General features: G+C 65.7%; 57 protein-coding genes (2 of these 57 only partly in view). 32 read left to right on the forward strand and 25 right to left on the reverse strand.

Translation table 11 applies throughout. The features are described from left to right. The 3 genes from purM to VZC37_RS03730 form a co-directional block, all read right to left on the reverse strand. Positions 1–890, reverse strand: partial view of a phosphoribosylformylglycinamidine cyclo-ligase gene (gene purM, locus VZC37_RS03720; protein WP_330431055.1) — the 5' portion only. Its footprint begins 232 nt before the window's first position; 890 of the gene's 1,122 nt are visible here — the first part of the coding sequence; the start codon lies at positions 888–890; the stop codon falls past the left edge of the window. 171 nt (positions 891–1,061) lie between these two features. Then, positions 1,062–2,639, reverse strand: a complete 1,578-nt coding sequence (purF, locus tag VZC37_RS03725) for an amidophosphoribosyltransferase (RefSeq protein ID WP_330431056.1) — start codon at positions 2,637–2,639, stop codon at positions 1,062–1,064. 191 nt (positions 2,640–2,830) lie between these two features. After that, positions 2,831–3,244 (reverse strand): sterol carrier family protein, encoded by a 414-nt coding sequence (locus tag VZC37_RS03730; RefSeq protein WP_330431699.1) that lies wholly within the window; start codon positions 3,242–3,244, stop codon positions 2,831–2,833. Between the two features lie 16 nt (positions 3,245–3,260). Between VZC37_RS03730 and VZC37_RS03735 the strand changes: the two genes are divergently transcribed. After that, complete coding sequence (locus VZC37_RS03735) at positions 3,261–4,769, forward strand: glutamate-cysteine ligase family protein (RefSeq protein ID WP_330431057.1); 1,509 nt, start codon at positions 3,261–3,263, stop codon at positions 4,767–4,769. Between the two features lie 86 nt (positions 4,770–4,855). Here the strand turns inward: VZC37_RS03735 and VZC37_RS03740 are convergent, their stop codons facing one another. The 3 genes from VZC37_RS03740 to VZC37_RS03750 all read right to left on the reverse strand — a co-directional run bounded on the left by VZC37_RS03740 (position 4,856) and on the right by VZC37_RS03750 (position 7,202). Beyond that, positions 4,856–6,001: a thiolase family protein gene (locus VZC37_RS03740; RefSeq protein ID WP_330431058.1), complete on the reverse strand. Its 1,146-nt coding sequence runs from the start codon at positions 5,999–6,001 to the stop codon at positions 4,856–4,858. Between the two features lie 27 nt (positions 6,002–6,028). Next, entirely contained in the window at positions 6,029–6,442 is a 414-nt protein-coding gene (locus VZC37_RS03745) for a Zn-ribbon domain-containing OB-fold protein (protein WP_330431059.1), read from the reverse strand. A 139-nt stretch (positions 6,443–6,581) separates the two neighbouring features. Further along, positions 6,582–7,202, reverse strand: a complete 621-nt coding sequence (locus VZC37_RS03750; RefSeq protein WP_330431060.1) for a TetR/AcrR family transcriptional regulator — start codon at positions 7,200–7,202, stop codon at positions 6,582–6,584. Positions 7,203–7,468: 266 nt separating this feature from the next. On the opposite strand from VZC37_RS03750, the gene VZC37_RS03755 reads away from it, so the two are divergent. The 11 genes from VZC37_RS03755 (at position 7,469) to VZC37_RS03805 (ending at position 19,068) form a co-directional block, all read left to right on the forward strand. Beyond that, entirely contained in the window at positions 7,469–8,755 is a 1,287-nt protein-coding gene (locus VZC37_RS03755) for a cytochrome P450 (protein ID WP_431309346.1), read from the forward strand. Continuing rightward, positions 8,752–9,513 (forward strand): SDR family NAD(P)-dependent oxidoreductase, encoded by a 762-nt coding sequence (locus VZC37_RS03760; protein ID WP_330431062.1) that lies wholly within the window; start codon positions 8,752–8,754, stop codon positions 9,511–9,513. Before VZC37_RS03755 ends, VZC37_RS03760 begins: the two co-directional genes overlap by 4 nt. 111 nt (positions 9,514–9,624) lie before the next feature. Next, positions 9,625–10,539, forward strand: a complete 915-nt coding sequence (locus tag VZC37_RS03765) for an MlaE family ABC transporter permease (protein WP_330431063.1) — start codon at positions 9,625–9,627, stop codon at positions 10,537–10,539. After that, complete coding sequence (locus VZC37_RS03770; RefSeq protein WP_330431064.1) at positions 10,539–11,393, forward strand: ABC transporter permease; 855 nt, start codon at positions 10,539–10,541, stop codon at positions 11,391–11,393. The genes VZC37_RS03765 and VZC37_RS03770 overlap by 1 nt, the downstream gene beginning before the upstream one ends. Positions 11,394–11,395: 2 nt before the next feature. Then, positions 11,396–12,718: an MlaD family protein gene (locus VZC37_RS03775; protein ID WP_330431065.1), complete on the forward strand. Its 1,323-nt coding sequence runs from the start codon at positions 11,396–11,398 to the stop codon at positions 12,716–12,718. Further along, on the forward strand, positions 12,715–13,749 hold the full coding sequence (locus VZC37_RS03780) for an MlaD family protein (protein ID WP_330431066.1): 1,035 nt from the start codon (positions 12,715–12,717) through the stop codon (positions 13,747–13,749). Before VZC37_RS03775 ends, VZC37_RS03780 begins: the two co-directional genes overlap by 4 nt. 4 nt (positions 13,750–13,753) lie before the next feature. Beyond that, complete coding sequence (locus tag VZC37_RS03785; protein ID WP_330431067.1) at positions 13,754–14,806, forward strand: MlaD family protein; 1,053 nt, start codon at positions 13,754–13,756, stop codon at positions 14,804–14,806. Next, the gene (locus tag VZC37_RS03790) at positions 14,803–15,906 is read left to right on the forward strand and encodes an MCE family protein (protein ID WP_330431068.1); all 1,104 of its coding nucleotides are present in this window, start codon (positions 14,803–14,805) and stop codon (positions 15,904–15,906) included. The genes VZC37_RS03785 and VZC37_RS03790 overlap by 4 nt, the downstream gene beginning before the upstream one ends. After that, positions 15,903–17,009: an MCE family protein gene (locus tag VZC37_RS03795; protein ID WP_330431069.1), complete on the forward strand. Its 1,107-nt coding sequence runs from the start codon at positions 15,903–15,905 to the stop codon at positions 17,007–17,009. The genes VZC37_RS03790 and VZC37_RS03795 overlap by 4 nt, the downstream gene beginning before the upstream one ends. Beyond that, positions 17,006–18,283: an MlaD family protein gene (locus VZC37_RS03800; RefSeq protein ID WP_330431070.1), complete on the forward strand. Its 1,278-nt coding sequence runs from the start codon at positions 17,006–17,008 to the stop codon at positions 18,281–18,283. The genes VZC37_RS03795 and VZC37_RS03800 overlap by 4 nt, the downstream gene beginning before the upstream one ends. 44 nt (positions 18,284–18,327) lie before the next feature. Beyond that, entirely contained in the window at positions 18,328–19,068 is a 741-nt protein-coding gene (locus VZC37_RS03805; RefSeq protein WP_330431071.1) for a hypothetical protein, read from the forward strand. A gap of 35 nt (positions 19,069–19,103) precedes the next feature. Here the strand turns inward: VZC37_RS03805 and VZC37_RS03810 are convergent, their stop codons facing one another. From VZC37_RS03810 to VZC37_RS03825, 4 genes are read right to left on the reverse strand one after another with little or no spacing between them, the layout of a single operon-like run. Beyond that, positions 19,104–19,622 (reverse strand): DoxX family protein, encoded by a 519-nt coding sequence (locus tag VZC37_RS03810; protein ID WP_330431072.1) that lies wholly within the window; start codon positions 19,620–19,622, stop codon positions 19,104–19,106. A 52-nt stretch (positions 19,623–19,674) separates the two neighbouring features. Then, positions 19,675–20,595: an NAD(P)-dependent oxidoreductase gene (locus VZC37_RS03815; protein WP_330431073.1), complete on the reverse strand. Its 921-nt coding sequence runs from the start codon at positions 20,593–20,595 to the stop codon at positions 19,675–19,677. Further along, positions 20,592–21,038: a carboxymuconolactone decarboxylase family protein gene (locus VZC37_RS03820; protein WP_330431074.1), complete on the reverse strand. Its 447-nt coding sequence runs from the start codon at positions 21,036–21,038 to the stop codon at positions 20,592–20,594. Before VZC37_RS03820 ends, VZC37_RS03815 begins: the two co-directional genes overlap by 4 nt. 55 nt (positions 21,039–21,093) lie before the next feature. Continuing rightward, positions 21,094–21,807 (reverse strand): enoyl-CoA hydratase/isomerase family protein, encoded by a 714-nt coding sequence (locus VZC37_RS03825; protein WP_330431075.1) that lies wholly within the window; start codon positions 21,805–21,807, stop codon positions 21,094–21,096. A 75-nt stretch (positions 21,808–21,882) separates the two neighbouring features. Between VZC37_RS03825 and VZC37_RS03830 the strand changes: the two genes are divergently transcribed. Genes VZC37_RS03830 through VZC37_RS03840 form a run of 3 tightly spaced genes read left to right on the forward strand, consistent with a single transcriptional unit; the run spans position 21,883 to position 26,070 of the window. Further along, positions 21,883–23,430 (forward strand): AMP-binding protein, encoded by a 1,548-nt coding sequence (locus VZC37_RS03830; protein ID WP_330431076.1) that lies wholly within the window; start codon positions 21,883–21,885, stop codon positions 23,428–23,430. A gap of 31 nt (positions 23,431–23,461) precedes the next feature. Next, entirely contained in the window at positions 23,462–24,643 is a 1,182-nt protein-coding gene (locus VZC37_RS03835; RefSeq protein WP_330431077.1) for an amidohydrolase family protein, read from the forward strand. Continuing rightward, positions 24,640–26,070: a FadD3 family acyl-CoA ligase gene (locus VZC37_RS03840; RefSeq protein ID WP_330431078.1), complete on the forward strand. Its 1,431-nt coding sequence runs from the start codon at positions 24,640–24,642 to the stop codon at positions 26,068–26,070. Before VZC37_RS03835 ends, VZC37_RS03840 begins: the two co-directional genes overlap by 4 nt. 84 nt (positions 26,071–26,154) lie before the next feature. Here the strand turns inward: VZC37_RS03840 and VZC37_RS03845 are convergent, their stop codons facing one another. The 6 genes from VZC37_RS03845 to VZC37_RS03870 form a co-directional block, all read right to left on the reverse strand. Next, positions 26,155–26,814, reverse strand: coding sequence for an FMN-binding negative transcriptional regulator (locus tag VZC37_RS03845; protein WP_330431079.1), 660 nt, complete (start codon positions 26,812–26,814; stop codon positions 26,155–26,157). Next, complete coding sequence (locus VZC37_RS03850; protein WP_330431080.1) at positions 26,814–27,545, reverse strand: B3/B4 domain-containing protein; 732 nt, start codon at positions 27,543–27,545, stop codon at positions 26,814–26,816. The genes VZC37_RS03845 and VZC37_RS03850 overlap by 1 nt, the downstream gene beginning before the upstream one ends. Next, on the reverse strand, positions 27,538–28,143 hold the full coding sequence (locus tag VZC37_RS03855; RefSeq protein ID WP_330431081.1) for a helix-turn-helix domain-containing protein: 606 nt from the start codon (positions 28,141–28,143) through the stop codon (positions 27,538–27,540). The genes VZC37_RS03850 and VZC37_RS03855 overlap by 8 nt, the downstream gene beginning before the upstream one ends. A 164-nt stretch (positions 28,144–28,307) precedes the next feature. Then, entirely contained in the window at positions 28,308–28,523 is a 216-nt protein-coding gene (locus VZC37_RS03860) for a ferredoxin (RefSeq protein WP_431309315.1), read from the reverse strand. A gap of 65 nt (positions 28,524–28,588) precedes the next feature. Continuing rightward, positions 28,589–29,425, reverse strand: coding sequence for a mycofactocin-coupled SDR family oxidoreductase (locus tag VZC37_RS03865; protein ID WP_330431082.1), 837 nt, complete (start codon positions 29,423–29,425; stop codon positions 28,589–28,591). Positions 29,426–29,606: 181 nt separating this feature from the next. Then, a complete protein-coding gene (locus VZC37_RS03870; RefSeq protein WP_330431083.1) occupies positions 29,607–30,263 on the reverse strand; it encodes a TetR/AcrR family transcriptional regulator in 657 nt (218 codons plus the stop codon). Between the two features lie 67 nt (positions 30,264–30,330). Between VZC37_RS03870 and VZC37_RS03875 the strand changes: the two genes are divergently transcribed. The 6 genes from VZC37_RS03875 (at position 30,331) to VZC37_RS03900 (ending at position 37,001) form a co-directional block, all read left to right on the forward strand. Continuing rightward, complete coding sequence (locus VZC37_RS03875) at positions 30,331–31,086, forward strand: carboxymuconolactone decarboxylase family protein (protein ID WP_330431084.1); 756 nt, start codon at positions 30,331–30,333, stop codon at positions 31,084–31,086. A gap of 78 nt (positions 31,087–31,164) precedes the next feature. Next, positions 31,165–31,998 (forward strand): mycofactocin-coupled SDR family oxidoreductase, encoded by an 834-nt coding sequence (locus VZC37_RS03880; RefSeq protein WP_330431085.1) that lies wholly within the window; start codon positions 31,165–31,167, stop codon positions 31,996–31,998. Positions 31,999–32,032: 34 nt separating this feature from the next. Further along, a complete protein-coding gene (locus tag VZC37_RS03885) occupies positions 32,033–33,505 on the forward strand; it encodes an aldehyde dehydrogenase family protein (RefSeq protein WP_330431086.1) in 1,473 nt (490 codons plus the stop codon). An 80-nt stretch (positions 33,506–33,585) separates the two neighbouring features. Next, complete coding sequence (locus tag VZC37_RS03890; RefSeq protein ID WP_330431087.1) at positions 33,586–34,866, forward strand: cytochrome P450; 1,281 nt, start codon at positions 33,586–33,588, stop codon at positions 34,864–34,866. Between the two features lie 8 nt (positions 34,867–34,874). Then, entirely contained in the window at positions 34,875–36,329 is a 1,455-nt protein-coding gene (locus VZC37_RS03895) for an aldehyde dehydrogenase family protein (protein ID WP_330431088.1), read from the forward strand. A gap of 126 nt (positions 36,330–36,455) precedes the next feature. Continuing rightward, positions 36,456–37,001: a hypothetical protein gene (locus tag VZC37_RS03900; protein ID WP_330431089.1), complete on the forward strand. Its 546-nt coding sequence runs from the start codon at positions 36,456–36,458 to the stop codon at positions 36,999–37,001. 60 nt (positions 37,002–37,061) lie between these two features. Here the strand turns inward: VZC37_RS03900 and VZC37_RS03905 are convergent, their stop codons facing one another. From VZC37_RS03905 to VZC37_RS03920, 4 genes are read right to left on the reverse strand one after another with little or no spacing between them, the layout of a single operon-like run. Continuing rightward, complete coding sequence (locus tag VZC37_RS03905) at positions 37,062–38,222, reverse strand: thiolase C-terminal domain-containing protein (protein WP_330431090.1); 1,161 nt, start codon at positions 38,220–38,222, stop codon at positions 37,062–37,064. Further along, positions 38,219–39,391: an OB-fold domain-containing protein gene (locus VZC37_RS03910; RefSeq protein ID WP_330431091.1), complete on the reverse strand. Its 1,173-nt coding sequence runs from the start codon at positions 39,389–39,391 to the stop codon at positions 38,219–38,221. Before VZC37_RS03910 ends, VZC37_RS03905 begins: the two co-directional genes overlap by 4 nt. A 9-nt stretch (positions 39,392–39,400) precedes the next feature. Beyond that, the gene (locus tag VZC37_RS03915; protein WP_330431092.1) at positions 39,401–40,606 is read right to left on the reverse strand and encodes a CaiB/BaiF CoA transferase family protein; all 1,206 of its coding nucleotides are present in this window, start codon (positions 40,604–40,606) and stop codon (positions 39,401–39,403) included. Continuing rightward, positions 40,603–42,144 (reverse strand): aldehyde dehydrogenase family protein, encoded by a 1,542-nt coding sequence (locus tag VZC37_RS03920; protein WP_431309316.1) that lies wholly within the window; start codon positions 42,142–42,144, stop codon positions 40,603–40,605. Before VZC37_RS03920 ends, VZC37_RS03915 begins: the two co-directional genes overlap by 4 nt. Positions 42,145–42,338: 194 nt before the next feature. On the opposite strand from VZC37_RS03920, the gene VZC37_RS03925 reads away from it, so the two are divergent. The 9 genes from VZC37_RS03925 (at position 42,339) to VZC37_RS03965 (ending at position 50,971) form a co-directional block, all read left to right on the forward strand. Then, positions 42,339–43,145: a TauD/TfdA dioxygenase family protein gene (locus VZC37_RS03925; RefSeq protein WP_330431093.1), complete on the forward strand. Its 807-nt coding sequence runs from the start codon at positions 42,339–42,341 to the stop codon at positions 43,143–43,145. Beyond that, entirely contained in the window at positions 43,142–43,849 is a 708-nt protein-coding gene (locus tag VZC37_RS03930) for an SDR family NAD(P)-dependent oxidoreductase (protein ID WP_330431094.1), read from the forward strand. Before VZC37_RS03925 ends, VZC37_RS03930 begins: the two co-directional genes overlap by 4 nt. 99 nt (positions 43,850–43,948) lie before the next feature. Then, on the forward strand, positions 43,949–44,809 hold the full coding sequence (locus tag VZC37_RS03935) for a mycofactocin-coupled SDR family oxidoreductase (protein ID WP_330431095.1): 861 nt from the start codon (positions 43,949–43,951) through the stop codon (positions 44,807–44,809). Between the two features lie 306 nt (positions 44,810–45,115). Continuing rightward, a complete protein-coding gene (locus tag VZC37_RS03940; protein ID WP_330431096.1) occupies positions 45,116–45,331 on the forward strand; it encodes a ferredoxin in 216 nt (71 codons plus the stop codon). 26 nt (positions 45,332–45,357) lie between these two features. Next, complete coding sequence (locus VZC37_RS03945) at positions 45,358–46,722, forward strand: cytochrome P450 (protein ID WP_330431097.1); 1,365 nt, start codon at positions 45,358–45,360, stop codon at positions 46,720–46,722. A 38-nt stretch (positions 46,723–46,760) separates the two neighbouring features. Then, complete coding sequence (locus tag VZC37_RS03950; RefSeq protein ID WP_330431098.1) at positions 46,761–48,422, forward strand: thiolase C-terminal domain-containing protein; 1,662 nt, start codon at positions 46,761–46,763, stop codon at positions 48,420–48,422. Further along, a complete protein-coding gene (locus VZC37_RS03955; protein ID WP_330431099.1) occupies positions 48,419–49,330 on the forward strand; it encodes an alpha/beta hydrolase in 912 nt (303 codons plus the stop codon). The genes VZC37_RS03950 and VZC37_RS03955 overlap by 4 nt, the downstream gene beginning before the upstream one ends. Positions 49,331–49,352: 22 nt before the next feature. Further along, positions 49,353–50,174, forward strand: a complete 822-nt coding sequence (locus tag VZC37_RS03960) for an NAD(P)-dependent oxidoreductase (RefSeq protein ID WP_330431100.1) — start codon at positions 49,353–49,355, stop codon at positions 50,172–50,174. Continuing rightward, positions 50,171–50,971 (forward strand): NAD(P)-dependent oxidoreductase, encoded by an 801-nt coding sequence (locus VZC37_RS03965; RefSeq protein ID WP_330431101.1) that lies wholly within the window; start codon positions 50,171–50,173, stop codon positions 50,969–50,971. The genes VZC37_RS03960 and VZC37_RS03965 overlap by 4 nt, the downstream gene beginning before the upstream one ends. Before the next feature lie 169 nt (positions 50,972–51,140). Here VZC37_RS03965 and VZC37_RS03970 read toward each other — a convergent pair whose 3' ends face one another. The 5 genes from VZC37_RS03970 to VZC37_RS03990 form a co-directional block, all read right to left on the reverse strand. Continuing rightward, positions 51,141–51,980, reverse strand: coding sequence for a mycofactocin-coupled SDR family oxidoreductase (locus VZC37_RS03970; RefSeq protein ID WP_330431102.1), 840 nt, complete (start codon positions 51,978–51,980; stop codon positions 51,141–51,143). 48 nt (positions 51,981–52,028) lie between these two features. After that, positions 52,029–53,096: an NAD(P)H-dependent amine dehydrogenase family protein gene (locus VZC37_RS03975; RefSeq protein WP_330431103.1), complete on the reverse strand. Its 1,068-nt coding sequence runs from the start codon at positions 53,094–53,096 to the stop codon at positions 52,029–52,031. Between the two features lie 19 nt (positions 53,097–53,115). Then, positions 53,116–54,570, reverse strand: a complete 1,455-nt coding sequence (locus tag VZC37_RS03980) for an aldehyde dehydrogenase family protein (RefSeq protein WP_330431104.1) — start codon at positions 54,568–54,570, stop codon at positions 53,116–53,118. A 241-nt stretch (positions 54,571–54,811) separates the two neighbouring features. Beyond that, the gene (locus VZC37_RS03985) at positions 54,812–55,393 is read right to left on the reverse strand and encodes a TetR/AcrR family transcriptional regulator (RefSeq protein WP_330431105.1); all 582 of its coding nucleotides are present in this window, start codon (positions 55,391–55,393) and stop codon (positions 54,812–54,814) included. Between the two features lie 76 nt (positions 55,394–55,469). Then, complete coding sequence (locus tag VZC37_RS03990) at positions 55,470–55,919, reverse strand: VOC family protein (RefSeq protein WP_330431106.1); 450 nt, start codon at positions 55,917–55,919, stop codon at positions 55,470–55,472. 86 nt (positions 55,920–56,005) lie between these two features. On the opposite strand from VZC37_RS03990, the gene VZC37_RS03995 reads away from it, so the two are divergent. Both VZC37_RS03995 and VZC37_RS04000 read left to right on the forward strand, forming a co-directional pair. Then, complete coding sequence (locus VZC37_RS03995; RefSeq protein ID WP_330431107.1) at positions 56,006–57,307, forward strand: acyl-CoA dehydrogenase family protein; 1,302 nt, start codon at positions 56,006–56,008, stop codon at positions 57,305–57,307. Beyond that, positions 57,304–57,671, forward strand: partial view of a phosphotransferase family protein gene (locus tag VZC37_RS04000; protein WP_330431108.1) — the 5' end (the start) only. 652 nt of this gene lie beyond the right edge of the window; only the first 368 of its 1,020 coding nucleotides appear in the window; its start codon is at positions 57,304–57,306; the stop codon falls past the right edge of the window. The genes VZC37_RS03995 and VZC37_RS04000 overlap by 4 nt, the downstream gene beginning before the upstream one ends.

The following is a 57,671-nucleotide window of genomic DNA, read 5'->3' on the forward strand; positions in this document are numbered from 1 at the left end:
AACACCGGCGCAGGCGTCCAGGTCTCGCGCTCCAGTTCGGCGACGAGCCCGGCGGGGATGACCCGGGCCAGGTTCTCGGCCAGGCCACCTCCGGTGACGTGCGCGAAGGTCCGCACATCCGTCTCGGCGGCCAGTGCCAGACAGTCCCGCGCGTAGATCCGGGTCGGTTCGAGCAGTTCCTCGCCGAGCGAACGCCCGAACTCCTCGACGTGGCCGGCCAGGTCCATGTGCCCCCACTCGAGCAGCACCTTGCGCGCCAGCGAGTATCCGTTGGAATGCAGTCCCGACGAACCCATCGCGATGACGACGTCACCGGGCCGGACGCGCTCGGGTGAGAGGATCTGGTCGGCCTCGACGACGCCGACCGCGGTCGCGGACAAGTCGTAGTGGTCCTCGTCCATCAGGCCCGGGTGCTCGGCGGTCTCCCCGCCCAGCAGCGCGCATCCCGCGTCCACGCAGCCGTCGGCGATCCCGGCCACGATCTGCGCCACGGTCTCCGGGACGACCTTGCCGACCGCCACGTAGTCCTGCAGGAACAGCGGCTCGGCGCCGCACACCACGAGATCGTCGACGCACATCGCGACGAGGTCACGTCCGACGGTGTCGTGCTTGTTCATCGCCTGAGCGATGGCCAGTTTGGTGCCGACGCCGTCGCTGGCTGCGGCCAACACCGGTTCCCGATAGTTGCCCTTCAGCGCGAACAGTCCGGAGAATCCGCCGAGGCCGCCCATCACCTCCGGCCGCGACGCGCGTTTGGCATGTGGCGCGAAGAGTTCGACGGCGCGCTCGCCGGCGTCGATGTCGACACCTGCCGAGGCGTAGGAGAGACCGTCCTCCGCGGTGTGACGGTCGTTGGCCGGACTACCGGCAGCCGAATCCCGATCGGACATCTGGCGGAGCACCCCTTGTCGAAATCCAGGTGGTCGGACCTCCGGGTGTCGGAGTTTCCGTCGTAGTTCGGTCGGCTCGCGCCCGAGTGTCACCCGCGAGTCCCGACCCCGAATACGCTACCCGACACCGGTGTGCCCGCATCGGTCGGTGGCAGACGCCGAGCCGAGCAGTCAGGGGCGCATCACCGCACTGACGTTGTCGTTGGACGCCGTCAGCGGATCACGGCTGTCTCCGGCGGCACTGGCCAGCATCTGCTCGAGGACGGCCTTGCCCATCGAGGTCTCTTTCGGCAGCTCGATCGGGTAGTCACCGTCGAAGCAGGCCGCGCACAGGTTGTCGGCGGACTGCTCGGTGGCGGCGATCATCTCGTCGATACCGATGTAGCCGAGCGAGTCGGCACCGATGGCCTGCCGGACACCTTCGACCATCCCCTCCTCGGACTCCATGCCGTTGGCGATCAACTCGGCCGGCGACGCGAAATCGATGCCGTAGAAGCAGGGCCACCGCACCGGGCTGGACGCGATGCGGACGTGCACCTCGGCGGCGCCCGCCTCCCGGAGCATCCGGATCAGGGCGCGCTGGGTGTTGCCGCGGACGATCGAATCATCCACCACGACAAGCCGTTTGCCGCGAATGACCTCTTTGAGCGGATTGAGCTTGAGCCGGATGCCGAGCTGACGGATCGTCTGCGACGGCTGGATGAAGGTGCGACCCACGTAGGCGTTCTTCATCAGGCCCTGGCCGTAGGGAATCCCCGATTCCTGCGCGTAGCCGACGGCGGCGGGCGTGCCCGATTCGGGCACCGGGATCACCAGATCACCGTCTGCGGGATGTTCGCGCGCAAGGCGTCGGCCGATCTCGACGCGGGTCGAGTGCACCGACCGCCCGTGGATCACGCTGTCCGGGCGGGCCAGATAGACGTATTCGAAAACGCAGCCACGCGGCTCCGGCTCGGCGAACCGCGAGCTGCGCACTCCGTCGGCGTCGATGGCGAGCAGTTCGCCGGGCTCGATGTCACGGACGAACGACGCGCCGACGATGTCGAACGCCGCGGTTTCCGACGCCACGACCCAGCCGCGATCGAGACGACCCAGCGACAGCGGGCGAACCCCGTGCGGATCGCGAGCCGCGTAGAGCGTGTGCTCGTCCATGAACGTGAGACAGAAGGCGCCCTTGAGCCGCGGCAGCAGATCCATCGCCGCCTGCTCGATGGTGCTGTCGGCCGCGCCATGGGCCAGGAGCGCGCCGACGAGATCGGAGTCCGACGTCGCGGCCGAACTCATCACACCGAGCGAGCGGGCGCGGCTGGCGAGATCGGCGGTGTTGACCAGATTGCCGTTGTGCCCCAGCGCCACCCCGGTCCCGGCGGTGGTGGTGCGGAAGATCGGCTGGGAGTTCTCCCACGTGGTGGAACCCGTGGTGGAGTACCGACAGTGCCCGATCGCGACATGGCCGACCATCGCACCCAGAGTCTGTTCGTCGAAGACCTGACTGACCAGGCCGAGGTCCTTGAACACCAGGACCTGCGAACCGTCGCCGACGGCGATGCCGGCGGCTTCCTGCCCGCGATGCTGCAGGGCATAGAGGCCGTAGTAGGAGAGCTTCGCAACATCCTCGCCGGGCGCCCACACACCGAACACACCGCATTCCTCGCGGGGCTCGTTCTCGGTCTCGTCAGAGATCCGCGCCGTTCCGCAGGTACGCGAGGAAGTGAGGAGGTTCTTGCTGGCGATCGACAAGTCGGTCATGCGGGGTGCGCTCCCTGGTGCGGTACGGGTTCACGACATGGCAACACGTTGACGGGCTGAAACATCGACGGTTGGGAGATACCTGCAGTTTACCGGTCGGTAGCCGGCGATTGCGAATCATGCAGCGGTGCGCCGGGTCGGGATATTCCGAGGTGTGAGGCATCGCACCGTCACGGTCCTGCGCCGTCGTGTCATGCCGGGGTGCCGCGGTCGAGCGGGATGATCGGCAGCAGGTCCGCGATCGCCGGTGCCCGGTGCCCCGATGCACTGACCTGTCCGCCCGCGACCGCGTCGTCGAGATCCTGGAGCCCCGTCGCCAGCAGCAGCCAGACGCGCGGAACGGTCTCGATCACGTTCGGCGGCGTCCCACGCGTGTGCCGGGGACCCTCGATGCACTGCACCGCCACGAACGGCGGCACCCGCACCTCCACGGAGTTGCCGGGCGCGAGTTGGGCGAGACTCCGGGCGGTGAGCCGCACGGCGGCGGCAAGCTCGGCGCGTGACGGTTCGTTCGCCGAATCGTCGAGCAGCCACGGAGCCACCGCCATCACCGAGGCGCGCACCTCGACCGGATCGATCGGTTTGCGCGCTGCCACGCCGACCATCATGCACCATTGATCCATGGGAACCGACGTGGCCAAACGGGAGTTCACCGGCGCCGACCGCGTGCAGTTCCGGCGGCAGGTCAGCCGGGGTACCGAGGCCATCGCCCGGATGCTCGCCGACGGTCTGTTCACCGATCAGGGCGAGCCACCCGAACCACTGCTCGGGATGGAGGTCGAACTCAACCTCGTCGACGACGAGATGAACCCGGCGATGGCCAACGCGACGGTGCTCGACGCCATCGCCGACCCCGACTACCAGACCGAACTCGGGCAGTTCAACATCGAGATCAACGTTTCGCCGCGGCCGTTCGTCACCGACGACACGATCTCGCTCGAACAGGCATTACGCACGTCGCTCAACCGCGCCGAGGACCGCGCGTCGCGCACCGACAACCACCTGGTGATGATCGGGATGCTGCCCACCCTCACCCACGAGCACTTCGCTCATCAATGGATATCGGCGAACCCCCGCTACGACCTGCTGAACAGGCAGATCTTCGCTGCACGCGGCGAGGACATCGAAATCGACATCAGCGGCATCCCGCTGGGCGAGCACCATCCGACCGAACGGCTGCACACCACCACGGATTCGATCCTGCCGGAAGCCGCGTGCACGTCGTTGCAGCTGCATCTGCGCGTCGCCCCGGAGGACTTCGCGGCGTACTGGAATGCCGCGCAGAGCATCGCCGGGGTGCAGGTGGCGCTGGCCGGCAATTCCCCGTTCCTGGCGGGGACCTCGCTCTGGCACGAGAGCCGAATCCCGGTGTTCGAGCAGGCCACCGATACGCGCCCGCTCGAATTGAAGAACCAGGGCGTGCGACCCCGGGTCTGGTTCGGCGAACGGTGGATCAACACGATCTTCGATCTGTTCGAGGAGAACACCCGCTACTTTCCCGCGCTGTTGCCGGTCGCCAGTGACACCGACCCGATCGACGAGCTCGACGACGGCCGGATCCCGGCTCTCGACGAACTCCGGCTGCACAACGGCACCGTGTACCGCTGGAACCGGCCGGTCTACGACGTCGTCGACGGGCGAGCCCACCTGCGCGTCGAGAACCGGGTGCTGCCCGCGGGGCCGACGGTTGTCGACACGATGTCGAACGCCGCCTTCTATTACGGAGTGGTCCGCGGGCTCGTCGAATCCGATCGCCCACTCTGGTCGCAGATGTCGTTCAACGCCGCGGCCGAGAACCTGCAGTCCGGTGCGCGTGCAGGTCTGGAGGCGCAACTGTACTGGCCGAACGTCGGCTGGGTGCGACCCGACGAACTGACCCTGCGCCGATTGCTCGACCTCGCCGACGTGGGACTGCGGGCCTACGGAGTGTCGGGCAAAGCCCGTGCCCGGTACCTGTCGGTGATCGAAGGCCGGTGCATCACGCACCAGACCGGATCGGTCTGGCAACGCAAGGCCGTGGTCGCCCGCGAGGACGCCGGCGAGACCCGAGAACAGGCGTTGCGCGGAATGTTGCGTGACTACGTCACCCTCATGCACGAAGGGGAACCGGTGCACACCTGGTCGCTCTGAGTATCCCTGAGGTGCAACGAGCGACGACCGCCCTCCCGCTCCCTGAGGTGCGAGGAGCGCAAGCGACGAGCCCGAAGGGCGAACCCTCAGAGCGACACGATCGTCGCCGAGGCCGTCCCCGGGGCGCCGTAGACCTGGGCGAGTCCGACTTTCGGTTTTCCGGGAACCTGCCGGTCACCCGCCTCACCGCGGAGCTGCCGGACGAGTTCGTGCATCTGCCGTAGGCCCGATGCGCCGATCGGCTCGCCGTTGGCGATCAGTCCGCCGTCGGTGTTCACCGGGATCGATCCGGTGATCTCGGTCGCGCCGTCGGAGAGCAGTTGCTCCTGTTCACCGTCTTTGCAGAGGCCCGTCTCGGCCATGTGGATGACCTCGGCGCCGGCGTCGGTGTCCTGTAGCTGGGCGATGTCGACGTCCTCCGGCCCGATCCCGGCCCGCTCGTAAGCGGCGCGTGCGGCGTACACGGTCGGCGACACATCCTCTTCGATCGGCGCCGACGTGGCGTGGACCTCATAGGCGCCGTACCTACGTGTGCGGATCTCGCTGGCGCGCAGGAACACCGGCTTGTCGGTGAACTTGTGCGCGATGTCGCCCCGGCACATGATGACCGCGGCGGCACCCTCGTCGGGCGAGCAGAACATGTACTGTGTGAGCGGGTAATTCACCATCTGCGAGTTGAGGATCGTGTCCTCGGGGATCGGGGTGCGCCGGAAGGCGTTCGGGTTGCGTTCCCCGTTCCGGAAGTTCTTCGCGGCGACCTTGGCCAGCGTCGCCTGGGAGATGTTGTGATCGTGGATGTAGCGATTCGCCTTCATCCCGAAGAACTTGGTCGTGAGGAACTGGCCGTTCTCCGCATACCATTGCGGCAGGGCCAGTTTGGCCGGATTGTCAGTGAACGCACCACGCGGGTGTTTGTCCATCCCGACGGCGATGCCGATGTCGTAGGTACCCAGCCGGATCGTGTCGGCCGTCTGCTGGATCGCGCTGGCCGAGGTGGCACAGGCGTTGAACACGTTGGTGAACGTGATCCCGGTGAGCCCGACGAGGCGGGTGACGGCGTCGGGATTGGAGATCTCGTAGCTGCCGCCGAATCCGAACTGGATGTCCTTCCATTCGACCCCGGCGTCGGTGAGCGCGAGGTGAATCGCCTCGGCACCCATCTGCATCGCCGTCTTGTCGAATCGGCCGAAGGGATGGAGCCCGACGCCGATGATGGCTACGTCGTTCGACATTGTTGATCCTCTCGTGTGCAGCGCGGGTCAGGCCGGGGCGAACGCGTAGGTGACGATCTCCTCGCCGTCGGCATCGGTCGCGAAGGGGATCATCGTCAGCTCGACCTTCTGACCGAAGTCCAGTGCGGCAGGGTCACTTTCAGTGAGGCGCCCCTCGACGCGAACGACGCCGTCGAGTTCCACCAGGCCGACCCCGAACGGCGAGAAGTCGTCGCCCACCGGGCCGATGTAAGGAGCCCCGGGCGGGAAGCCCTGCACCGTCCACGCGACGAGGGTCCCCGTCCGCGGCAGCAGCTTCTCGGCCATACCGATCGATCCGCACTTCGGACAGCAGTCCTGCGCCGGGAACGTGACGAACTCGCACTTGCCACATGCGCTACCGATCAGCTGCGCATTCTCCTCCGGCCACGTCGAGATCTCCGGCGCCAGCGCCTTCGCCATGTGGAATCCCCTCACTCAGTAGAACAGTTTGTTCTCCGTGAGAGTACCCGTCGTTTCCGAAAATGGAAACATCATTCTCACACTCGTCGACCGACCTCGACGCTCCTGGGTCGACGACGTGTCGCCGCAGCGCCTGACCTCAGCCCACGAACGGTGCCGGCTCGGAATATTGTTGCCTCGGCTCACCTTCCAACTCGGTGAGGTAGCTCTCGACGAACGCGAACGTCTCGCGATGACCGTCCGAGAAGCCGAGCGACTCCTCCATCATGACCACCCTGGACACGCTCGTCATCAGGACGATCGCCACGGCCGCGGGAAGACGTTCGGTGTCGACGCCGTAGGAGGGCAGCAACTCCTCGAAGGCATCCTGGGCCTCTTTGCGCAGTTCAGCGGAGTATCGGGCGATCTCCGCCCGCAGCTGTTTGCGATGGTTCGCCAACGCGAGGAGTTCGGTGGTGAACTTCGCGACCGTCGGCTCGACGCTGAACTGCCAGAGTGCCCACAGTGGCTGAGGAGATCGAAGTAGCGCGCGCTGATACTCGAGACCGTCCTGCGCGCGACGCCGGAACATTTCGAGAAACAGTTCGTCCATCGTCCGGAAGTAGTAGTGAACGAGTTGCGGCTTCAACCCGGCGGCGTCCGCAACTCTTCTGGAAGAGACTGCGGCATAACCCTTTTCCATCATCAGACGCTCCGCGGCGTCCAGCAGGAGCGCTCGATTCCTGGCGTCGGGGGACCCGACCCTCCGTCCCACTCCCACGCGTCACCTCTCATTTCGGATCGGCCCACTGTAGCCCGATCGGACGATCCCAAACCGAACCGATGTGATCTTGACCTCACTTCTGTGATCGTGGTAACTGTAATCACATGTGCTGAGCGAGTGCACAGCAAACGGCCCAATCCCCCGCTTCAGACCCCAGAGGGATTTGCCCACCTGAGAACGTGATTTCTGCATTCGAGAATGACGCCAGTCAACGACTGATCGACGAGGTCCGAGGAGGCCGCATGAGTGAACTCAAGGATTCGGTGAGCGAACTGTCCGAGCTCAATTACTTCACGTCCGAGGAGCTCGTACCCGACCCGTACCCGTACTACGAGGAACTCCGCAGCAAGGGGCCCATCACCCGCGAACCGCATATGGGTGTGTATGCGATCACCGGCCATGCCGAAGCGGTCGCCGTACTCAAGGACACGGAGAACTTCTCCTCGTGCATCTCCGCGACCGGCCCCTTCCCGGGCCTGCCGTTCAGCCCGGACGGCGACGACATCAGCGCCCAGATCGAGGCGCACCGCGCCGAGTTCCCGCTGTACGAGCACATGGTCACGATGGACCCGCCCGACCACACCAAGGCACGTAGCCTCCTGAGCCGCCTCCTGACACCGAGGCGCATCCGGGAGAACGAAGAGTTCATGACCCGCTTGTGCGACCGGTACATCGACACGTTCATCGACAGCGGTCACTGCGAGCTGATGAACAACTACGCGAAACCGTTCTCGCTGCTCACGATCGCCGACTTCCTCGGAGTGCCCGAGGAGGACCACGAGGAGTTCCGGATCGCCCTGGGCGCACCCCGGCCCGGTGCTCGTCCCGGCGCGCTCGATCTCGAGGTCATGGCCGACAATCCGCTGCAGTGGCTCGACGACAAGTTCAGCGCCTACATCGAGGACCGTCGACGCGAACCGCGCGGTGACGTCCTCACCGGGCTCGCCGAGGCCAAGTACAAGGACGGCGCAACACCCGAGGTGATCGAGGTGGTCCGGACGGCCACCTTCCTCTTCGCCGCCGGCCAGGAGACCACGACGAAACTGATCAGCGCGGCATTGCGGTTCATCGGCGAACGGCCGGAGCTCCAGCAGAAACTGCGTGACGACCCGGATCTCATCCCGCTGTTCGTCGAGGAAACGCTTCGGATGGAGAGCCCGGTCAAGAGCGCATTCCGGGTCGCCCGCCGCGACACGACCATCGGCGACGTGCCGATCCCGATCGGGACCACGGTGATGATCTGCCCGGGTGCGGTGAACCGCGACCCTGATCACTTCCCCGAACCGAACGATCTCGACCTCGACCGGACCAATGTCCGCGAGCAACTCGCGTTCGGCCGCGGAATCCATTCGTGCCCGGGCGCTCCCCTCGCCCGCGTCGAAGGCCGCGTGACGATCGAGAAGTTCCTCGAGCGCATGGATGACATCCGGGTCTCGACCGAACACCACGGGCCGTCCGGCGATCGGCACTACGAGTACGAGCCGACCTACATCCTGCGCGGCATCACCAGCCTCCATCTCGAGTTCACCCCGAAGGGCGAGAAGTCATGACGGAGCGGGCCTCTGCCGGCCGGGTCGCGGTGGTCACCGGCGGTGGCTCCGGCATCGGGCAGGCGGTCGCCGAACATCTCAGTTCGGCGGGCCATCGGGTCGCGGTGCTCGACATCAACGGCGACGCAGCCGAATCGGTGGCGCGGCGGCTGAACTCCGACGGCGGCGAGTCCATCGCCGTGGCCGTCGACGTCGCCGACCGCACGGATGTGGACAAGGCGGCCGGCATGGTGCGCGAGAGGTTCGGCCCGGTCGAGATCCTGGTGACCAGCGCCGGGATCGAGGCACAGTCTCCGTACACCGACATCTCCCAGGAGGACTGGGATCGCCTCATCGCCGTGAACCTGACCGGGACGTTCAACTGCACGCAGTCGATGATCCCCGACATGCAGGCCGGCGGCTGGGGACGGATTGTCACCATCTCGTCCTCCAGCGCGCAGTCGGGTGCCCCCGAGCGGGCCCACTACGTGGCCTCGAAGGGCGGGGTTATCGCACTGACCAAGGCCCTCGCGTTCGAGTACTCGCCGCAGGGCATCACCGCGAACACCATCCCGCCGTCGATCATCGCAACTCCGATGGCCGAAGCCGGGGTGAAGGCCGGACACATCCCGAAACTGGAGGATCTGGCGGCGATGACCCCGGTCCGGCGCGCCGGTATGCCCGACGACATCGCGGCAGCGGCGGCGTTCTTGTGTTCCGACCATGCCGGATTCATCACCGGTCAGGTGATCGGCGTGAACGGCGGTTGGTACATCTGACATCCGTTTGACCACGCTCGCGCACGACCGGCGGTGTCCGGGCACCCCTCGGACACCGCTCCCGCGCACGGCCGACATCGACGGTCGGCGCAGCAGCGCAGAAAGGCAATCATGGCGATCGCTCAACAGGCGACACCTCTCCGCCGGGGTGCGGCCACCGTCGATCGCGAGATCGGGGCGCCGCCCCCGGCCCCGCGGCGATCGGCCAACGCCGAGGTGGCCGCCTGGTTTCGTGGCTATCTCCGTCGCCATCCACTCGCAGCGCTCGAGACCGTCGGTGGCCAGTGCGTCCTGGGCCTCCAGGCGACCCGCCACCTGATCGTCGACATCGTCACGGGCAAGTTCCCGGTGGCCGAGTTCATCCGGCAGTCGGCCTTCATGGCATCGGCGTCGGCGATGCCGACGGTGTTCGTCGCCATCCCCATCGGGATGACCTTGTCCATCCAATTCGCGCTGCTCGCTGCGCAAGTGGGCGCCACGTCGTTGGCGGGCGCCGCCAGCGGACTCGCGGTGATCCGGCAGGGCGCTCCGATGGTGGCGGCCCTCCTCATGGCCGCGGCCGCCGGGTCCGCGGTGTGTGCCGATCTGGGCTCACGCAAGATCCGGGACGAGATCGATGCGATGGAGGTCATGGGACTGTCGGTCATCCGGCGCCTCGTGGTTCCACGGCTCGCGGCCGCAGTCATCGTCAGCGCGGCGCTGACCGGGATCATCTGCTTTGTCGGATTCTTCTCCGGCTATGTGTTCAATGCTTTTGTGCAAGAAGGGACACCGGGAACTTTCGTCGCGACGTTCGCCTCGTTCGCCACGGTCGCCGACTTCATCCTCACCATGATCAAGTCCGTCGTGTTCGGCGCCATCGTGGCGATCGTCGCCTGCCAGAAGGGTCTCACCACCCGCGGCGGACCGGCCGGCGTCGCCAACTCCGTGAACGCCACGGTGGTCGCGTCGATCATCCTGCTCATGTTGGTCAACGTCGGGTTCACCCAGCTGTACGTGATGCTGTTCCCCCGGACCGGTTTCTGATGGCCGCACCCTATTACCCTCCCGGAGCGCGCCCGATCGTCAGATCCGCGACGGCGGTCTCCGATGCGTTGGCCCGCGTCGGCCACATGGCGGCGTTCTTCTTCCGCGCGGTGGCGGCAATTCCCTTGGCGCTGCGGCACTACGGCAAGGAAACCCTCCGGGTCATCTCCGATGTCACATGGGGCAACGGCTCCATCGTGGTCGGCGGCGGCACCGCCGGCGTCATCATCGTGCTGGGGGCCTCCGCCGGCGCGATCGTCGGCATCGAGGGATACAACGCCTTGCACCTCCTGGGCATGGAACCGGCAGCGGGCATGGTCGCCTCGACCGCGACGACCCGCGAACTCGCACCCATCATGGCGTCACTGGCGTTCGCCGCGCAGGCCGGCTGCCGGTTCACCGCGCAGCTCGGGGCGATGCGGATCTCTGAAGAGATCGATGCCCTGGAGTCGTTGGCGATCCGGCCCATACCCTACCTCGTGTCGACGCGCCTCTTCGCCGCCGTCGTCGCGGTGATACCGCTGTACCTGCTCTGCCTGGCCTTGAATTACCTTGCCGTGCAGACCATCGTGGGCCTCGCCGGTGGACTCTCGGGTGGCACGTACCAGCACTACTTCGAGATCGTGCTCAATCCGGTCGACGTGCTCTACTCCCTGGCGAAGGCCATCATCTTCGTCATCATCACCTCCACGGTCCAGTGCTACTACGGCTACTACGCCAGCGGTGGACCGCAGGGAGTCGGGACAGCGGCCGGCCGGGCCATGCGAGCCGCGATCTCCGCCATGATCTTGGCGAATCTGCTCCTCACCATCGTGTTCTGGGGTATCGCGTCGGCCGCGAGGTTGAGCGGATAGCCATGTCGGTGGGATTCGAGGAGGGGCCGCGGGGACTCAGGAAGTCCCGGCTGGTGCTCAGTGGACTGGTGGCGCTCATCGTCGTCGCGGTCGCACTGACCGCGATCTGGCTCAAGGCCGACGGCGCCTTCACGGCGTCCGTCCCGGTGCGTGCCGAGCTCACCGACGTCGGCGACGGACTCCCGAAGAACTCCGATGTGAAGTACCGCGGGGTCCTCGTCGGCGCCGTTCGTTCGGTGGTCCCGGAGACCGCGGACACCCCCAACGTCGTGGAGATCGACCTCGATCCCGCGCGAGCCGCCGGCATCCCGAGCACGGTCACCGCGCGAGTGGTACCGAGCAACTTGTTCGCGGTGTCGTCGGTTCAGTTGCTCGACAACGGGTCTGCACCGGCGATCACCTCCGGCGCCGTGATCGCCGAGGACGAGAGCAAAGACACCGTCCAGTTCCAGACGACGCTCTCACAGCTACGCGACATCGTCGCCGCCACCGGCCGTGAACGCGACGACGAGACGATCGGTCTGCTCGCCGCCGTCGCGGCCGCCACCGACCGGCGGGGCACCGACATCGCCGCGGCCGGTGCACAACTCGACCGGATCACGCGCGAACTCGACGCGGTACTGACACCGGGCGCACCGTCCACCCTGCGCGCGCTCAACACCGCGGTCACCGGGCTGCGGTCGTCGGCGCCCGATCTTCTCGACGCACTGCACTCGTCGGTGGTACCGATGCAGACCGTGGTCCGGGAATCCGCTGCGCTCACCACCTTTCTCGCGGCCGGATCAACGACCGCCGGTCGCGTCGACGAGGCCATGCGCAACAACGTCGATCAGCTTCTGACCATCACCCGGACCGCGGCGCCCGTCGTCGACGTCGTCGCCCGCGGTAGTTCGTCGTTCACCGGGATCGTCACCGAGATCAACGTGATCTCCGAGAAATGGTTCACCGAGTTCTGGCCGCGTGGTCTCCAGAACGGCAGGGGAAAGTTCATGTTCCAGTTCACTCCGCACCGGCTCTACACGCGTGCCGACTGCCCTCGGTACGGCGAGCTCGAAGGCCCGAGCTGCTCGACCGCCCCGGAATCCGTCGCGCCGCCGGTCATCACGAAGCGCGAGGGAATGACCCCCGGGTACCGGCCGGCCGCGATGGGCGGGAATGTCGGTTCGGTGGGCAGCGCCGACGAGCAGACCCAGCTCGCCGGTCTCGTCGGTGGGCCTCCGGTCACCACCACCCTGCTGCTCGGCCCGCTGGCCCGCGGTTCCGACATCACTGTGTCACCGGCGGCCCACGCCCTGCCGGCCACGACACCGCCGGGGCCGCGATGAGCGTCCGGCGCCCACTCATCGGTCTGGTGATCTTCCTGGTCGTGGCGGTCGGCCTCACGTCGACCGTCGTGGTCACGCTGCAACGCGGTGTCGACGGCGATTCAGCCACGTACACAGCACATTTCACCGACGTCACGGGACTCAAGCCGGGCGACGACGTCCGCATGGCGGGTATCCGGGTCGGACGTGTGGACATGGTCGAACTCGACGGCACGGTGGCGCGTGTGACGTTCCGCGTCGAGGCCGATCAGGCGGTCGACAGCAACACGAAGGCCTCCATCACCTACCAGAACGTGGTCGGTCAACGCTATCTGGGCCTGTCCAGGGGAGACTTCGGCGAACCCACTCCTCTGCCCGACAACGAGATCCCGATCGACCACACCGAGCCGTCCTTCGACATCTCCGCGGTGCTCAACGGATTCGAGCCGCTCTTCAGTGTGCTGGATCCCGGGCAGATCGAGAACATCACCGACGCCATCATCCGGTCCCTGCAGGGCGACACCGGTTCGATCGCCACCCTCATCGCACAGACCTCGACTCTCGCCGAGTCCGTCGCCGGTCCCGACCAGGTCCTCGGCGACGTGATCACCAACTTGTCCGACGTCGTCGGGACCCTCGCCGCCCAGCGCGGCAACGTCGACAGCATCGTGACGCGCGCACGGGAGATCTTCGTGAAACTGTCCGAGAAGGAAAAGGAGTTCTTCCCCGCCCTGGACTCGACGGCCCGCGTCGTCGATCGCGCGGCCTCGATGGCTGCGGGGGCGCTGCCCGAGTTCCAGCAGATGCTCGACCGCGAACCGGGTTTCATCGGGCACTTTCTCGCTGACAAGGAACCGTTCGCCTATCTCGGATACAACCTGCCGCCCCTGCTGAAGGGCCTCGCACGGGTCACGCAGAGCGGCGCCTACATCGACACCTACCTGTGCAACTTCAACGTGACCCTGATCCCGGCGCTCAGTACCGTCATCCCCTCCGTGGTCGCCGGTGCCACGCCCGGAGGCGAGATCACCAACTCACCGGTGTGCAGGTGACCTCATGATCCGACGCATCCGCTCCGCCGTGGCGAAACAACGGTCCGTGCCGCTGGAGAACCGCAACAAGGTCGTGATCGGCGCGGTCGCACTGGTTCTCATCGCCGCATTCATTCTGGTCCTGCTGCAGATCCAGGCCAGCGGCCCCGGAAAGCAGGACATCCGAGCGCAGTTCGCGCAGGCGGCCGGGGTATCGACCGGCGACGGCGTGAACATCGCCGGCGTCCAGGTGGGCCGCGTGACGAGCACGGAGTTGTCCGGGACCTTCGTGACCGTCGGCATGGAGGTCGACAGCGGTGTCGCGCTCGGCGAGGCGACCGAGGCATCGATCAAACTCACCACGCTGCTCGGCTCGCGGTATGTCGAGATCCGCCCGGCCGGCGAGGGGTCGCTGCCCGACGCGACCATCCCCCTGCCGCAAACGCATGTCCCCTACGACCTGCAACAGGTACTGCAGAACGCCACGGTCACCTTCGAGCAGGTGGACGCGGAGAAGATCGGGCAGTCGATGACCACCTTGGCAACACAACTCGACGACACCCCCCAGCTGATCCCCCAGGTGCTCGACAACATCGAGAACCTGTCGGCGATCATCGCCGACCGGCGTGATCAGATCGGGGCGTTGCTCACCAGCACCGAGCAACTCACCACCGTGGTGCGCGAGCAGCAGGCGAGTCTCGGCGACCTGGTGACCCGTGGCGAACGGTTGCTGCGTGCCGTGCTGCAGCGGCGGGTGATGATCCAGCGGATGCTCGACGCGTCGACGGAGGTGATCACACGGCTGCGCCGGCTGGTCGTCGACGACCGGGACGGCCTCAACCGCCTGGTGTCGAACCTCGAGGGCCTCCTCGGATCGCTGGAGCGCAACGACGCACTGCTCCGGAACACCCTGGAGGTCCTGCCGATACCCGTCCGCAACTTCGCCAACACAACCGGCACCGGCAACGAGGTCGACTTCACCTCATCGTCCGGCCCGCTCATCGACTCGTGGATGTGCGCGATCTCCAAGCAGGCCGGTCTCGTCAATCTGCCGCCGTACTTCAAGGACTGCCGATGAAGACATGGCTGATCCGGCTGCTCGTCGTTGGTGTCGTCGCGCTCCTCGCGGTCGGCGGCTACCGGGTCCTGCGCGACGACGCCGCGGACACCGTCGACGTGATCGCCCAGTTCGACAGTGCATCCGGCCTTTTCGTTGGCAATGCCGTGTCGGTGCTGGGCATGCAGGTCGGCGAGATCACCCGGATCACCCCGCGGGCCACCGCGGTCGAGGTCGCCATGAGCATCGACGGCGACGTCCCGGTGCCCGCAGATGTCTCGGCCGTCACGGTGTCGACCTCCGTCCTCACCGATCGACACATCGAGCTCACCCCCGTGTACCGATCCGGCCCACGTCTGGCCGACGACGCGGTGATCGACCTGTCGCGCACCAAGACACCCGTGGACGTCGACCGATCGCTGGCCATGGCCGACGAGCTGGCCCTGAGTCTCGACGGCGACGGCAACGGCAACGGGCCGATCGCCGACATCCTGTCGGCGGGTGCGGCCACCACCTCCGGCAACGGCGACGACATCCGATCCGCGCTGACCGCCCTGTCCGAGGCACTCGCGCTCGGCCCGGACCACGGGGCCGACACCCGAGAGGCTCTGACCGCGACGGTGGACAATCTGTCCACGCTGAGTGACGCGGCCGCACGCAACGACGGGGCGATACGCCGATTCGGCTCGGCCATCGAACAACTCGCCGACCTCTTCGCCGAAAAACAGCTGGGGTGGGGTACCACCGGCGCGCAGCTCAATCGCGTGCTCGCGGAGGCCACCACGCTGCTCGAACAACGTCGCACATCGGTGCGCAACACGGTGTCGAGCGCCGAGACGGTGACCAGAGCCCTAGCCGACTCCCGCCGCCAGCTCGCCGAGTTCCTCGATGTGACACCGCTTCTCCTCGACAACGCGTACAACTCCATCGACCAGCGCAACGGGATCGCCCGCGTCCACGCCCAGCTGGAGAAGGTGTTCTTCGACAGCCAATTGGTGAAAGAGGTCTGCAATGTGCTGCGCATCCGGGAACTCGGTTGCAACACCGGGACACTGCGCGACTTCGGCCCCGACTTCGGCATGAGCGCGATGCTCGAGGGCCTGGCCGGGGAGACACCATGACCCGACGTCGATTGGTCCGCGCTCTCGCCGTGCTCATGGCCGCGCTCCTCGCCAGTGGATGTGGCGTCGGTCTCGGCGACCTTCCCCTGCCCCGCCGCGACAGTGGGACGGGCGACACCTACACCATCACTGCCGAATTCGTGAACGCCCTCAACCTACCGCAGCAGGCCAAGGTCCGACTCAGCGGCGCCGACATCGGCGAGGTGGACTCCATGCGGGTCCGTGACTACACGGCGCTGGTCAGTCTCCGGATCCGCGATGACGTCATCCTGCCGGTCGGGACCCGCGCAGAGTTGCGGTCCGCGACCCCGCTCGGCGATGTCTTCGTCGGTCTCGAACCGCCGGAGCCGGGTGGGGAGGCGCCGGGCGGGACGCTCATCGACGGCGACACGATCCCGTTGTCCGACACCGCCGCCGCGGCGACGGTGGAGGAGGTGCTCGCGACGTCGGCGGTCCTGGTCAACGGCGGCGTGCTGCGGGACCTGACGACGATAGTCAACGGCCTCGGCCGTACCGTCGGCGACAACGGTGACGAATTGGCCGCGCTGATCGCCCGATCCACCCGGCTGATCTCGTCGCTGTCGCGTCGGTCCGGTGAACTGCGGTCGGCGCTACGCCAGACAGATCGCCTGGTGACGACGATGTCGACACGGAAGCCGGTTCTCGACGATGCCCTCGCCGCGGCCGGTCCCGCGCTCGATGTCATCGCCGCCCACACCGACGAGATCCTCGGCCTCGTCGATCAGATCGGCAGCATCAGCACCACCCTGTCGCGGTTCCCGTCGGTCAAGACCGGCGAGACCCAACATCTCACCGCCAATCTCAACCGGATCTCCGCCGAGCTCAACCGGGCGGCCACCGCACCCGGCATCGAGGTCGAGGCGATGAACGAACTCCTGGCGCCCGTCATCAAGATCACCAGTTCGACAGCTGCACACGTGGATGCCGACCTACAGGACCTGGCGATCGGCGCGCTGGCAGACCCGAATCACCATGCCGATCCCGGCAGCAGACTGCCCGACCTCTCCGATGCCGACAACTTCGCCGGCACCCTCGCCTACACCCTGCAACGCCTACGGCAGAAGTTGGTGCCGCCACGATGACCGCGACATCTCACGCCGCCAATGCCTTCCGGGTGTCCGACGCACCGGCCCGAGGCGTCACCCGGGTGGTTCGCGCCGGCGTCCGCCACCGCCTGCTGCTGTCCGCGGTCGGTCTCGTCGCGATCCTGCTACTCGGGATCGGTTACCTCGCCGGCGGAGTGTTCAACATGTCGCCGACCGACGAGACCATCACCGTGCGTGTGCACTTCACCGAATCCGGTGGACTGCTCGCGCAACAGAAGGTCACGCTCCGTGGTGTCCCAGTCGGACGGATCGCGTCCGTCGATCTCACCGCCGACGGGGTCGTCGCCGTGGCATCCATCGACTCGGCCGTCGACATTCCCCTCGACGGCGAGGTACGCGTCGCCGGCCTGTCGTTCGCCGGTGAGCAGTACCTCGACTTCCGGCCGACGAGCGACGACGGCCCGTACCTCACCGACGGCGCCGAGATCGACGCGGACGCGACGTCGACCCCGATTCCGCTCGCGGACCTACTCGACGACATGGACGGCATGTTGACGCAGATCGATCCGCAGAAGCTGCGGACGGTCAGTCGGGAGCTCGGCGTCGGTCCGGCCGGTCCCGAGAAGCTCCGCCAGATCATCGACGGTGGTACCTTCCTCATCTCCACCTTGGATTCCGTTCTGCCGCAGACGGTGTCCCTTCTTCGTTCGAGCCGAACCGTCCTGACGACACTCGGCCAGGCCGGACCGGCGTTGCGGGACACCTCCCGCGATCTCGACCGGATCATGTCGGGTGTCGCACGGACACCCGACGGCCTGCACACGTTGCTGGCCCGAACACCGCGGTTGCTCGAGGACGTGGATGCCATCATCGCCGACAACTCGCCGACGATGGTGCAGCTGCTGGGGAACCTCGCGACGGTGACCCAGATGGCCTACCTCCGGATTCCGGCGCTCAACGAGTTCTTCTTCCCGCAGTATCGCGACGGCTCGGCCCTGCACGCACTGACCACCACGATGCGCGACGGTGGTATCTGGGCGGCGGTCAACATCTATCCGCGGAATTCCTGTGACTATCAGCTTCCCCGGCTCCCGGCGTCGCAACCCGATTTCCCCGAACCGTTTCTCAACACCTACTGCCCCGATGACGATCCGAGTGTGCTGATCCGCGGGGCCCGCAACGCCCCCCGACCGCCCGGCGATGACACCTACGGCCCGGCACCCGGCACCGATCCCCATGCCCGGACCAACCCGACACCACAGGGGCCGCAATCGATTCCGCTGCCGTTCGGAGGCCCGGCACTGCCCTGACCCAGCCCAGCCCAGCCCAGTACACAACGACGAAAGGAGTTCCGATGAGCCGGACGACCACCGTCTCGAGCGAGAGCGCAGCGAGCCGCGAGGTGACCGATCCCGAGGAGATCCACACGGACACCGACAAGGACACCGACGCGCAGCCCGAATCCGAAAGCAAGGAATCCGAAAGCAAGGAATCCACGAACCCGGAATCCGCTAACGACGAGCCGAGCAGCGAGTCGGACGAGTCGAGCGGTTCGGATCACGACGAGGACGCCGCGCCGCCGAGCGGCCCCGGGACTCGAAACAGCGCTGTATCGGGCCGGTTTCGACGCGGCGGTCTCGTAGTGGCGTCACTCGTCTCGGTTGCTGCGCTGGCCCTGCTGGGCTGGTTCGGGTGGCAGTACAAGACCGATCACGCCACCGACTCGGCCGCCTCGGCCGCACTCGACACCGCGCGCGACTACGCGGTCACCCTGACCAGCGTCAGCGCGGATTCCATCGACGAGGACTTCACTGCGGTACTCGACGGTGCCACCGGCGAGTTCAAGTCCATGTATGCGAAGTCGAGCGAACAGCTACGGCAACTGCTCGTCGACAACCAGGCGAACGCCGAGGGAAAGGTCATCGCATCCGGTATCGAGTCCGCATCTCCCAGCAAGGTGGTCGTGTTGTTGTTCGTCGATCAGAGTGTGCGCAACGCCTCCACCCCCGAACCCCGTATCGATCGCAGCCGGGTGGAGATGACGATGGAACGTGTCGATGACCGGTGGCTGGCGGCGAAGGTGGAGTTGCCCTGAGCACCCGCCGGCCCCGATCATCCGGTTCGAGAGTCCTACGACGCGGCAGGTGCGCGGTAGAACGTCGCCAACTGCGCACCTGCGGCACCGAGCCCTACCGCGGCGGCGAGCGCGGCACCGCGCCGCCCGGACAGCTTCTTGTCCAACCCGATCGCGCGATCCACACTGAGCGGCCCGGCGCCGAGTGACGCCAGCGCCACCGATGCGGTCGCGAGGTTCATCACGTACTCCCACCCCTCGGACGTGATGAAGAACCCGTTGGGCAGGTGGACCGACCGGGCGGCGACAGCCATCGTGCCGACGACCGCCGCAGCGCTGAGCGGCGTGGCCGCGCCGGCCACCAGCGCCGTCCCCGCCCCGACCTCGACGACTGCGCTGGCCTGCGCCTGCAGTTTGGGCTTCTGGAAACCGATGGAACCGAACCAATTCGCCGTGCCGTCGAGTGAGCGACCATGTTTGAGGCCGTGCGCGATCATCGTTCCGCCCACCGCTCCGCGGAGGAGAAGCTGAGCGACCGCGCGTCCCCCCGATCGGGCCGTGACTTTCTGTGACATTCGATCCTCCCTGCTTTCTACTGGTCGTTCCATGACCGGATCATCCGGTCGGTCATCGCAATTCCACTCCGGCTGCGCGTTCGAGAACGCGCACGACCTCGGTCTGGTCGGCGTGGGCGCCGAGTTCGTCGACGGCGCCGGCCCACGCGTCCCGCAGCGCCGACCCGAGCCCGAGGTGCAGGCCGCAATCGCGGGCGAGGTCGAGTGCGATTCCGATGTCCTTGGCCATGAGTCCGGCGGTGAAGCCGGAATCGAATGCGCGGGAGAGGATGTACGGCTCGATCTTGGTCTCCGTGGCCTGGTTTCGACCGCTGCTCATGTTCAGCACCGACAGCAGCACGGTCGGGTCGATGCCGAACTTCGCCCCGGTGACCAGCGCCTCTGATGCGGCGAACAGACCCACCGCCGACAACAGGTTGTTCAACGCCTTCGCCGCATGAGCGGACCCCGCCGGGCCCACATGGATGATGTCGCGAGCGGTCGCTGCCAGCAGCGGCCGGATCGAGTCGATCGCTGCCGCTTCGCCGCCGACCATGACGGCCAGGTCTCGCGCGATCGCGCGGGCCACCCCACCACTGACAGGCGCGTCGACGACCGCGACCTGTTTCTCGGCGGCGGCGCGCGCGAGGGCCTGCGTCCGGGCAGGGATGCTGCTACCCATGTCGACGATCACCGAACCGGGCCGCAGGACGGTGAGCAATCCGCGGTCGCCGAGCACGACGTCGTCGACGATGTCGCTGGTGGGCAGCGACAGGACGATCACGTCGCACTCGCCGACGTCGCCGGCCGATGCCCCGCCCCGGTGCGCGTTCACGAACGTGTCAACCACTTCGGGATCGGCGTCGAACACGGTGAGCGGCTGACCGGCTCCGACGAAGTTCGCCGCGATCGGCGACCCCATCGCGCCGAGACCGATCATGCCGACCCGATGATCCGGGAGCGGAGACGAACGTCCGCTGAGATCCGCCGTCATCGTCGACGCTCCTCATCGGCGTCGGCCGTCGAACGAGGGCCGAGTTCATCGGCCAACACGTCTTGTACGACGCGCATCGCAGCAACTCCCGCCGGGACACCGCAATAGGCCGTCGCATGGATCACCGCCTCGGAGATCTCATCGCGTGTTAGGCCGTTGCGGAGGCCACCGCGCACATGAACAGCGAGTTCGGCATGGTGGTTGAGCGCGACCAGCACTCCGATCGTCATCAGACTCCGGCTGCGTCGATCCAGACCGGGCCGGGTCCACACCGAACCCCACACCATCTCGGTGACGAACTGCTGCAGCGCCGCCCCGTCTGAGCCCGCGGCGCGGGCCGTCGATTCGGCGACGTACTGCTGCCCGACGACGTCGGTCCGTACGACGAGCCCCTCGTCGTAGAGCACCCGGTGCGCCGCGTCGATGCGGCCGTCGCTGGACATGGTCACTCCTCTTCGTCACCGGCAGTCGTGGATGGCGGCCACCATCGGCGGAAGATCACCGCTTCTTCAGAACCCGATCGGCTGCGGCCCAATGCTCGTCGGCCACCCAGAGTGTGGCGAACTCCTCGACCGCCTCCTCGGCTGTCGCCCCGGTGATCACCTTTTTGATGCCCGCCGCCGGGGCGGTGGCCAGCGAGTGCGCGACCTTCCGCCAGTCCTCGTCGAACGTCGCCCGGGGAAACACCTGGTCGACGAGCCCGATCTCCAGGGCCTCGTCGGCAGAGAGCAGGCGCCCCGTACCCGCCAACAGCATCGCTCGGGATCGACCAACCATCTGCGCGAGACGTTCAGCGCCGCCCCACGCGGGCATGATGGCCAGGGTCGACTGATTGAACCCGATCTTGATGTCGTCGGCGGCGAGCCGGATGTCGGCCGCGGACGCGAATTCTGCGCCACCCCCGAGTGCGTGCCCGTTCACGGCGGCGATCACCGGTGCCGGGAAGTCCACCAGGCGTTGGCAGATCGCCCGCATCCGCCGCGCCATGGCCCGCGCATCGTCGAGGGTACGCAGCTTCGCCAGCTCTTTGAGGTCGCCGCCCGAGACGAACACCCGGTCACCGCCGCCGGTGATCGCGAGGGCACGCGCGCCGTGCGCCTGGTCGATGGCCTCGTCGAGCTGATCCATCGTCGCGGGCGCGATGGCGTTGCGCGCCTCCGGCCGGTCGATCGTGATCACGGCAAGGCCGTCGATGAGCTCCGACTTCACCATAACTACTCGCTCTCGCTCTAGGAGATTGGTATTCTCACTAGAGAGAACCATATCATCGCATGAGAGGGAACCTCCATGACCCGACAGATCCCGGTCGAGCTCACCGAGAAGTACGTCGCCAACGGATGGTGGACGAAGGAGACGGTCGGCGACATCATCTCGGACGGTCTCACCGCCGCACCAGATGCGAAATTCCGTGTGCACTCCGCCATTCGTCCGTTCGCCGGGACATTTCGCGACGTGGAGAACGTGGCGCGGCGCCTCGCGTCCGGTCTGCGTTCCCGCGGAGTCGGACCGGGTGACGTCATCGCCTTTCAGCTCCCGAACTGGATGGAGGCCGCCGCAACGTTCTGGGCCTCGGCTTTTCTGGGAGCCGCGGTCGTGCCGATCGTCCACTTCTACGGACCCAAGGAGGTGTCGTTCATCCTCGGCGAAGTGGAGCCGAAGGTCTTCGTCACCCCGGAGTCGTTCGGCCGGCTCGAGTACGACCTGAGTGTTGCCGCCGATGTCCCGATCGTCGGCGTGGTGGGACGCGACTTCGACGACCTCCTCGCCGACGAACCCCTCGAGGAGATCCTGCCGGTCGATCCCAGCGGGTGCGCTCTCATCGCATTCACCTCGGGCACCACCCGGAACCCCAAAGGCGTTCTCCACAATCATCATTCACTTGTGTTCGAGACCCGCCAGCTCGGCCAGTGGTACCCGCCGGACCGGGGCAACCAGCTGACCGCGGCGCCGGTTGGTCATTTCATCGGCATGATCAACGCGTTCACCATCCCCGTCGTCGACGGCACCGACATCAACCTCACCGACGTCTGGGATCCCGGTCAGGCACTCGACCTCATGGTCACCGAGGGCCTGACCGTGGGCGGCGGCGCCACCTACTACATGACCAGCCTGATCGACCATCCCGACTTCACCGAACAGCACCTGCCGTCGATGCGGTATGCCGGCCTCGGCGGCTCCTCCGTACCGAGCGCCATCACCACCCGCCTCGCCGAGCTCGGCATCGTCGTCTTCCGCTCCTATGGCAGCACCGAGCACCCGTCGATCACCGGTTCGCTGTACGACGCGGCCGAGGACAAACGTCTGCACACCGACGGGCGACCGCTGCCCGGCGTCGAGATGATGCTGGCCGAGGACGGCGAGATCCTCAGCCGCGGACCCGATCTCTGTATGGGCTACACCGACGCGGAACTCACTGCGCGGATGTTCGACGACGCCGGCTGGTATCACACCGGCGACATCGGGACCCTCGACGAAGACGGCTATCTGAAGATCACCGACCGCAAGTCCGACATCATCATCCGCGGTGGCGAGAACATCAGTGCGCTCGAGGTCGAAGAAGTGTTGCTCGGGATGCCGGCGGTCGCCGACGGCGTGGTCGTCGGGGTCCCCGACGATCGGTTCGGCGAGCGCGCGGCGGCCGTGATCAGGGTCCGTCCCGGCCACTCGACACCGACGCTCGACGACCTGCGCGCTCACTTCGCCACGGTCGGCATCGCCAAGCAGAAATGGCCCGAACGCATTCACGTCGTCGAGGACTTCCCCCGAACCGCGAGCGGCAAGATCCAGAAGTTCCGGATCCGCGCGGCCATTGCCACAATACAATCCGGAGAATAGTATTCTCACCAGATGCAAAGGAGGATCTCTGATGTCACCCACTGAAATGCCGTACCCGCTCTTCGATGCGGACAACCATCTCTACGAGACCAAGGAGGCACTCACCCAGTTCCTGCCCGACAAGTACAAGAAAGCCATCCAGTACGTCGAGGTGGACGGCCGGACCAAGATCGCCATCCAGGGCCAGATCAGTGAGTACATCCCCAATCCGACGTTCGACGTCGTCGCGCGGCCGGGCGCGATGGAGGACTACTTCAAGAACGGCAACCCGGAGGGCAAGAGCAAGCGCGAGATCTTCGGTAAGCCGATCAAGTCCCCGCCGGCGTTCCGCGAGCCGGCACCCCGGTTGGAGCTGATGGACGAGCTCAAGATCGACCGAACGCTGATGTTTCCGACGTTGGCCAGCCTCGTCGAGGAGCGGATGCGCAACGATCCGGAACTCATTCACGCCGTGGTGCATTCGCTGAATCAGTGGCTCTACGAGAACTGGTCGTTCAACTACAAGGAGCGGATCTTCACCGTCCCGGTGATCAGCCTGCCCATCGTCGACAAGGCCATCGAGGAACTCGAGTGGTGTGTCGAGCGTGGCGCCAAGGCGATCCTGGTCCGCCCGGCCCCGGTCCCGGGGTACAAGGGACCGCGATCGTTCGCACTGCCGGAGTTCGACCCGTTCTGGAAGCGCGTCGTCGAACTCGATGTGCTTGTCACACAGCACTCATCCGACAGCGGCTACGCCCGATACAACCAGGACTGGGACGGTACCGGTTCGGAGATGCTGCCGTTCGTCACCAACGCGTTCCGGATGGTGAGCGAGTGGCGACCGATCCAGGACGCGGTCGCCTCCTGGGTCTGCCACGGCGCACTGTTCCGCTTCCCGGAACTGCGGATCGCGGTGATCGAGAACGGCGCCAGCTGGCTGCCACACGTGTTGCAGACGTTGACCGACGTCTACAAGAAGGCACCCGAGGGCTTCGGGATGCAAGACCCGGTGGCGGCGATCAAGAAGAGCATCCATGTCAGCCCGTTCTGGGAAGAGGACTTCAGCAAGCTCACGGCACTGATCGGCGCGGAACGTGTGCTGTTCGGTTCGGACTATCCGCATCCCGAGGGCCTCGCGGAGCCGACCACCTACATCAGCCACATCGAGCATCTGCCGCTCGAGGATCAGAAGCTCGTGATGGGCGGCAACATGGCGCGGCTGCTGAAGGTATGACCTGGAAGACCATCCCCGAGATGGTCCTGTCCGCCGGCGACCGCTTCGGAGATGCCGAAGCGGTCGTCGACGGCTCCCTTCGTCTGACCTTCCGGGAGACTGTCGCTCGTATTCGCTGCGCGGCAGGAGCATTCGCCGATATCGGCATCCGCAAGGGCGACCGGGTCGCGATCTGGGCACCCAACTCGGCGGAGTGGATCATCGCCGTCTTCGGAATCCTCACCGCCGGCGCGACACTCGTCCCGATCAACACCCGATACAAACCCGATGAGGCCGCGGACATCCTCCGACGCAGTGGTGCCGCAGCCGTACTCGTTCAGCCCGGTTTCCTCGGACTCGAGTTCCCGGCGCCCGAAGGCGTCGAGGTCATCGACATCACGGGCGACTTCCTCAGCAGCGGTTCACCGTTCGAGGCCGATGTCGCCGGTACCGACATCGCCGATGTCATGTACACCTCGGGGACCACCGGACGCCCCAAGGGCGTCATGATGGATCACACGCAGACTCTGCGTCTCTTCGGCGAATGGTGCGATCTCGCGGATCTGCGCGAGGGAGATCGCTATCTCATCGTCAACCCGTTCTTCCACATGTTCGGCTACAAGGCCGGCCTGATCGCGTCGTTCATCCGGGGCGCGACGGTCTTTCCGATGGCCACCCTCGACGTCGACCGGGTACTCGAGTTGGTCGAGACCGAGCGGATCACAATGCTGCCCGGCCCACCGACCCTGTACCAGTCGTTACTCGGCGCAGACCGCAGGGTGCGCGACCTGTCGTCGCTGCGGGCTGCGGTCACCGGCTCTGCCGACATTCCGGTGGATCTCATCCGTCGCATCAAGCAGGATCTCCCGTTCCAGACGATCATGACCGGTTACGGCCTCACCGAGGCCGGCACCGCGACCGCATCACGTGCAGGCGACACCTTCGAACAGATCGCGACTACTGTCGGAAAGCCCTGCGACGGAGTGGAGATCAGTATTGCGGACGACTCCGAGGTGCTGATCCGCGGGTACAACGTGATGCAGGGATATCTCGATGACGACGAGGCAACGGCCGAGGCGATCGATCCCGACGGCTGGCTGCACACCGGCGATCTGGGCGAGATCGATGCCGACGGACGAGTGCGGATCATCGGCCGCAAGAAGGACATGTTCATCGTCGGCGGGTTCAACGCGTACCCGGCCGAGATCGAGAGCTACCTCTCGGAGCATCCCGCCGTGGACCAGGTCGCGGTGATCGGGGTGCCCGACGAGCGGATGGGGCAGGTCGGCAAGGCGTTTGTGGTCGCCAACGCCCCGATCACCGAGGACGAACTGCTCGCGTGGGGTCGAGCACGGATGGCCGGTTTCAAGGCGCCGCGGTCCATCGAGTTCATCGAGAGCCTCCCAACGAACGCCACGGGAAAAGTGATGAAGAGCGAACTGCGCTGAGCATGGGTCTCTGGTCCGTCAACACTTCTGCATCTCTCGGATCGCATTCGTGGCCGCACTGAGGCTGCGATCTGTCGAGATGGCTCAGGCTCTTCCTCGTCCGCTGTTCCAGTCACCAATCTCATTCACGCGACGCTGCTGTTGGGCGGCCACCGCATCATCGAGGCCCCGTCCACGCGATCCCAGCTCGTCGATGATCTTCTCGCGCTGAGCGACCGGTCTATTGTCGTCGTATTTGAACTTCGCCTCGACCCGCACCACCACCAACCGCAGGCCACGGATACCCGCCAACATCCGGGCGTACGGCTCCTCGGCAACGGAGACGTGGCCACCTTCGGGCTGGAAGTCGGCCAGTTGCGCATCAAGGATCGCGGCCTTCGCTGCGGGATCGTCGACAATCGTGGGCCGACATACAAATCCAACTGTGGCGTAATAGCTTGTCGGCACACCCTTTTCAGTCGGGTCGCCATCTTTGGACCGCCAATAGCCCGGGATGAAGGCGTAGTCGCCCGTTACGACCAGGCGTACCTCACCAGCGACTTCCAGGTGCGCCCAGACCGGATTCGGTCGCGCCAGATGAATCAACACGTCGTCGCCGGCAACGGTGAAATGGGTGGGCACCACGATCGGGGCTTGAAGAGGATCCGAGTTGTTGACCGCGAGGACACCGAACCGGTCGGTGGAATCGAGCCATTGCTGCCACTCACCGGAATCGACCGCGGCATCCCACGGGTGGATCAGCATCAAGAACTCCCCTCTACAGCCGATTCGGCGGCAATCAAACGCCGCTGAACCTGCACATCAGGTCCGAGCCGACGCAATTCGGCCACGAGTTGGTCAGCCGCTGCGTCGAGTTGCTCGCCGGTCAGAGGATCGAGCGCGTCGAGAATGAACAGCGCCGTGGTGGTTGTCTCGGTCAGTTGCGTGCGCCGACCTTGACGCCAATTCCACCGGCGGCAGGTCACCCCGGCGTCGTCACACCACACCACCTCCCCGGCGGCCGGATGCTCGGTGATGTCCGAGCCGCCGGCAACGGTGTGGAATTCTTCGGTGCCGTTCGACCGAAGGAGGCGAGGTCCACCGATGTACTTCGCCAGATCCTCTCCGCCCACAGGGATTTGATGCAGCACCGAAATCGCGTTGTACACATCCGTCAACCGGTTCACGCGAGGTAAGCCCGACTCTGCCCGACGCAGTAGCGCCTCCGCGCTGCTGCGAGTGCGTTGTGGCTTGGCTCCGAAGGCACGGAAGGCGTCGCGCCATGACGCCATGTGCGGCAACTCCTCGACCGGCCGTTCGGTCAGCGCTCGGCGCGCGGACGCCTCGGCCCCCTGCAACAACGCCTCACTGCTGTCGTCACCGGGACCGGGTACCAGGCCGTCGACCGCGATCAGCAATGCGCGATAGTCCGGTCGCAGTGCGAAGACTGCGCCGTCAACTCGGGCGCGAGCGAGAAGAAGTGACAATTCAGGCATCGTTGACCTTCCGTCGAGCCTGCGCACCGACACCGGGCTCGAAAACGGTCAACGCGAAGCGCGCCGACGTACTGGCCGAATTACTGTATGAATGCGACTCATCGCCGGCAAACGTAACGGCGTCGCCGACCCCGAGGGTCACGGTCCGTTCGCCGATCCGGACCTCGACAACGCCCTCGCGGACAAGAATCAACTCCATCGTTCCGGCTGTGTGTGCCTCAATGTCATGCCGATCGCCAGGGCTCAAGGTCCAGTCCCACAGTTCAACCACGTTGGGCGGCAGCGTGCCTGCGACGAGCACCCCGCGACCACCACGATCACCTCGCCACAGCGTGGCACCCTCGCCGCTTCGCGTCACCGTCACCTCTTTGGGCTCCGGCGGTGCAATCAACGCAGGCAAGCCCAATCCAAGCGCGTCACTGATCTTCAACAGTGTTCCCACACTCGGATTGGCCGAACCCTGCTCTACGTTGATCAGCATCCGGCGACTCACCGCGGCAGACTCAGCCAGACGGTCCAGCGTCCATTGCCGAGCGAGTCGTTCCTTGCGAACGCGCGCCCCGATTGCCGAGGCGAGCGCCGATGCGCCGTCGTCCATCAGTGCATGATACTGCACTATCGTGCACAGCGTGTCACTCGCTTCGCGTGCGGAGGCACGTCCGGGCGCAGGAAGGCCGCGACCTGGATCTTCGGCCGGCACCGGGATGACACGATGGCCGCGTCTCGCGACCGTCAAGGACACCGCGACGGGCGTGCATCGGCTCAGTTCTCCGGTTCGTTATCTACCATCGAGATCGCCTGCCGCGGACAGGCGCTCACCGCGGCACGAACAGACTCTCGCGCTGCTTCCGGCGGATTCTCCTGCCACACCGCCAGATCGTCGTCCCCGACGTCGAAGACTTCCGGAGCGAGGAGAACACACTGGGCGTGCCCCTCGCACAACTGCCTGTCCACATCGACGCGCAGATCTGAGCTCACGGCTCCGATCCCGTCCGAAGATTCGGAATCATTTTGGCTCCTCTCGTCAACTGCACCGATGCGCGTCAGTGCAGCAAGCTACCGGCGTCAACCGCCAGCGGAAGACCGGTGACGAAACGCGACTCGTCGGACGCCAGGAACAACACCGCGTTACTGATGTCGCGGGGTTCCACCCAGCCGGTGGGGAGGACGTGCATCATCTGCGCGACCACCGCGAGATCGTCCGGTCCCGGGTTCTCCAGGTCCGGCCGGAACATCTTCATCGTCCCCTCGTTCATGAACATCGGGGTGTTGACGTTCGTCGGGAGAACCGAATTGACCCGGATGGACTGCGCGCCCAACTCCACCGCGAAGCTCCGCATCAACCCGATCACACCGTGTTTGGCGGCGATGTAGTGCCCCGTGTTCGGATAGGCCTTCATACCACCGACCGAGCTGGTGAGGATCACGGATCCGCCACCGGCCGACTGTAGATGCGGAACCGCCGCCTTGACCGTCTTCCACACACCGGACAGATTCACGTCGATCATGTCCTGCCAGTCCGTCTCGCTGGTCTTGTCCAGCGTCTCGCCACCGTTGCCGATGCCGGCGTTCGCCACGACCACGTCGAGATGGCCCAGCTGCTCGACTCCGTTGTCGACGGCGGCCTTCAACGCCGCATAGTCACGGACATCCACCTCGGATGCGATGATCCGACGGTTCTGCTGCTTGACCAGTTCCACCGTCTCGGCGAGATCCTCGGGAGTCGATGCCGCGATCGTCGTGTCGCCGGTGACCGGCCCACAGATGTCGACGGCGATGATGTCGGCCCCTTCTTCGGCAAGGCGCACCGCGTGGCTGCGCCCCTGCCCTCGTGCCGCTCCGGTGACAAGGGCGACCTTGCCGTCCATACGACCAGTCATTGATACACCAACCTTCGCAAATGGAGTCGTGTGAGTAGCGCCCATCGTCGGGATCGCTGACGCCGGAACAGATACCGGACACTCGAGTGGAGTGTTGCACAGGTCACATCGGACTGTCAACGACCCGGTTCCGAAAGACCCTGTCCGCTAGCCATTTTCGGGCAGCGACGGGAAGGGAATCTCAATCGCCTCGACTTCTCGACCAAACATCAAGCGCTGCCAGGGTTTCCGACGAAGGTTCCAGAGTGAGCAGCGCAACCAGACTGTCGAGCAACTGGCTCACGTGCACTGCATACGGCGGGACCGCTTCGCCGATGTCACGCGTACGCCGCCGATCGGTGCAGACATGTAGGCACGTCGCGGTGGCCTGCTTGATGCGGACCTCGCGCAATTGGGCCGGGACGCCGTCCAGCAAATCGCCCACCCGGTCGTAGTACGCCTGCTCGGCCATCCGGTTCTCCGCCGGCAGGTCACCGAACGGATCAGACTTCCGCTCGAGCTGTTCGATGAACTCCAGGTAGTAGCAGTCACCATCCTCCCCCAGCTCGATGAGCGGCAGATGCTGCGCCTCGACGACCGACCGTACATCGCGGAGATCGGCCCGCGCGTACAGCAGACCCCGCCGGCGGTCGAGGTCGTCGACCCGATTCGCCAGCACTGCCGTCACCAGCGACTCCTTGGACCCGAAGTGGTACTGCACTGCCGACTTGTTTGCCGTTCCGGCCTCAACTGCGATCTGGCGCAACGGAACCCCGTCCAAACCGTGGAGTGCGTACAAGCGTTCCGCGGTCAGGATCAGGCGTTCTTTGGCGGATCGCACTTCCGTGGGCATGAACATGATCAAACCATAGACAAATTGAGTCCAAGGACTTAAAGTGCAGTCATCCATTCGAGAGGTAAGCCACATGTCCAACAGTTCTGTGAGTTGCGTCAATGATCGGCGCGCGGAGGAGATCACCGCCCGCACCCCATTTGAACAGGCACAACACTCCTGGCTCCACGAACAGGTGTGGACTCGCCCCGGCTTGGGACGCCGCGAGCGCCGATGGGTCACCCTGACGTGTGTCGGTGCGGCGGATGCCCCAAAACCGATCGAGGACCAGGTTCGCGATGCACTCACCAGCGGCGACATCACCATCGACGAGATGCTGGAGTTCGTTCTCCACTTCGCCGTGTACAACGGGTGGCCCAAGGCCTCCCATCTCGAGGGGGTGGTTCGTCGTACCTGGGCGACGATCGACCGTGCGAACGGCGGCACAGGCGCCGTGCACCCGCCCGACAACTCCACCCTCGGCCTGAGCGACTGGAAGTCTCGGATCGAAGACGGCACAAGAGAATTCGGCGAGGTCAACCTCATCGAGCCACCGAAGCCGGAAACCCCGTACATCCACGCCGGAATACTGAACTTCGTCTTCGGTCATGTGTGGCAACGTCCCGGTCTCAGCCGACGCGACCGCAGATTCATCACCGTCGCCTCCGTGGCGGTCTGCGATTCGCCCACCCCGCTGCACTCACACACCGGCTCGGCGCTCGAGTCCGGCGACATCACCAAGTCCGAGATGGACGAGGTCGTCCTGCAACTTGCGGCGTACTCGGGATTCGCGAAAGCCGAAGCGCTCCATGACGTGAGCGAGCAGGCCTGGGCGCGACTACGGCCCTGATCGTCCATCCATGACCAGCCCCTCTCGGTGAGCCATCGCGCCACCGACTCAATCAACCAACAGACGGGAATTCTCATCATGTCAGGACTCGACGGTCGCGTAGCGTTCATCACCGGGGCGGGGCGCGGCCAGGGCCGCGCCCACGCGATCCGACTCGCCCGAGAAGGTGCCGACATCATCGCTGTCGACATCTGCGAGAACGTGGCGTCGATGACGTACCCCAACGCCTCCCAGGAGGACCTCGACGAGACCGCTCGCCTCGTCGAGAAGGAGGGGCGCCGGGTGGTGGCACGCAAGGCAGACGTCCGGGACTTCGCGGCACTGCGGAACGCCTTCGAGGCGGGCCACGACGAGTTCGGCCGCGTCGACATCATCCTGGCGAACGCCGGCATCATCAAGATGGGCCCCGAGGACCCGGACAACTTCCTCGACGAGTGGAACGATGTCATCGACACCAACCTGACCGGGGTGTTCCACACCATCCGCGCAGCCCTTCCCGCGATGCGTGAAGGCGGGCGCGGCGGTTCGATCGTCATCACAAGTTCGTCAGCCGGGATCAAGGCGTCGGCTTCCATCAATGCGAGCGGCAATGCCTACGCGTCGGCCAAACGCGGCGTCGTAGCGCTCATGCAAGGTCTGGCCAATTATCTTGCGCCGGAATGGATCAGAGTGAACACGATTCATCCGACCGGCGTGGCGAGCGGGATGACGATGAACGAGGCGATGCAGAAGCTGATGGAGGAGGCGGCCAAGGGCGGGGCGAACACCATATCCGGGATGCAGAACGCACTGCCCATCCAGATGCTCGAGGCCGAGGATGTGGCCAACGCGGTCGCCTACCTCGTATCCGACGAGGCGAAATTCATCACCGGCACCCAATGGGCGCTGGACGCCGGTTTCACCGTGCGATGAGTTGCGTGACACTTCGACCGAGGAGAGCGATCTCATGACCGAGACGACCATCGCCGACCGCGTCGACGAACTGCCCACCAAACTGCTGATCGGCGGCGACCAGGTAACCGGGACGTCCGCGACCCAGCACGAACACATCTACCCGGCAACCGGACGGCCCAATGCGACAATCACTCTGGCCGGGCCCGATGAGGTGGATCGTGCGGTCGACACTGGGCGCGAGGCACAACGAGAGTGGATGGCCCTGCCGATCGGCAGGCGACGCGACATCATGTTCGACCTCGCCGACGCCGTCCGCGACAACGTCGAGGAACTCGGACGACTGAGCATTCACGACTTCGCGGTGCCCATCAGGACCGCCCCGGGGCACGCGATGCTCGCCGAGAGCTTCATCCGCTACTACGCAGGACACATCGACAAGGCCCACGGCCAGAATTCCGAGGTCTCGGGTAAGCACGATCTCAACCTCGTCGACCACGAACCATACGGAGTCGTCGGGATCATCGCGCCGTGGAATGGACCGTTGGTCGTGGTGGGCCTGAGTGTCGCCCCGGCGCTGGCCGCGGGTAACGCCGTCATCCTCAAGCCGTCGGAACTATCACCGTTCAGTGCACTTCGGTTCGGCGAGATCTGTGTCGAGGCCGGACTACCGCCCGGGCTCGTCAACGTGTTGCCGTCCGACGCGGGCGGCGGCCGTTCACTGGTGGCTCATCGCGGACTGGACAAGATCCATTTCACCGGTGGCGGAGCAACCGCGCGGGAGGTTTTGACCGCTGCCGCGGTCAACCTCACCCCCGTCGCAACCGAACTCGGCGGCAAGTCGGCCAACATCATCTTCTCCGACGCCGACCTACAGCAAGCTGCGATTCTCTCCGCATGGCAGGGGCCCCTGGGACAATCGGGGCAGAGTTGCGCATGCGCCAGCCGGATCTTCGTCCATCACGATGTCTACGACGAGTTCATGCAGATCTTCCTCGCCGTGTTGGCCGCGGCGAAGATCGGGGATCCATTCGATCCGGACGTGATGCTCGGTCCGGTCGTGAGCGAGCCGGCGATGAACCGAATCCTGGGCGTCATCGATGATGCCGTGCACAACAGAAACGGATCGCTGGCAACTGGCGGACAGCGGGTCGGTGGTGAGCTCGGCAACGGTTACTACATACAGCCGACGGTCTTCACCGACGTGGACAATAAATCTCCGCTCGCGACGACGGAGATCTTCGGCCCCGTTGTTTCTGTCACCCGGTTCCGGGACGAGTCAGAAGTCATAGCACTCGCGAACGACAGCGACTACGGCCTCAACGCCTATGTTCAGACAATGAATCTTCCACGCGCACATCGTGTTGCGCGATCTCTCCAGTCCGGTTCGGTGTGGATCAATCGCAACAGCGACATCTCACCCCAGGGACCGTACGGAGGCTTCAAGCAGAGCGGCAGCGGCAGATCGGGTGGCATCGAAGGTCTTCGGGAGTTCCAACAGACGAAGAACACCCGGATCGGACTCTGACGCGCACTACCACCTGCGCGCGAGCCCCTTACCCAGGGCCTGCAGCCCAGTCCCATTCAGCACTCCGAAAGGTCACAACGATGGCTCAGCCCACCATGGTCGACTACTTCTCCGACCCCGACGTCTCCCAGAACCCGTACGAGTATTGGGATCACCTCCGCAGTATCGGCCCCGTGACCAGGGAACCGCACCAGAACGTCATCGCGGTCACGGGCTACCAGGAGGCGCAAGAAGCCTTCAAGGACACCGAATCATTTTCCGCGGTCAACGCGATCGGCGGACCGTTCCCGCCGCTGCCCTTTGAACCGGTCGGGGACGACATCACCGACCAGATCGAAGCCCATCGTCACGAGTTCCCGATTTTCGAGCACATGGTGACCATGGATCCACCGGAGCATCAGAAGGCCCGATCGCTCCTGCTCCGACTCCTGACGCCCCGCAGGCTTCAGGAGAACGAGGACTTCGTGTGGTCGCTCGCCGACCGGCAGTTGGACGAGTTCATCGGGAGCCGACGTTGCGAGTTCCTCGGCGATTACGCCAAGCCGTTCGCCACTCTCGCCATCGCAGATCTCCTCGGTGTCCCGGATGCCGATCGTGACGAGGTCCGTCGAAACCTGGGGGCCGGAAATGCGCCCGGTAGTCGCGTCGGCGCACTCGATCACGAGCCGGTGGGCAGCAACCCTTTGCAGTATCTCGACGACTTGTTCGCCGGCTACATCACCGCTCGGCGACAGGAGCCACGTGATGACGTGCTCGGTGGCCTCGCCTCTGCCACCTACCCGGACGGCACGACACCACCGGTGATCGAGGTCGTCCGGCCCGCCACCTTCCTTTTCGCTGCCGGTCAGGAAACCGTGACCAAGCTGCTCAGTTCGGCGCTGCTCGTCCTCTGCGAGCGGCCCGACCTACAGGAACAGCTACGCGCCGACCGAAAGCTGGTTGTCCCGTTCATCGAGGAGGCGCTTCGCATGGAGAGCCCCACCAAGGTGGACTTCCGCCTCGCACGCCGGTCCACCACGCTGGGCGGCGTCGACATCCCGGCGGGCTCCGTCATCATGCTGTGCTTGGGAGCCGCCAATCGAGATCCGCGAAAGTTCGACAACCCCAACGAGTTCCGACTCGACCGGACGAATGTTCGCGAGCACATCACGTTCGGCCGCGGTATCCACACCTGCGCCGGCGCACCGCTGGCGCGGGTCGAGGGGAGGGTGACGATCAACCGACTTCTCGACCGGATGAGCGACATCCGGCTCGACACGGGCGTCCACGGCCCGGCCGGCGACCGCACGGTCAGCTACGAGCCCACGTTCCTGCTGCGCGGGCTCACCGAATTGCACATCGAGTTCGACGAGACGAAGTGAGCGCAACGATGACTGTCGACAACATCCTGGCCGAGTTGAACCGTCGCCCCGGTACCGGGGAGACCATCCCGATCATCAATCCGGTGACCGAGGAGACGATCACCGAATTCGCCGACGGGGGCGCCGCCGCCGTCGACGACGCCGTTGCGCGTGCCCGTGCCTCCTTCGACAGCGGGACCTGGAGTGCGATGCCCGGGAACGAACGGGCGAAGATCATGTGGCGGATCGCCGACCTCATCGACCAGAACGCCGACGAGTTGGCCGCATTGGACTCGCTGAACACCGGGATGAACTACGACCAGGCGCGGTCGATCATGGGTACCAGCGCCGAGGTCTTCCGGTACTACGGGGGATGGTGCACCAAGCTCAACGGCATCGCCCACGACGTCCAGCAGACCGGCGGCATCACCGGCGCGTACTCGAACATGCACGCGTACACCCTCAAAGAGCCGTATGGCGTGGTCGGCTTGATCTTCCCGTGGAACGGCCCGGTGTTCAACGCTGCCGCCAAGATCGGTCCTGCCCTGGCGGCCGGTTGCAGCATGATCGCGAAACCTGCTGAAGAGACCCCACTCTCGGCAATCCTGCTGGAGCGGATACTCGCCGAGGCGGGTGTGCCCGACGGGGTGGTGAACATGGTGACCGGATACGGTCACACCGCGGGCAAGGCACTGACCGAGCACCCCGACGTCGAGAAGATCGCGTTCACGGGTTCCACCGAGGTGGGCAAGCAGATCCTGCGGGCGGCGTCCGGAAACCTCAAGCGGGTCATGCTGGAGTTGGGCGGCAAATCACCGGTTCTGATCTACGACGACGCGGACCTGGAGACCGCGGTCACCATGGCCGCGATGGGCATCTTCATCCACTCCGGCCAGGGATGCATCTGCGGGTCGCGGATCTTCGTGCAGCGCGGTGTGTACGAGCAGGTGGTCGAGGGCATCTCGATGGTTGCCAACGGCGTCAGGCTCGGCGGGCCCGACGAGGAGGGCACCCTCATCGGGCCTCTGATCAGTGAGAAACAGATGCACCGAGTGATGGGGTTTGTCGACGAGGGCAGACGCAACGGTGTCGACATTGTCACCGGTGGTGAGCGACTCGAGCGCCGAGGCTACTTCGTCGCGCCCACCGTCGTTACCGACGTGTCGCCCGACATGAGCCTGTACCAGCAGGAGATCTTCGGCCCGGTCGTGGCCGTCATGCCTTTCGATGACGATGATGAGGTCGTCGCCTTGGCCAACAACTCAGACTACGGTCTGGCCGCCACCGCATGGACCAAGGACATCGGTCGGGCCCACCGGCTGGCCAAACGGCTACAGGCCGGCACCGTGACGCTTAACTGTCAGATGGTGTTCGACCATTCGATGCCGTTCGGCGGCTACAAGCAATCGGGCTGGGGACACGAGTGGGGCCGCGACGGCGTCGAGAGCTATCTCCAGACGAAGACTGTGTACGCCCAGCTGTGAGCGACCACTACGGGGATTCCGATCCGTGAGCGAACGCCCTCCTACCATCGTCGATGAGCATGTGGAGACCTGATGACGAGAACTTCTGAAATCCAGAGTGGTCAACAGCCTTTTCGAGAGGGCGAGGTGTCTCGCATCCGCGCGGCCGCGCGCCGTCGACCACTTCGGCAGCGGTTGGCGGTGATCGCCGCCGATCCCCTCGACGCGCTCGACGGCGCAGGCGGATGGGTGTTCGACCAGTCGCTCGCCGGGTGGGATGTCAGCGTGCACGTCCTCGACGTCGGCGATCCCCGGCCGTGGCGGATCATGGGCTCGGATGTCTACGATCTCCGTGGTTCGCTGGACAGGCGCGGCCACCATCCATGGCCCCAGGCATTGGCGATCTCGGCGGCGTTGCTCGATTCCCATGAGCAGATTCGCACCGAGGCACTCGCCGCCATCGAGTCGGGCCGGTGCGAGATGCGGGTGCTCGGTGCCGCCGAATCGATCGGGACCTCAAACCGATTGGAGCCGGGACGTCATCGGCTCAGTCTCGCAGCACAGGCGTTCAAACGGCGGGCGTTCGCGGCTGCGCACATGAACAGTGAGACCGTCGGTGGCGTCGAGGCGTTCCTCGGGTCATCTCGGATACCCTTTGCCGCTGCCGCCGAGTTGGTCTCGTTGGGCAACTGACGGGACGCCCGTCCCGACGGTGCAGGGAATGCAACCGTTCCCTGAGGAGACGGGGCGGGATCAGCGAGACGGTCCCTCCAGGATGGTCACCGCAGCAACCGAAGTCGGGCCACCGACGTTGTGGGCGAGGCCGATGCGTGCACCGTCGACCTGATTGGTCGCCTCCCCGCGCAACTGCTCGAACAACTCGACACACTGACCCACGCCGGTCGCGCCCGGCGGATGGCCCTTGGACTTCAGACCGCCGCTGGTGTTCACCGGAATCGAGCCGCCGACAGAGGTCTCGCCCGTCTCGAGCAACTTGTACCCCTCGAACCTGTTGGCGAATCCCAGATCCTCATAGCTGATCAGTTCGATGCCGGTGAAGAAGTCGTGCACCTCGGCGACGTCCACATCGGCAGGCGACACCCCCGCCATGGCGAACGCCCGCTCCGCCGCGCGAGCCGTCGCGGGAAATCCGGTCAGATCGGTCTTGTGCTGATGCATGGCCGCGTCCAGCCCCAGCCCGACCCCGGCCACCCGAACCGGCTTGTCCGTGTATCGGTCGGCGACCTCCTCGGCCACCAGGATCAATGCTGCCGCACCATCGCTCAGCGGCGCGCAGTCGTAGACACTGAACGGTTCGACCACGGTCGGAGCCGACAGCGCCTGCTCCGCGGTGATCTCGAACCGGAGTCTGGCCTTGGGATTCGTCGCACCGTGCTTGTGGTTCTTCACCGCGATCATGGCCAGATGTTCACGCGTGGCCGGTGATTCGTGAAAGTACCGGTTGACATGCAGTGCCACGCCGGCCGGCGCGACGAGTCCCAACGGGTACTCCCACGCCATGTCCCGTGAGATGGCCTCCCATTCCCAGACGACGTTCTTGGACGCGGTCTCGCGCAGTTTGTCCGCACCCACGACGAGCGCGACGTCGACCGCACCCGAGCCGATCGCGTACACCGCATTGCGGATGGCGTCATTGCCTGTGGCGCAAGAGTTCTCCACACGCGTGACGGGGATGCCGGACAGACCGAGCGAATCGGCGACGATCCCAGACGCGAAACCATCACTCGGACCGACCGCCCCGAACCACGCGGCCTCGATGTCGTGGGTGGCGATCCCCTTGTCCACCGAGGCCACACAGTCGGCGAAGGCCATCGGAACCAGATCCCGCACCCCGAGCGCGAAGTGTTCCGCGAACGGGGTCATCCCTGCTCCGACAACCGCGACCTTCCTCATGCCGCCATCCCTTCAGGCTCGAATGCGTAACCGTAGTCGGGCACCCCCGACCGCAGTGCCAGGCGCCGCAGGACGAGTCGTCCCCGATCTCCGATCCCCACCAACCCGACATGGGGCCCGGCCACCTTGACCAGCGCCCGGATTCCCACCTCGTCGAGTTCGACGAGTACCAGCGAATACGGCGACGGCAGACCGGGCACCGGGACGTGCACGGTCGCCTCCGAGTACACGACCCCCATGCGCGGCAGGGGCACCAACTCGTAGTCCGTGCGCAGCGCGCCGGTGGCGTCGACGCGGTAGCGGGGCGGGAAGTCCAACACGTCGCTGTCGGCGTATTTTCCTGCCTCCCAACGAACCTTGGCCTCGAAGGCACGCTCGTATGCGGCGAGCGAGATCCGGAGTTCGTCGTCGGAGGCGACCGGTTCCTCGGACTTGGGCCGTGCACGAGGCTCGCGACGGATGACCGTCACGTCGCCGGCCCCGACGGCGATCCCGGACAGACTCGCCTGCTCGACGGCCACGAGTGACCCGACCACACCCTGGGATGCCATCTCGGCCAGCGCGAACAATCCGGAGCTCGCGCCGGTGGTTGGCGGCACCGCGTCGAGGACGGCGAGTTCCGCGACGTACCTGCGCTCCACCCCGGCGACCATCGTCGGCTTCTCCACCCAGGACGCCGCCAGCGATGCGACCAGGCCGCGATCGTGGACCAGCCGCGGGTCACCGTAGTCGTGCACGACACCTGCGGTGTCGCGGGTGCGGACCGGCAGACTCCGCGCCACACGCGCACTCGTCCGTACGCCGAGCCCGCGGTCGGAGGTCAACACCGCTGCGGCACCGGCGGGTTGGAGGTCGACACCGATGACCAGGGTCCGCGCCCGGGCCGAACTGAGCGCGTCGAGCGTCGCGGGTGCACCGCCGAGCCGTTCGGTCACCTCCAGCTCCGGATCCAGGTCGAGACCCGCCAGGAGCACTGCCGCGTTGCTGCTCTCCAACAGCGGCAGATCCCGGCTGACCACGACCACCGAGTCCACCGAACCGCCCGCGCTCAACGCGGCGCGTCCGGCCTCGACGGCCAACGTGATGGCATCCTCGTCCTCGCCGGTGATCCGTTTGTCGGGGCTCCCCCAACAAGGGAGATAGGTTCCGATCGAGGCGATGGTGGGCATGGTGGCTCCCTACGTGACCGCGCCGGCGGTCTTGAATTCGATGATCCGGTCCCAGTCGAAGCCGAGTTCCTGGAGAATCTCGTCGGTGTGCTCGGCGAAACCCGGTGCGGCCGAGACCGGTGCGGACTCGACGTCGAACTGCACGGGATTGCCGACCAGTTCGAGGTCGCCCGCCTCGACGATGTATCCATTGGCACGGATCTGCGGGTCGTCGCCAACCTGACGCGAATCCTGCACCGGCGCCCACGGACCGGCGAGCGTTGCGAACCTCTCGGTCCACTCGGCCAGCGTTCGCTCTCCGATGACCTCGCGAAGAATGGCGACGGCCTCAGCGGTGTTCTCCGCCAGCAACTCTCCGGTGGCGAATCGAGGATCCTCGGCCAGTTCCGGCCGTTCCACGTGCTTGCAGACATCCGGCCAGAACTTCGCGGCCTGCAACATCACGAACGAGATGTACCTGTTGTCAGACGTCTTGTAGAGACCCGACAGGGGGTTCTTCGGTGAACCGTGACCCCCCTGGGCCGGAGCCTCCATCGGTTTGTCCAAATGAAGTGACAGAGCGACCGTGTGGCCCATCGACCACAGTCCGCTGCCGAGCAACGAGACGTCGACGACGGAGCTCTCACCGGTACGCTCCCGCTTGAACAGGGCCGCCGCGATCCCGCCGGCGAGGTTGGTCCCGGAGATCGTGTCGCCGAAGGCCGGCCCGGGTGGGTTGATCAGCCCCTCGGTTCCCGGCGGCGTCAGGGTTGCCGCGATACCACCTCGCGACCAGAAGGCGGTCATGTCGTAGCCGCCCTTGTCCGACTCCGCACCCCGCGGCCCCAGGGCGCTTCCGCGGGCATAGATGATCGACGGGTTCACCTCGCGGATCTCGTCGACGTCGATGCCGAATCGCGTACGCGGTCCGGGAAGGAAGCTCGTCAAGAAGACGTCGGCCCGGCGCACGAGTTCGTACAGGACCTCGCGACCTTCCGGCCGCGACATGTCCAGTCCGATGCTCCGCTTCCCGCGATTGGCATGCTCGACATTGGGATTGAGGTCCCCCTCGATCTTGAACTGGCCGGTCTGGCGTAGTCCGCGCTGCGGGTCGCCCGTCACCGCGTGCTCGACCTTGATGACCTCCGCCCCCCACTCACGGAGCACCGCGCCCGCGGACGGGACGAACCCGTACATCGCGACCTCGAGGATGGTGACGCCCTCCAACGGCTTCACGCGTCCACCACCTCGGCGAATGACTTGATCTCGGTGAACTCGTGCAGCCCGGCGACGCCCATCTCGCGGCCGATGCCCGACTCCTTGTATCCGCCGAAAGGCACATCCGGGGTGAAGTAGTTTCCGCCGTTGATGCTGAACGTGCCCGTGCGGATGGCACGTCCGACCGCGAGGCCGCGCTCGCGGTCCGCCGTCAGCACACCTCCGGAGAGCCCGTACCGCGAGTTGTTGGCGATCTCGATCGCGTGATCGTCGCCGTCATGCGGGATCATCACCAGCACCGGGCCGAAGATCTCTTCCTGGGCGATCTCGCTGTCGGGGTCGACATCGGCGAGAAGTGTTGCGCTGTAGAAGAATCCCGGTTCGATGCGCTTGCCGCCGCGGACGAGCGTGGCGCCGGCGTCCACGGCCCGCCGGACCAGGCCGTCGACCTTGTCGCGCTGGCGCTCACTGATCAGCGGGCCCATGTAGTTCGACTCGTCGCCGGGGTCTCCGATGGTGACGTGATCGAACATGCCGCCGATCATCTGCGCAAGCTGATCGTGCTTGTCCCTCGGCACGATGAGGCGGGTCGTCAGGGCGCAACCCTGACCGGAGTGCGTGCAGATGGTGAAGGCGGCGAACTGGGCGGCCTTCATCAGATCCGCGTCGTCGAGGACGATGAGCGCCGACTTCCCGCCGAGTTCGAGGAACACCCGCTTGAGCGAGCCGGCAGCGTCGGCCATGATCTGTTTGCCGACGGGGGTGGACCCGGTGAAGGTGACGACGTCGATGTCGCGATGGGCGACCATGGCCTGGCCCACCTCGACCTCCGAGGAGGTCAGCACGTTGACCACTCCGGCGGGGATGTCGGTGTTCTCGGCGATGATCCGTGCAAGTGCGAGAGTGATCAACGGGGTGTCCGGGGCGCCCTTGAGCACGACGGTGCAGCCCGCCGCGAGGGCCGGCGCGAGCTTGGCCAGGGCGAGCTGATTCGGGTAGTTGTAGGCGATGATGGCCGACACCACGCCGGCCGGTTCTCGCTCGGTCCAACGCCGGTGCTCTTGCCCACGGATCTCGGTGGAACCGAGTTCTTCGGTGAACGAGTGGGTCTTCAACAGGTCGGCGTAGTAGCGGACGATCTCGATCGGAGCCTCGAGCTGATTGCCCTTTGTGAGCATCCGGGTTGCGCCGACCTCCGCGATCGTCAGCTCTCGGAGCTCCTCGAGATGATCGAGCAACGCCTGGTGGAGCTGCTCGAGGCAACGCACCCGCAGCGCGACATCGGTCGCCCACCCCGACTGCTCGAATGCCTCGCGGGCGGCGGCGATGGCCGCGTTCGCCTCGTCCACGCCGGCATTCGGCGCGGACCCCAGCACTTCGCCGGTGGCCGGGTTGATCGATTCGAACGTCGACGCGGCGTCGACGAGGCGGCCACCGATCAGGAGCTGGGCCCGTCCGCCATCAGATGTCTCTGTCTGCTCGACCGCAGTAGCTGCGCCGGTCGTCATCGTGTCCTGGGCCACCACGCGCCCTCCTGTCTTCTTTGGAAATACCATTCTCGGTTATGACTAACGTCACATTCGCATAGAATGGCTGCCTACGCAAGGTCGTCACGCGCACGACCGGGTGTTGTCAGCACATCCCGGGCACTCCATCGAAAACGGACATCGATTGTGACCGGTTCCACCAAAACTCTTGCTGGTTACCGGTTGACGAGAGTACGGTTCTCACCCATGGAAGGGAGATTCTTGTGATCCAGACCTCAGCCCTGACACCCGCGATGGGTGTCCTCGTCACCGGAGTCGATGACCTGCGTGACCCCGGCGTGATCGGCCACTGCCTCGAGGCCCTCAAATGGCGTGGCGTCCTGCTGATCCGCGGCCTACACCTCGACGACGAGGCGCAGGTGGCGTTCAGCAAGCAGCTCGGACCCGTTCTCGCCCCCGCCGGCAAAGAGGTCTTCGTCGTATCGCTCGACCCCGCGAAGTCCCGGTCGGCGGAGTACCTCAAAGGCACGTTCAACTGGCACATCGACGACACCACCAACGACGTCCCGGCCAAGGCGACGATGCTGACGGCCCGCCACGTGGCGATGGTCGGTGGCGGAACCGAGTTCGCGAGCACCTATGCGGCGTACGAGAACCTGCCGGAACAGGACCGCAAGCGCTACGACGGGCTGCGGGTCGTCCACACCTTCGAAGCGTCACAGCGGCTGGTGAACCCGGAACCGACCGATGAACAGGTCGCGTCCTGGCGACAGCTGCCCAGCCACGAGACATCCCTGGTGTGGCAACGACGAGATGGACGTCGGTCCCTCGTGATCGGCGCAACCGCCGACCACATCGTCGGGATGCGACCCGAGGAGAGTCGAGAGTTGCTCGACGAACTACTGGCGTGGTCAACCCAGGAGAGGTTCAGCTACGTCCACGAGTGGGAGAAGGACGATGTCGTCATCTGGGACAACACCGGGATGCTGCACCGCGCCCTACCGTACGACCCCTCGTCGGAGCGGTTGATGCACCGAACCACGATCGCGGGAGACGAGGCCTGGATGTGAAGAACGCAATCGTCACCGGGGGGTCCTCCGGGATCGGACTGGCGGTCGCCGAACGCCTCCGCAGCCAGGGCTACCACGTGGGCACCGTGGATCTCACCGCCGACGCCGACGATCCGCTGTCGCGGACGGCAGACGTGACCGACCGGGCGCAGGTGGACTCCGCATTCGCGGCGATCCGGGAAGCGTTGGGCCCTATCACGATTCTCGTCAATGCAGCCGGCATCGACGGTTTCAACAAGTTCACCGACATCGACTTCGATGAGTGGCGCCGCGTCATCGACGTCAACCTCAACGGCGTCTTCCACACGATCCAGGCGGCACTGCCAGACATGCTCGACGCGCAGTGGGGTCGGATCGTGAACATCTCCTCGTCCAGCGCTCACTCCGGCCAGCCCTACATGGCGCACTACGTGTCCGCGAAGTCGGCCGTCAACGGACTCACCAAGTCGCTGGCGCTCGAACTCGGCCCCCGCGGGATCACGGTCAACGCGGTGCCACCCGGTTTCGTCGACACGCCGATGCTCCGGAACGCCGAGGGACGAAAGCGACTCGGCGGAACCGTCGACGACCACATCCAGCGCACCCCGGTACGCCGCGTCGGCCGGCCCGACGACATTGCCGCGGCATGCGCATTCCTCATCTCCGAAGACGCCGGCTACATCACCGGACAGATCCTCGGCGTGAACGGGGGCCGAAATACCTGACCGCGAGAACGGCTGTACCGCAACAGCTCACATCGACTGCAACTAACACCGACATCCATACCGACAGATTCACTGGTTTCACGTACAAGGAGGAACGACATGGGACGTGTAGAAGGCAAGGTCGCATTCGTCACCGGCGCGGCGCGCGGGCAGGGTCGTAGCCACGCCGTTCGGCTAGCCGAAGAAGGTGCCGACATCATCGCCGTCGACATCTGCAAAAATCTCGACACCATCGGCTACCCGATGGCCACACCCGAAGATCTCGAGGAGACCGCACGCCTCGTCGAGAAGGAGGGGCGCCGCATCGTCACCGCGCAAGCCGACGTGCGCGAGGCCGAACAACTCCGGACCGCGCTCGAGCGCGGCATCAACGAGCTCGGCAAAGTCGACATCGTGGTGGCGCAGGCCGGCGTCGCAGGCATGAAAGGCGAGCCGGCAACCCAGGCGTGGTGTGAGGTCGTCGACACCAACCTCATCGGAACGATGAACGCCGTCCAGGCGGCACTGCCCCACCTCGGCGAGGGTGCATCGATCATCGCCACGGGTTCCACCGCGGCGCTGATGGACATCAGCAAGGTCGACGTGCCCGGCAAGGATCTCGGCGGCGTCGCGTACGTCTTCTCGAAGCGGGCACTCTCGCAGTACATCCACGAGCTGGCCACCCATCTCGCACCCCGCGGCATCCGGGCCAACGTCATCCATCCGACGAACTGCAACACCGACATGCTCCAGAGCGAGCCGATGTACCGCTCCTTCCGACCCGACCTGGAGAAGCCGACCAAGGAGGACGCGACACCCGCCTTCTACGTCCAGCAGGCGATGCCGACGCCCTGGGTGGAACCGGGCGACATCAGCAACACCGTCCTGTTTCTCGCCTCCGACGAGGCGCGCTTCGTCACGGGCATGCAGATGCGTGTCGACGCGGGCGGCTACCTGAAGTGGTACGACTTCAAGATCTGAGTTGATCAGCCCTTGTCGCCGGTTGAGCAGCGGCGAGCGAGCCCGCCACCCCTTCCGTTGGTTGAGTAGCGGCGAGCGAGCCTGCGAGCCCGCCGCGTATCGAAACCACCGCAACAGATCTCGATACGCGACTCACTCCGTTCGCCGCTACTCGATCAACGGTGGGAATACGCGACTCACTCCGTTCGCCGCTACTCGATCACCAGTAGAGATACTCGACCACCAACAGAAGACCCCAACCCGGCCGCCCACAGGGCCGTGAACAGCCTCGCCCATCAACAACTCACCGAACCAAGGAGGACGACCGTGAAAGTTCACGTCGATCCGGACCGCTGCCAGGGGCACACCCTGTGCGCAATGATCGCCCCGGAGGTCTTCGAACTCGACGACATGGACGGCCACGCCACGCCGGTGTCAGAGGAAGTGCCGGTGGGCTTCGAGGACAAGGTCCGCGAAGCGGTGCGGTCGTGTCCCGAACAGGCGATCTCGGTGTCCGAGCGTGTCCACTCGGGCGCCGAGTGAGACGAACGAGCCACAGGAGTGAAGACATGAGCCTCGACAGCCTTACCGACGACGATGCCAGAAAGCGCAAGCGCTTCGAATTCGATCGGCACGCAACCGACTACCGCGATCAGTTCCTGACCACCACACAGGCGATGCACGAGGAATGCCCGGTCGCCTGGAGCGACACCTACGGGGGCCACTGGGTGGCCGCGAGCAGTGACGCCGTCTTCGAACTCGCACGCTGCCCCCACGTGTCCAACGACCACGATGTGCGCAATGAACGAAAAGGCTACAAGGGCATCATGATCCCGACGGCCGAGCGCGCATCGGGTGTCCGCGGCGGCATCCTGGAAATGGACGAGCCCGAGCACAAGTTCTACCGTTCGATCCTGAATCCCTATCTGTCACCTGCCGCGGTCAAGCGTTGGGTGCCGTTCATCGACAAGGTCGTGCACGCGTGCATCGACGAGAAGATCGAGAGCGGCCGGATCGATTTCGTCGACGAGCTCGCCAATGTCGTACCCGCAGTGCTCACTCTGGCGATGCTCGGAATCCCGGTGGAGAAGTGGGAGATCTACAACGAACCGATCCATGCCGCGGTGTACACGCCCCCGGACTCGCCCGACGCTCCCCGCGTGGCCGAGCTCCACCGCCAACTCGGCATCGACCTGATCACGAACCTGTTCGAGATCCGCGAGAACCCGCGTCCCGGCATCATCAACGCCGTCGCCAACGCCAGCTTCGAAGGCGGCGCGCCCGACGACATGGAGTTGCTCGGCATCCTGAGCCTGGTGATCGGCGGCGGCTTCGACACCACGACCGCTCTCACGGCACATTCACTCGAATGGCTGTCGGAGAATCCGGAGGAGCGCGAACGCCTCAGCGCCGATCGCGACACCCTTCTCGACGGCGCCACCGAGGAGTTCCTGCGGTACTTCACCCCGGCTGCGGGCGACGGACGCACGATCTCCAAGGACTTCGAGGCGACCGACGGAACAGACTTCCGCGAGGGTGACCGTCTCTGGTTGTCGTGGGCCATGGCAAACCGCGACGGCGAGCTGTTCGAGGACCCGAATTCCGTACACCTCGACCGAACTGGCAACCGGCACTTCAGTTTCGGGTTGGGTATCCACCGCTGCATCGGGTCCAACGTCGCCCGCACCGTCTTCAAACGGATGCTGATCGCGGTGCTCGACCGCATGCCGGACTACCGGTGCGATCCCGAGGGCACTGTGCACTACGACTCGATCGGCGTCATCCAGGGGATGCGGCACCTTCCGGCGACCTTCACCCCCGGCCCGCGGACCCACGCGAGCCTTGCCGACACCCTCGTCGAGCTGCAGAAGATGGTCGAGGAGCAGGAGCTCGCCGAACCGCTCGCCCTGGCCAAGGCCAAACAACAACGGTGAGAACCGATCTCGCTCCAGACCACAGATGAGGAGACATCGTGCCCGAAGGGCCGGTACGTCCGCTGCCGCAGCTGACCGCGGCCAACGAGTTCTACTGGACCTCGGGCGCGGATGATCAACTGCGCATCCAGGAATGCCGCAACTGCCAGGAACTGATCCATCCGCCGCAGCCGGCCTGCCGCTATTGCCGTGGCACCGATATGGGCCATCGCGTGGTGTCGGGACGTGGCGTGGTGGCCGGCTTCACCGTCAATCACCGCTTCGCGGTGCCGGGGCTGTCACCCCCGTATGTGGTGGCCCAGGTGTCGTTGGCCGAGGATCCCCGTATCCGGCTGACCACCAACATCATCGACTGCACCGCAGACGACGTCGAGTTGGGTATGCCGGTTGAGGTGACCTTCCTCAACATCGAGGATGTCTGGCTTCCCCTCTTCCGACCGACCGACGAGCAGCCGCCGCAGCCCATTCCGCTGCCGGTGGACGAGATCGATCCCGGCGACTTCGCCAGGCACGTCCGTCCGATGGTGACGACGCACAAGTTCGAGGACAGGGTTGCGCTGACCGGTGTCGGAATGTCCCGGATCGGGCGGCGTCTGATGGCCCCGCCGCTGTCGCTCACGGTCGAGGCATGCCAGGCGGCGGTCGCGGATGCCGGCCTGACCATGGACGACATCGACGGCATCGCAACCTATCCGGGTGGGGGGAACGTCGGCGGATTCGGCGAGGGCGGCGTCACCGCGGTCGAGGCGGCTCTCGGTATCCGTCCCACGTGGCACAACGGCGGGATCGAGACGTTCGGTCCGGGCGGCTCGGTCATCGCCGCGATGCTGGCCGTCGCCGGCGGCCTGGCCCGGCACGTGCTGTGCTACCGCACCGTGTGGGAATCCACCTACAACGAACTACTCAAAAGTGGCACGATCGTCCAACCGTCCGGTCGCACCGCCAGCTGGATGGTGCCGTTCGGTGCCACATCGGCGGCACATACGCTGGCGCAGAACGCACAACGTCACTTCGCGCGCTACGGCACCACCAAGGAGACGCTGGGCTGGATCGCCCTGAATCAGCGTGCCAACGCGGGGCTCAACCCGACCGCCGTCTATCGCGACCCGATGACGATGGACGACTATCTCGCGGCCCGGCCGATCACCACCCCCTTCGGTCTCTACGACTGCGACGTCCCCTGTGACGGTGCCGTCGCGGTCATCGTGTCGGCCGTCGAGACGGCAGACGATCTCGCCCAACCTCCGGTCCTGGTGGAGGCGGTGGGAACACAGATCATCGACCGGATGGACTGGGATCAGAGCACCCTCACCCACGAACCACAGGTGCTCGGTCAGGCAGCGCATCTGTGGACGCGCACCTCGATGCGACCGGAGGACGTCGACGTGGCCGAGCTCTACGACGGATTCACGGTCAACTGCCTCTCGTGGATCGAAGGCCTCGGTTTCTGCGGCATCGGCGAGTCCAAGGAGTTCCTCGACGGCGGCAAAAACATCTCACTGCAGGGACAGATCCCGCTGAACACGCACGGAGGGCAGCTGTCCCACGGCCGCACACACGGGATGGGCTTGTTGCACGAGGCCATCGTCCAGCTGCGCGGTGACGCCGGTGATCGGCAGGTCGCCGATGCCCGGGTGGGCGTGGTCAGCAGTGGTGGACTCACCCCCAGCGGGGTGTTGCTGCTCCGGAGTGCGGCGTGACCGCCGAACCGTGGTCGGTCGACGTCCCCGATCCGGTCATCGACCAGGTCGTCGACGTCGACGGCACACCCATGTCCGGGCTGGTCGCGCACGCGGCGGATCCGCGAGCCGTGATCGTCGCCATCCATGGCGGCGCCACCCGCGCGGCATACTTCGACCATCCCGGCCATCCGGACAAATCACTTCTCCGCCTGGCCAGTTCGATCGGCTACACGGTGGTGGCCCTTGACCGACCGGGCTACGGTTCGTCGCGGCCGTTCGCCGACGACATGAATCCGGCAGCGCGCGTCGACCTGGCATACGGGGCCATCGACCGATTCTTGGCCGGACGACCTCAGGGTGCAGGCACCTTTCTATTGGCGCATTCGGCGGGCTGCGAGCTCGCCGTTCGCATGGCCGCGGACCGTGAACGCGGCCAGGGGTTGCTGGGTCTGGAGCTGTCGGGCACCGGTCTGCAACATTCGACCGAGGCGCACGAGGTCCTCGGCGACGACGAACGCAATGCTCCCGGTGCAGGTGTCCGAAAGCTTTTGTGGGAGCCTGCCTCGCTGTATCCGTCGGAGGTGATCGGTGGGGCGATGGTCGCATCCCGCACTCCACCATTCGAGGGTTCGACGGTTCGAGCCTGGCCGCGGGAGACCTTCCGGGAACTCGCGCCCGCCGTCACGGCTCCGGTGCACTTCACCGCCGCCGAGTTCGAGCGGGTCTGGCGGCAGGACGACGCTGCGCTCGCCGACATCGCGGCGCTGTTCTCCGGGTCGTCGGCGGTGACGGTCGAGCGTTTCGCCGGGGGTGGCCACAATCTGAGCATCGGTCACATGGCACGGGCGTACCACCTCGCAGTCCTCTCGTTCATCGAGTCCTGTGTGGCTCGTCGCGTCCATCCCGTTCCACCACCCGCATCCTGATCACCTACCGAACGGAGCATCCATGCGCATCGGATTCATCGGCCTCGGCAGCCAAGGCGGCCCGATGGCCCAACGGATCATCGACGCCGGCGAAGAGGTCACCCTGTGGGCTCGGCGTCCAGCCACCCTCGAACCGTTCGCAGCGTCCGGGGCGAAGGTCGCCGGGAGCCCGGCCGAGGTGGGGGCGGCGAGCGACATCGTCTGTCTCTGCGTCGTCGCCGACGACGACGTACTCGAGGTCGCGGCGGGACCCGATGGCGTCCTGGAAGGACTGTCCGAGGGCGGGATCATCGTCGTGCACAGCACGGTTCATCCCGATACCTGCAGAGAACTGGCGAAACGCGCGGCGCGCACCGGGGTCCGGGTGGTCGACGCACCGGTGAGCGGCGGTGGCCGCGGCGCCGAGTCGGGAACGCTGCTCGTGATGGTCGGGGGCGCCGACGACGACGTGGCGCAGTGCATGCCGGTGCTGAGCACCTACGGCGACCCGGTCGTGCATCTGGGTGACCTCGGCGCCGGCCAGACCACCAAGCTACTCAACAACCTGTTGTTCACCGCGAACATGGCCACCGTCGTCGACACGTTGTCGCTGGGTGCATCGCTGGGCGTCGAACCTCTCCGGCTGGCCGATGTCATCGCCAAGGGCACCGCGCGGAGTTTCGCGCTCGAGTCGATCGCGGCCTCCGGAGGCACCATCGAACGGATCGCCGCCCACGCGGGCAACCTGCTGCGCAAGGACGTCGGACTCGTCGGCGACATCGCCGGTCCGGAGAGAACCTCCGGCAACGCCACATTCACGGCGGCGCAAGCGACCCTCGACAAGATCGAGGTGATGTCATCGTGAGCCGGGTCGCCGTCATCGGCACGGGACGCATGGGCATGCCCATGGTGTCCCGCCTGGTTGCCGACGACCACGACGTATCGGCCCTGGGGCGGTCTTCCGACGCGCTGGACGCGATTCGCACCGCAGGTGCACGCGCCGGCCAGACTTTCTCCGAGGTCGTCACGCCCGACACCGATGTGCTGCTCGTCGTGGTGCTGACCGACGAGCAGGTGCGCGAGGTCTGCTGGGCCGAAGAGCTGCGCGGACAGCTTCGGTCGGGCGCGACGGTGGTCCTGCACACCACCGGAAGCCCGAGTACAGCAACAGATCTGGCTGCCGAGCTGGCACCCCGGGGTGTGTCGGTGATCGATGCCGCCATCAGCGGCGGCCCGCACGACATCGCCGCCGGAGCCCTCACCGTCTTCGCCGGCGGCGAGGAGAACGTACTCGACGCGGTCCGTCCCGTTCTCGAATCGTATGCCGATCCGATCCTGCACGTCGGGAAGTTGGGGTCGGGTCAGCGGGTCAAACTGGTCAACAACGCCATGTTCGGGGCACAGATCGGTCTCGTGCGGGCCGGGGTCGACCTCGCCGCACGCCTGGGTCTGGATGAGAAGTCACTGCTGGCGGCGTTGCCGAACGGCAGCGCCAACAGCCGCGCGTTGGGTAGCATCGCACGCTACGGCTCCGTCGACGAGTTCACCGAGCGGGTGCGGGAGTTCGTCGGCAAGGACGTCGACGTGGTGCGAAAGGTGACCGCCGAACTCGGCGGCGACCTCGGTCCGCTGGACGACCTGATCACCCGGATAGGGATCTGAGCCCGCTCCCTGAGGAGCGAGCTTGCGCGCGTCGTCTTTCGGTCCCTGAGGAGCGAGCCTGCGAGCGTCACGAAGGGCCTCGCTCGGGTCACCCTTCGTGACGGGCCTCCGCAAGCTCCGGCCCTCCTCAGGGAGCGGTGGTAAGGACCCCGACCCTGAGGATCGAGCCCTACTTGAGCAGGCTCCCGCCGTCGACCGGCAGTGCGACACCGGTGATGAACCGCGCGTCGTCGGATGCCAGGAATGCCACCGCGTTACTGACGTCCTCGGGTTCGACCCAGCCGATCGGCAGCACGTGCATCATCTGGGCCACGATCTTCATGTCGTCCGGTCCGGGGCTCTCCAGGTCCGGCCGAAACAGCTTCATGGTGCCCTCGTTCATGAACATCGGGGTGTTCACATTCGTCGGCAGCACCGAGTTGACCCGGATCGAATGCTCACCGAGTTCCACGGCGAAGCTCTTCATCAGGCCGATGACGCCGTGCTTCGCCGCGATGTAGTGTCCGGTGTTGGGATACGCCTTCGCTCCGCCGACCGAGCTCGTGAGCACGATCGAACCGCCGTGACCCCCCGAGATCAGGTGCGGTACACCGGCCTTCACCGTCTTCCAGACGCCGGCGAGGTTGACGTCGATCATGTCCGTCCAGTCGGCCTCGCTGGTTTTGTCCAATGTCTCACCGCCATTGCCGATTCCGGCGTTGGCGACGATCACGTCGAGGCGACCGAGTTGTTCGACACCGCTGTCGACCGCGGCGCTCACCGCGGCCTGGTCCCGCACATCCACCTCGGCGGCGACGATCCTCCGATTCTGCGCCTTGACGAGATCGACGGTCTCCGCGAGGTCCGCCGACGTCGCCGCCTCGATCGCGCTGTCGGCTGTCACCGGGCCACAGATGTCGATCGCGATGATGTCGGCACCTTCTCGGGCAAGTCGCACCGCGTGACTTCGACCCTGACCTCGTGCCGCACCGCTGATGAACGCGACCTTGCCCTCCAAACGACCCGCCATGTTCTCACCTTTCGTCATTCGACTACATTTCCGTTGTGCTGTGGCCCATCACGCCGTCGCGGCAGCGACGCCTCGCGGCAGGATGAGCGGCAGATCGTTGTAGGTGACGATTCCGGGCGGCGCCGCCACGACCGCCGGGATCGCGTTCAACGGCGGCGTGGCTGTCATGATGTGACCGAGGACCATGAACTCCTCCAGCGTCGTCGCCTCGAAGTCCGGTGGCGGCTGGAAGCCGACGGTCATGGTCACCGTCGGACGACCCGCGACCTCGATCACCCATCCGTCTTGATCGATCTGCCAATCCGGTTGCAGAGTCTGACCTTTGCGCCACCGGACGTTGATCTCGACCACAGTCTCGCCGCCTGCGATACCCTTCCAGCCGGCGTACACCCCGGCGACGCAGCCGGCGCCGATCGTCCATGACCCCAGGTCGAGATCTTCGGTGGTCTGCGCGTATTCGGCGTCGCAGCGCACCTCGTCGAGGTCCACCCCGAGCGCGTCGGCAACCATCCGCACGGCCTCACCGAACACACCGGTCCCCTGCGCCGTCATCGCGGGCAGGTCGGGATGGTCGATCGGCTGACCGAAGCCCACCGGCCGCTCGGTGTCAGGTGAGTCGTAGAAGGTGGTGTCGGCTGCCTCGTTCACGGTGATGCGGTCGACACGGTCGCAGATCCCGGCCGCCACGATCGACAGTTGATTGACGAATCCGGGGCTGATGCCCGAACCGAACATGCTCGAGCCGCCGCGCAGGCAGGCGTCCTGGATGCGCTCGCGGCCATCGCCCTGATTGTGTCCGGTGATGAACGACGCCGTGGCGACGACGTTGACGCCGGTCTCGAGGATTCCGACCAGTTCGTCGACGTCGATCCACATCGGGTTGTAGACCACCACATCGGGTTTCAGTGCAAGGAGTTCTGCCACGTCGTCGGTGGCGGCCACACCGACCGGCCCGATCCCGGCGATGTCGCCGACATCGCGGCCGACCTTCTCCTTCGACCACGCGTAGCAGCCGACGAGTTCGAGGTTCGGATTGGCCACCACGGCGGCCACCGAGCTGCGGCCGACGTTGCCGGTGGTCCACTGCACGACGCGATGGACGGGATGATCGGGCATGTGCTGGGTCCTCGTCCGGTCAGATCTTGGTGTAGACGGTCTTGGTCTGCAGGAACATCTCGATGCCTTCGCGGCCGAACTCGCGGCCCCATCCGGATTGCTTGTAGCCGCCGAACGGCATCGAGTGGTCGAAGACCATCTGGCAGTTCAGCGTGACGGTGCCCGCCTGCAGACGCTTGGCCAATCGGTGTGCGCGTCCGACGTCGTTCGTCCACGCGGTGGCCGCGAGTCCGTAGTCGGAATCATTGGCCAACGCGATGACTTCGTCGTCGTCATCGAACGGCATCATCGCGACGACGGGGCCGAAGATCTCCTGCTGATAGAGCCGCATCGTCGGGTCCACATCGGTCATCACGGTGGGATGCACGAAGTAGCCGCGCCGGTCCAGGCGGTGACCGCCGGTCACGACTTCGACGCCGTCCTGTTTCCCCTCGTCGATGAAACCCATGACCCGCTTGAGCTGCTTCTCACTGATCAACGGCCCGATGTGGCTGCCGTCTTCTTTCGGACCGCCGAGTTGCATACCGTTCGCGATACCCGCGACACCCTCGACCACACGGTCGAAGACATTGCGCTGGACAAAGATCCGGGACCCGCAGATGCAGCCCTGCCCGGAGTGGATGAAAATGCCCATGGCTGCCATCATCACCGCGGTGTCGATGTCGGCGTCGTCGTAGATCAGCACCGGCGATTTGCCGCCGAGTTCCAGGCTGACCCGCTTCAGGTTGCCGGCCGACGCGGCGACGATCTGCTTGCCGACCTCGGTGGAACCGGTGAACGCGATCTTGTCGACGCCGGGGTGTTCGGTGATGGCCTTTCCTGCCGTGTGTCCATGGCCTTGCACCAGGTTGACGACGCCGTCGGGGACGCCGGCCTCGTCGAGGATCTTGTGCAACAGGACCGCCGACAACGGCGTCTCCTCCGGCGGCTTCACCACACAGCTACAGCCCGCGGCGAGCGCCGGTGCCAGCTTGACCGCCCAGTTGAACACCGGACCGTTCCACGGATAGATCAGTCCGACAACCGGATACGGCTCCTTCAGGGTGTATCCGTGCATGTCCGAGAACAGCTGGGCGATCCCACCGGTCATCTGGATGTCGTGCGCAACGCCGTTGAGTTTGGTACACCAGCCCGCGTAGTAGCGGAACAGTTCCGCCGAGGTCCCCATGATCGCGTGGGCTTGATCGAACGGCATCCCGCTGTTCGCCGAGTCGAGCGCGGCGAGGTCCGATGCCCGCTCGTCGATCAGATCGGCGACCCGCCACAGCACCTTGGCCCGCTCGCTGGCCGGTTTGGCATGCCAGACACCGGAGTCGTAGGCCTCGCGAGCCCGCGCCACGGCTTCATCGACGGCTTTGGCACCACCGTCGGTGAATTCGGCGATCTGCTCCTCGGTCGCCGGGTCGATGACGGGGATGACGTCACCGTATCCGGGACGGGCCGCCAGCTCGTCCGCGATCGTCTGTACAACCATCTTGCTCACCTCACTTGTCGGGGCGGGCGGTTCCAGACCACGAGGGTGTCGTGATCCGCCCTGCACTTCGGTGGTCGATCGAACGTGACTCGGCCGCATGGTCGGAGAAGGTCAACGACGAGCCGGCCGCATCGAACACTCCTCGCAAGAACTCTCTTCTGTTCACGAAAGAATGCCATTGCAGAAGGGCCTCGACAACCGTTTTGGGCAAAAAAGCTGAGCGACTGCTCAGCCGACGGCGTCAGGCGGGCCCCGACACCATGCGGAGGCAGGCCTCCACCACCCGCGCGATGCCCTCGGGCGTCGGCGGATCGTCGCGCCACAGATGGTCCGACAGCACCCCGACAGTCGCACCGGCAACCAGCCTCGCATCGAAAACCGGGTCACCGCTTCCGAGTTCCCGCAGGGGCTGGTGGAGCAGCGCGGCAAGACGCGCATTGACCGACGCGGGCGACGACATCGCCTCGCGGTTGACGCTGCCGATGTTCACGAGCACGGCCCGGGTGGTCTGGGCCGAATCGGGGCGCGCCTGCGAGAGCACGCCATCCACCCACCGCACGACCCGACCTCGAGCATCGGCCTCCTTGCCCATCTGATGGGCGAGGTAGCCACACAGGCGTTCGGTACCGTCTTCGAGGATCGCCGCGACCAGTTCGTCCTTGGATCGGAAGTGACGATAGAAGGCGTCGTTGGACAGCCCAGCCGCTGCGACGATGTCGGCGACTCGAGGCCGACCCGCTGGGCCCGCGCCGGCCATCACCTCCCGGCCCGCATCGATGAGCTTGCCGACCTCCGCCGCGTATACCGCTTCCCGCTCAGCCACTGCACGCGAAGCGATACGCCGGGCGATGCCGGAAGGCGTCGATTCTCCGCCCGTTCTGCCGCCTGCCACATCCCCCTCAGTCGACATCGGGGCCCGACCAGCAACGCGCCAGTCCGTCCGCGGCCGCACGGGTCACGAACTCGACCAGCACGCCGTCCGTATTGCGGCAGAAGGCGAAGAAGAGCGAGCCGTCCGGGCCGGTCCGGGTCGCTTCGCAGGCGAATCCGACTTCTGCGGCAGCTGCAACGTCGGCGTCCACGTCATCGGACCAGTAACCGAGGTGGTGAATGCCCCCGCCGGCCGTCCACAGCGTGCCCGGCACCTCGCTGATCACCTCGATACGTGGCGACTCGATGGTGAATGCGCATGACATCGAAGCGTCGACCTCGCCGTCGGGCGTCCCGACCGTCAGTTCCGAATCGACTGTTGGGCCCCAGGAGTAGCCGAAGAGAGACGACCACATGCCGCGGGTCGACCGGACGTCGGCACTGACAACTCCCAGATGGAAGAGATCCTGATGCTTCACCGCACCCTCCAAACTCGATTCCGACAACTCAGAATTGCATTCTGTGTTGAGAGAACTATATTCTCATGCAGGGAGAGGAGTAGCAAATGGCATGGGATTTCGAAACGGACCCCGAGTACCAGATGCAGCTGGACTGGGCTGCCGAGTTCGTCCGCGAGAAGGTCGAACCGCTCGATCAAATCTGGCCGCACCAACAGTTCGTCCCACTGGACGGCGGTCGTCGCGCAGCGATTGATCCGCTGAAAGACGAGGTCCGCAAGCAGGGCCTCTGGGCAACGCATCTCGGTCCCGAGTTGGGCGGTCTGGGGCACGGACAACTCAAACTCGCACTGCTGAACGAGATCCTTGGCCGATCATCGTGGGCGCCGATCGTATTCGGCTGCCAAGCACCCGATACCGGGAATGCCGAGATCATCGCGCACTTCGGTACCGCGCAGCAGAAGGAGCGCTACCTGCGTCCGCTGCTCGACGGCGAACTGTTCTCGTCCTATTCGATGACCGAACCCCAGGCCGGGGCCGATCCGAGGATGTTCGAGACCCGGGCCACCCGCGACGGTGACCACTGGGTGATCAACGGTTGGAAGTACTTCTCGTCCAACGCGGCGACCGCCTCCTTCCTGATCGTCATGGTGATCACGGACCCGGATGTGAGTGCCTACGAGGGCATGTCGATGTTCCTGGTGCCGACCGACACACCGGGCATCGAGATCGTGCGCAATGTCGGGTTGTACGGCGAACCCATGAACGGGGGTTCGCACGCACTGATCCGCTACAACGACGTGCGCGTCCCGGCCGAGGCCTTGCTCGGTGGCGAAGGGAAGGCGTTCGCCATCGCCCAGACGAGGTTGGGCGGCGGACGGATCCACCACGCGATGCGAACGATCGGGCTGGCGCAGAAGGCATTGGACATGATGTGCGAGCGCGCGCTCAGTCGTGCGACCGCCGGCAGCAGACTCGCCGACAAACAATTCGTCCAGGGCTACATCGCCGACTCCTACGCACAACTCAAGCAGTTCCGCCTGTTCGTGCTGTACACGGCATGGGAGATCGACCGATACCAGGATTACAAGAAGGTGCGCAAGGACATCGCGGCGGTCAAGGTCGTGATGCCCACAGTTCTGCACGACATCGCCTGGCGCGCCATGCAGGTGCACGGGGCGCTCGGTGTCACCAACGAGATGCCGTTCATGACCATGATCCACGGCGCCGGCGTCATGGGCCTCGCCGACGGCCCCACCGAGGTGCACAAGACGACGGTGGCCAAGCAGGTCCTCCGTGACCACTCCCCGACCGATGACATGTGGCCGACCCAGTGGATTCCGAAGCTCGAAGCCGATGCCCGCGAGAAGTATTCCGAGTTCCTCGAACACGAAGTAGGTAACCGATGATCGACACCGAACGACTCGCCGACTGGATGGACGGCACCGGGTTACCCGGCAAGGGTGAACCCATCGAGGCCAGATTCCTGTCCGGCGGCACCCAGAACGAGATCTACGAGATCGTCCGCGGCGACGAACGCTGCGTGATCCGTATCCCACCGGCGGCCGCACCGGCCGATCGTGACGCCGGAATCCTGCGGGAGTGGCGCATCATCGAGGCGCTCGACGGCACCGACGTGCCGCACACCGCGGCCATCGCCGCCTGCGACGACACGTCAGTGCTGGGGCGGGCCTTCTACCTGATGGGTTTTGTGGACGGCTGGTCGCCGATGGACCACAAGGCGTGGATCGAACCGTTCACATCCGACCTGTC

Source organism: Gordonia sesuvii, assembly GCF_036350415.1.
GTDB classification, from domain to species: Bacteria; Actinomycetota; Actinomycetes; order Mycobacteriales; family Mycobacteriaceae; genus Gordonia; species Gordonia sesuvii.

Bases quoted from the DNA above. Each gene is read 5' to 3' on its own strand.
- VZC37_RS03745 (WP_330431059.1), bottom strand. From the start codon at position 6,442: ATGGCGAAGGCGCTGGCGCCGGAGATCTCGACGTGGCCGGAGGAGAAT.
- VZC37_RS03840 (WP_330431078.1), top strand. From the start codon at position 24,640: ATGACCTGGAAGACCATCCCCGAGATGGTCCTGTCCGCCGGCGACCGC.
- VZC37_RS03845 (WP_330431079.1), bottom strand. From the start codon at position 26,814: ATGCTGATCCACCCGTGGGATGCCGCGGTCGATTCCGGTGAGTGGCAG.
- VZC37_RS03885 (WP_330431086.1), top strand. From the start codon at position 32,033: ATGACCGAGACGACCATCGCCGACCGCGTCGACGAACTGCCCACCAAA.
- VZC37_RS03905 (WP_330431090.1), bottom strand. From the start codon at position 38,222: ATGAGGAAGGTCGCGGTTGTCGGAGCAGGGATGACCCCGTTCGCGGAA.
- VZC37_RS03880 (WP_330431085.1), top strand. From the start codon at position 31,165: ATGTCAGGACTCGACGGTCGCGTAGCGTTCATCACCGGGGCGGGGCGC.
- VZC37_RS03730 (WP_330431699.1), bottom strand. From the start codon at position 3,244: ATGGTCGGCGTGGCAGCGCGCAAACCGATCGATCCGGTCGAGGTGCGC.
- VZC37_RS03920 (WP_431309316.1), bottom strand. From the start codon at position 42,144: ATGGTATTTCCAAAGAAGACAGGAGGGCGCGTGGTGGCCCAGGACACG.
- VZC37_RS03770 (WP_330431064.1), top strand. From the start codon at position 10,539: ATGGCCGCACCCTATTACCCTCCCGGAGCGCGCCCGATCGTCAGATCC.
- VZC37_RS03800 (WP_330431070.1), top strand. From the start codon at position 17,006: ATGACCGCGACATCTCACGCCGCCAATGCCTTCCGGGTGTCCGACGCA.
- VZC37_RS03875 (WP_330431084.1), top strand. From the start codon at position 30,331: ATGTCCAACAGTTCTGTGAGTTGCGTCAATGATCGGCGCGCGGAGGAG.
- VZC37_RS03810 (WP_330431072.1), bottom strand. From the start codon at position 19,622: ATGTCACAGAAAGTCACGGCCCGATCGGGGGGACGCGCGGTCGCTCAG.
- VZC37_RS03870 (WP_330431083.1), bottom strand. From the start codon at position 30,263: ATGTTCATGCCCACGGAAGTGCGATCCGCCAAAGAACGCCTGATCCTG.
- VZC37_RS03785 (WP_330431067.1), top strand. From the start codon at position 13,754: ATGATCCGACGCATCCGCTCCGCCGTGGCGAAACAACGGTCCGTGCCG.
- VZC37_RS03975 (WP_330431103.1), bottom strand. From the start codon at position 53,096: ATGCCCGATCATCCCGTCCATCGCGTCGTGCAGTGGACCACCGGCAAC.
- VZC37_RS03765 (WP_330431063.1), top strand. From the start codon at position 9,625: ATGGCGATCGCTCAACAGGCGACACCTCTCCGCCGGGGTGCGGCCACC.
- VZC37_RS03780 (WP_330431066.1), top strand. From the start codon at position 12,715: ATGAGCGTCCGGCGCCCACTCATCGGTCTGGTGATCTTCCTGGTCGTG.
- VZC37_RS03820 (WP_330431074.1), bottom strand. From the start codon at position 21,038: ATGTCCAGCGACGGCCGCATCGACGCGGCGCACCGGGTGCTCTACGAC.
- VZC37_RS03980 (WP_330431104.1), bottom strand. From the start codon at position 54,570: ATGGTTGTACAGACGATCGCGGACGAGCTGGCGGCCCGTCCCGGATAC.
- VZC37_RS03795 (WP_330431069.1), top strand. From the start codon at position 15,903: ATGACCCGACGTCGATTGGTCCGCGCTCTCGCCGTGCTCATGGCCGCG.
- VZC37_RS03945 (WP_330431097.1), top strand. From the start codon at position 45,358: ATGAGCCTCGACAGCCTTACCGACGACGATGCCAGAAAGCGCAAGCGC.
- VZC37_RS03865 (WP_330431082.1), bottom strand. From the start codon at position 29,425: ATGACTGGTCGTATGGACGGCAAGGTCGCCCTTGTCACCGGAGCGGCA.
- VZC37_RS03970 (WP_330431102.1), bottom strand. From the start codon at position 51,980: ATGGCGGGTCGTTTGGAGGGCAAGGTCGCGTTCATCAGCGGTGCGGCA.
- VZC37_RS03805 (WP_330431071.1), top strand. From the start codon at position 18,328: ATGAGCCGGACGACCACCGTCTCGAGCGAGAGCGCAGCGAGCCGCGAG.
- VZC37_RS03935 (WP_330431095.1), top strand. From the start codon at position 43,949: ATGGGACGTGTAGAAGGCAAGGTCGCATTCGTCACCGGCGCGGCGCGC.
- VZC37_RS03895 (WP_330431088.1), top strand. From the start codon at position 34,875: ATGACTGTCGACAACATCCTGGCCGAGTTGAACCGTCGCCCCGGTACC.
- VZC37_RS03850 (WP_330431080.1), bottom strand. From the start codon at position 27,545: ATGCCTGAATTGTCACTTCTTCTCGCTCGCGCCCGAGTTGACGGCGCA.
- VZC37_RS03735 (WP_330431057.1), top strand. From the start codon at position 3,261: ATGGGAACCGACGTGGCCAAACGGGAGTTCACCGGCGCCGACCGCGTG.
- VZC37_RS03890 (WP_330431087.1), top strand. From the start codon at position 33,586: ATGGCTCAGCCCACCATGGTCGACTACTTCTCCGACCCCGACGTCTCC.
- VZC37_RS03960 (WP_330431100.1), top strand. From the start codon at position 49,353: ATGCGCATCGGATTCATCGGCCTCGGCAGCCAAGGCGGCCCGATGGCC.
- VZC37_RS03835 (WP_330431077.1), top strand. From the start codon at position 23,462: ATGTCACCCACTGAAATGCCGTACCCGCTCTTCGATGCGGACAACCAT.
- VZC37_RS03790 (WP_330431068.1), top strand. From the start codon at position 14,803: ATGAAGACATGGCTGATCCGGCTGCTCGTCGTTGGTGTCGTCGCGCTC.
- VZC37_RS03855 (WP_330431081.1), bottom strand. From the start codon at position 28,143: ATGGACGACGGCGCATCGGCGCTCGCCTCGGCAATCGGGGCGCGCGTT.
- VZC37_RS03760 (WP_330431062.1), top strand. From the start codon at position 8,752: ATGACGGAGCGGGCCTCTGCCGGCCGGGTCGCGGTGGTCACCGGCGGT.
- VZC37_RS03995 (WP_330431107.1), top strand. From the start codon at position 56,006: ATGGCATGGGATTTCGAAACGGACCCCGAGTACCAGATGCAGCTGGAC.
- VZC37_RS03825 (WP_330431075.1), bottom strand. From the start codon at position 21,807: ATGGTGAAGTCGGAGCTCATCGACGGCCTTGCCGTGATCACGATCGAC.
- purF (WP_330431056.1), bottom strand. From the start codon at position 2,639: ATGACCGACTTGTCGATCGCCAGCAAGAACCTCCTCACTTCCTCGCGT.
- VZC37_RS03815 (WP_330431073.1), bottom strand. From the start codon at position 20,595: ATGACGGCGGATCTCAGCGGACGTTCGTCTCCGCTCCCGGATCATCGG.
- VZC37_RS03830 (WP_330431076.1), top strand. From the start codon at position 21,883: ATGACCCGACAGATCCCGGTCGAGCTCACCGAGAAGTACGTCGCCAAC.
- VZC37_RS03740 (WP_330431058.1), bottom strand. From the start codon at position 6,001: ATGTCGAACGACGTAGCCATCATCGGCGTCGGGCTCCATCCCTTCGGC.
- VZC37_RS03910 (WP_330431091.1), bottom strand. From the start codon at position 39,391: ATGCCCACCATCGCCTCGATCGGAACCTATCTCCCTTGTTGGGGGAGC.
- VZC37_RS03775 (WP_330431065.1), top strand. From the start codon at position 11,396: ATGTCGGTGGGATTCGAGGAGGGGCCGCGGGGACTCAGGAAGTCCCGG.